Raw genomic sequence first — 57,671 nt, 5'->3', positions numbered from 1 at the left:
CCGCCGTCGAGCGTCGCCACCGGCCGGATCGCACACATGACGCACAATCGCCAGTGCTGTCCCATGGCCGGCCCGTCCCGCAGACGGACCTGCCAGGCGATCCGCCGGAGCCGGCTGGAGGGTGAATGAGGCTGTTCGGAGCGACCGCACCCGGTGTGCCACCGACACGGCAGTCGCAGCCGACGCACCGTCGCGACCGGCCGGGACCCAGGCGAGAGCACGTCGGCAAACCCGTGTGGTACCTGCCGGTCGTGGTGGCGGCGGACGCGGCGGGAGTGGCCGCCCCGATGTACCTCGCCCTCCGGCACGGCGATGCGGCCCGTCCCGCCTGGTGCGTGGCGACCGCGATGGCCGCATGGCTGCTCGTGCGGGGCTCGCGTGCCCGCTACGCACCGCGCCACCTCGGCGAGAGCAACCGGGTCGGCCCGGTGCTGCGCGACTGGCTCGCGCTGGTGGGGCTGCTCGCCGTGCTCCGGGCGGCGAGCGGTGAGGGATCCCCCTTCCATCTCGCACTGACGGCGCTCGTACCGTGTGTCGTGGTGACCACGGTCTGCCAGTCACTCGTCCACCGCCACCTGCTTGCCCAGCGCCGTGACGGCCGCGCCGTCCGGCGGGCACTCGTGATCGGCGAGGCGAGCGCCATCGACGGTCTGGTGAGCCATCTGGCGCGGCGCACCGACCACGAATTCGTGGTGGTCGGCGTCTGCCCGATCGGCGAGCAGAACCCCGGACTGGTCGCACCCGTGGCCACCCGGCTCGACCAGCAGGCCCCCGCACAGCCGTCGGCCGACTCCGCCCCCGTCCTGGACGCCGCCCGGCACCTGGACGTGGACCTCGTCTTCATCGCGCCCGGGCCGGGCATGGCCGGTGAGCGGCTGCGCCGGCTGTCCTGGGCAGTGCACGAGGACGGCTGCCGGCTGGTCGTCCTGCCGGGGATCTCCGAGGTGGCACGACGACGGGTCGACGTGTCGTCGGTGGCCGGCCTCACCATGCTGCACGTCGCCCCGCCCATCCGCCGCGGTGCCGCCGTGGTGCTGAAAGCGGCCATGGACTGGCTGGGCGCCGGCCTGCTCCTGGCGTTGCTCACCCCCGTGCTCGCGGTGGTGGCGCTGGCCGTACGACTGGACTCGCCGGGACCGGCGCTGCACCGTCAGATCCGCGTCGGCCAGGGGGGCCGGCCCTTCCGCATGCTGAAGTTCCGGACCATGGTCAGCAACGCGGAGCAGTTGAAGGCCGAACTCGCCCAGGCCAACGAGCAGGACGGGCGGATGTTCAAGATCCGCCGCGACCCGCGGATCACCCGCACGGGCCGGGTGCTGCGCCGCTACTCCCTCGACGAGCTGCCCCAGCTGTTCAATGTGCTGCAGGGCCATATGTCCCTGGTCGGCCCGCGGCCGCCGCTGCCCGACGAGGCGGTCGGCTACAACGCCGTGGAGCTGCGCAGACTCAGCGTCAAACCGGGGCTCACCGGCCTGTGGCAGGTCAGCGGACGTTCTGATCTGTCCTGGGACGAGACGGTCGCCCTCGACCTGCGCTACGTCGACAACTGGTCCCCGTCCGTGGACTTCGGTGTCCTGTGCCGGACCCTGCGGGCCGTCGTCGAGGGCAACGGCGCCTACTGAGCGACGGCCTGCCGGCGGGCGGCCCGTCCCACCCGGCCAAGCCATCCCAGCCTGACTCAGACGAACGACTCCAGGTCCACGGAGGGCCCATGCAGACCAGTACCCGCACCCCAGGGGCCGCGACCGCCCGCACCCGGGAGTTCCTCGACGCCGACGCAGTGCTGGCCCTCGCCGATTGGGTCTTCCGTTGGGCGGACACCCGCGGCTGGGCGGGCCCCGATCCCTACGACGGACTCACCAGCCTGTTCGGGAGACTGGCCGTGCACCCCGTGCTGCGGCAGACGCTGCTGCAGACGGTCAAGCGCAGCCCCGTCGACCTGAGGCCCGTGCTCGGTATCCGCCCGCTGCGCACCGCCGCCGCGACCGGCACCGCCGCGACTGCATGCGCCAGGGTGGCCGACTCGCCTCTGTGGCACGAACGCGCCCAGCGACTGGGCCGGTTGACCGCGGCCGAACAGATGACGGGGAACTACGCGGGGCTGTGGCGCTACGAGTTCGACGTCCAGACGCGATGGGCGTACTACCCCGCCAGCGTTCCCAATCTGGTGGCGACCACCTTCTGCGCGGACGGCTGCCTGGATTCCGGGACACTCGGCGCCGAGGCCGCCGGGTCACTCGGGCGCGCTCTGCTGGAGCACTTGTACAACGGCGCGTTCTTCACCTACACACCGACGAGCGAGGTGCTGGTCCACAACGCGAATCTCATGGGTGCCTCGCTCGCGGCGCGCCTCGCCGTGTCCGGGCTGCTCCCCGACGGGCTGTGCCGGAGTCTGCGCACGGTGGTCGGGACCGCTGTCGAGCTGAGCCTGGACGGCCAGCGTCCCGACGGCTCCTGGCCGTACGGCCGCGGGAGCCGGCTGGGGTGGGTGGACGGATTCCACACCGGATACGTCCTGCTGCGCCTCGAGCAGGTCGCCTCACTGCTGGACCTCGACGTCCGTGAGTCGCTCGAACGGGGTACGCACTACTACCTGACCCATATGTTCGACGGGCCCGTGCCCCGCTACTTCGCCGGCGGCCGCAGCCGACCGGATCCGAACAACGACGCCACCGCGGTGCGGATGGCGGCGTGGGCCAGCGAACACGGCTTCGTCCCGGCCGACTTCGCCAGTGCGGTCCTCGCGGCGGTGGTGGACCGCTATCCCGGCACGGGCGCCCGTACGGGCGGCACATCCCGGCGCACGCCCGTGCTGTGGGCCTCGCCCCGGTGGAGCACGGCGCCGCTGGTGGACGCCCTTACCGCGCTCCACTCCGCCCTGCGATGACGCCCTGCGCCGACACTCTCCGCCGAAGTCCTGCGCCAACGTCTTCCGCCAGGGGCCGAGGCGCAGGCGGCGGGCCCTATGAGGACGTCCGGCTGAGGACCGGCTCGCGATAGCCGACCAGGGCGTCTTCGGCTCGGCCGGGCCCACCCGTCACATTGCGGTCCCACCAGACGGCGGCGCAGAAGAGCCCGAACACGGCGAGACCGCGGTCCTGCCGGCCCTGGATGTGTTCCTCGACGAACCGGTCGGCCGTCGCGCGGTCGAAGAGGTCGTCGAACACGGCGGACCGCCGTACCTCGGGCCACAGGCGTCCGCCGTGCTCACGCAGCAGCGACCGCACCGGTGCCCCGAAGCCGGTCTTGGGACGCTGGGCCACGAAATCCGGTACGCCGGCGGTGACCGCGGCCGCACGGAAGCGAGCCTTGCCGTTCCCCAACTTCAGCTGGCGCTCGGCGACGGCGCCCAGAGCGGTGGCGGCCACCGGCTCGCCCAGGAACGGCACCCGCAGCTCCACGCCCGCGCGCATCGAGGCGCGGTCGCCGTACAGCAGGTTCAGACCGGGCAGGAACAACCGCCGGTCGCACTCCACCACCGCCGCCAGCGGACTGCCGCCCCGGTCCAGCACCGCTCCGGCCACCTCCCTGTGCCGTTCGGTGACCGCGTCGAGACCGATGCCCGGTGCCAGCGCGTGCCACTCCTGCGCGGAGTAGTACGCCTGTGTCGCCCATGCCCAGTCCCGGGCACCGAGCCGGAGCAGCCGGTCGAACTTGTCGGCGCGTTCCCGGTAGCGCCTGGGCCGGGGGACGGCGATGGCGGCGCGCAGGGCGATCCGGGCCCCCACGGGCAGCCGCTGCAGCAGCAGCACGGCCTGGTAGCGCTCGTACCCGAGGAACAGCTCCTCGACCCCGAGCCCGGACAGCAGCACGGTGGCCTGGCCCCGCGCCGCCTGGGAGAGCTGCATCAGCGCGATGGCTGCCGGGTCACCGAAGGGAAGTTCCATGGTGGAGACCAGCTCCGGGATCCGCCGCAGCACGTCGACATCGAGGTCGACCCACTTCAGCTGCAGGCCGAGGTGCCGCGCGACCCGCTCGGCGTACGGGGCGTCGTCCTCGAACGGCTCGGCGGATGCCGTCGGGCGCATTCCCGTCCGCGCGGCGAACGCCGGCCCGGCGAAGCCGGCCTTGACCAGCTCGACCCCCAGCCAGGTGCTGTCCAACCCCCCGCTGAGCAGCAGACCGACGGTGACATCGGCCCGCACCTGTCGGGCGACCGATGTGCGGACGGCGTCACGGAGTTCCCCGGTGGGAAGCACCGGACCGGCTTGCCACAGCGGCGCGGCCACGTCGGCGTACGGAGGACGGCGGACGAGTACGGTCCCGGCGGGGACGGCCTGTGCCCGCTGCCAGCCCGTGCGCGGCGGAGGAGTCCACAGGAACATGGCGCCCTGCGCCACCGCGACCGGATCGACACCTCCCAGCAGCCCGCACACGCGCAGCGGTTCCAGCTCGCTGGTCAGTGCCACCAGACGGCCCGCGGCGTCCGTCGCCGTGTACAGCGGCTTGATGCCCAGCCGGTCCCGCCCGTACCACAGCCGCCCGTCGGGCAGGACGAGGACGAACGCGAACATCCCGTCCACCCGGTCGAGCAGGCGCGGAGCGTCCGGCTGCAGCAGGAGCTCGTAAAGGACCTCGGTGTCGCCGGTCGTCCGGGTGCGTACCCCCCGCCCCCGCAACAGGTCCAGAAGCTCAGGGGCGTTGTAGATCTCCCCGTTGTACAGCAGCACACCCCGCTCGGCCGAGCCGAAGGGCTGGTTGCTCCTGGCGTCGGGGTCGATGACGGCCAGGCGCCGGAAGTGCAGTGCCGCATGCCAGTCCGGCCCGCTCAGGTCCAGATGTCCACTCGCGTCCGGCCCCCGGTGCGCGATGGCCGCGCACGGATCCACCCCGCGCCTGCCGAGCGTGGCGTGCTTGCCCAGCAGAACGACGAAGCCGCACATCAGATCGTGACCGCGGACCGGGCGGGACCGTCGGCCGTCTGTTCCACGCCGACAGCCGGAGTGGGCACGCACCGGAGTGCCTTGGCCAGGGAGGGGGTGGACGGAGCCACCTCGACGGGCCGGCCGAGCGTGACCGAGCGGGCGGCCCGGCACGCCGCGAGGGAACTCCACAGGGCCGTACCGAAATCGGCGTCCGGGACTGTCTCGCCCCGGATCAGACGGACGAGCTGCCGCATCTCGGCGGCGTGTCCCTTCGGTGCGCCACGGTACTTGCCCGTGGTGGGACCGCCCGCGGCCCAGACGGTGAGCGTGCGAAAGTCGTCGAGCCGCGCGGCCACGCCGTCGGCGGCCACCTCCACGCACTCCTTGGGGGCTCCGGGGGGTGTGAGTCCGCCGTACACGATCGACGCGGTCGAGCCGTTGTCGTAGTCCAGGTGGAGTGTCACGCTCTGTGCCGTGACCGGGTCCCGGGTGTCCACCGCGGCGGCGCTGACGGAGACCGGCCGGGCGCCCGTGAGGAAGCCCGCGGCGTCGATGAAGTGGCACACCTCGCCGAGCAGTCTGCCGCCCTGGCGAGGGCTGAAGTACCAGTGGTCCGCGGGGAGCCGGCCGGCGAAGACCCGGTAGCCGACCTGAAGCGGCACGCCCGCGGGAAGCGCCTTCTTCAGCTCCTGCATCGCCGGGGCGAAGCGTCGGTTGAAGCCGGCCATCGCCGGGGCGCCGGAAGCCAGCCACGCGGTGGCGATCTCCTCCAACTCCACCTCGGTGAGCCCGAGCGGCTTCTCGCAGTACAGGGCCTTGCCGCCGCGCAGGACCTGCGCGGCGTAACGGCCGTGGCTGTCATGGCGGCTGAGGACCATCACACAGTCGGCCGCGGCGGATGCCAACCCCGTCTCGGCGCTCTCCGCAACCGTACCGAAGCCCCAGCGGCGTCCCTGGTGGGCGGCGGACAGCCCGCGGGCGCTGGCGATCCAGGAGAACTCGACTCCGCGCTCGCGCCGCAGATGGGGGAAGAGCATCCTCGTCGCGAAGTTCCCCGCACCGACCGCGGCGATGCGGACCGCGCCCCGCGGCTTGGTCCACAGGGCGGGACCGGACGGCTGCCGCGGCTTGGGCGGAAGCTGCGCGGTGCCCGGATAGCGCAGCAGCAGTGCCACATCGCGCTCTCCGTCAGAGGGCTTCAGTGCCGCGTATGCCGCGGCCGCGTCCTCGATCGGGAACACCCTGGGCCGCAGCTGCGCCAGGTCCAGCGCGCCCGCCGCCACCAGGCGCAGCACTTCGGAGAGATTGCGGCGCTCCGTCCACGGGACGTATCCCTCGGGGTACGGCTGGCCGTCTTCCTCGAAGCGGGAGTCGTACCGGCCCGGCCCGTACGACCGTGCGTACCGGATCGACAGCTCCTTGTGGTAGTACGAGGAGCGCGGCGGGGCGACGTTGACGTCACCGACGACGACCACGGCCGCACGGTCGCGGGCGAGCCGGCCGGCGGACTCGATCGGGTCGGTGCTGCTGGTGGCGGCGGTGATGATGACGGCGTCGGCCCCGGCGCCGCCCCAGTGCCGGCACAGCACACCGGCCAGGTCGTCCACGTCCCGCCCGTGGGCCGTGAGCCCCGCGGACCGCGCGAGCTCCACCATGACGGGATCCGGGTCGATGCCGGCACCGTCGTAGCCGTAGGCGCGCAGCAGGTGCAGTGTGAGCTGTCCGACCAGTCCGAGACCGATGACGGCGATGCGCGAGCCCGGAACCGTCTCCGTCTGGTGGATGCCCTGCAGAGCGATCGCGCCCACTGCCGCGAACGCCGCCCACTCGCTGTCCACGCCTTCCGGCACCGGCACCACAAGATTGCGGGGCACGGTGACGATCTCCGCGTGGGAGGCATAGCGTGCCCCGGCGGCGGCCACCCGCATCCCGGGGCGGATGTCGTCCACGCCTTCGCCGGCCTCGAGGACCACTCCGGCACAGGAGTATCCGAGCTGCATCGGGCGGTCCAGCCGGTCCTGGACCATCCGGTAGGTGTCCGCGACGCCCGCCTGCTTCAGCGTGTCGAGAACCTGCTTCATCTGCTCCGGCCGTTCACGGGCCTTGCCCACGAGGCTCTGTGCTCCCGTCGTGACCGTGGCCCGCTCCGTTCCCGCGCTGATGAGCGAGTAGTCGTTGCGGATCACCACCGTCCCGGGGGCTGCCCCGGGCGCGGGGATCTCTTCGACGGTGATGGATCCTGTGCGGGGGGACAGGAGCACGGTTTTCATCGGAATCGCCTTTTCAGAAGTGGGGACGGCACCCACAGCGCACTGTATGAACCGGAATTCGCCCTCCCAGGGCCTTGTCCTGTGCGCGGACCCGGATGGACGTACATGTCCATGCGTGAGGGTGAACGCCGGTCACACCGAGGCGGCGACCCGGTTCGAATGCGGATTCGCTGGTATCTGTGGGCGTTGTTGCGTGAGCCGGCCCCGATGCCCTGTATTCCCCGCACCCCGTGCATTTCCTGAATTCCCGGCGGTCGGACAGGTGTGACATCGGGATTCCCGGCACGGTGCGAATCCATGAAGAAGCGCGGCCGCCACGGTGTTGTCCGGCGCACGCCGGCGTGGGAGGAGACTCGGGTGAAGCGGTTGATGGTCGTCTACGGAACCAGGCCCGAGGCCATCAAGGTCGCTCCGGTCATCAAAGCCCTGCGCAGATCAGCCGACCTCGAACCAGTGATCACCGTCACCGCTCAGCACCGGATACTGCTCGACCAGGTGCACGCCCTGTTCGGAATCGAGCCCGATCACGACCTGGATATCCTCAGCGAAGGGCAGACCCTTTCCGACATCACCGTCAGGGCGCTGAGCCGGCTGTATCCGCTGCTCGCACGCGAACGGCCGGACGCCGTACTCGTCCAGGGCGACACCACCACGGCGTTCGCCGGTGCGCTCGCCGCCTTCTACCACCGCATTCCCGTCGTCCATCTCGAGGCGGGGCTGCGTACCGACGACAGGGAATCCCCCTTTCCCGAGGAAATCAACCGCCGGCTGGTGAGCCAGTTGGCGGCGGTCCATTTGGCCCCGACATCGGGCGCCCGCGAGAACCTGCTCAGGGAAGGGGTCGACAGAGCGTCCATCGTGGTGACCGGCAACACCGTGATCGACGCCCTGCACTGGGCGGTCCGGCGGAAGGCCGACTACGGCGATCCGGCACTTGCCGATCTGGACGACAGCACCAGCAGGGTCCTGTTGGTGACGGCCCACCGCCGCGAGTCATGGGACGGCAGGATGGAGGCCATCGGCGGCGCACTGGCTGATCTGGCGCGCACCGAACCCGAGTTGCTCATCGTGCTGCCCCTGCATCCCAACCCCGTGGTACGGGCCGCGATCCTGCCGCAGGTGCGCGGGATCCCCACCATCCGGATCACGGAACCCTTGGGATACGCGGGCTTCGCCCGGCTTCTCGACCGGGCGCACATCATCATGACCGACAGCGGAGGCATCCAGGAGGAGGGCCCCAGCATCGGTAAGCCCGTGCTGGTCATGAGGAACACCACGGAGCGTCAGGAGGCCATCCAGGCGGGCACCGCCTTGCTGGTGGGGACCGACCGGGACCACATCGTGAAGCAGGTGCGGCGTCTGCTGCACGACCGGTCGGCATACGCCTCGATGGCCAACGCGGTCAACCCGTACGGCGACGGCCGGGCCGCCGACCGTGCCGTACGGGCGATCGGTCACTGGATGGGGCTGTGCGCACGACCGGAGGAGTTCGGTCAGGCGCAGGCGCAGGCGCAGGGTCCGGCGCCGGAAGCCTCAACGCCAGAATCCGCGCGTGTCGAACACCGCCTTGCCGCGCAGGGCTGTCTGCTTGACGCTCCGGAAGGAGTCGTGGTCCACGAGCAGGACGACGACATCCGCGTCCCGCACGGCCGTGGTGACATCGACGAGTGCGACCCGACCCGTGTCGGCCAGTGACACCGGCAGTTCGCTGATGTGCGGCTCGACCGCCAGCAGCCGGCCGACCTCCTGACGGGCCAGCTCGTGCACGATGTGCAGGGCGGGGCTCTCTCTGAGGTCGTCGATGTTCGCCTTGAACGTCAGCCCCAGGCAGGCGATCACCGGATCCCTGAACCGGCTCGCGGTCCGGGTGACCTCGCTGATCACGTGGGCGGGTTTGGCGTCGTTGACCTGACGGGCCAGCCGGATGAGCCGGGCCTGCTGGGGTGCCGAGCCGACGATGAACCAGGGGTCGACGGCGATGCAGTGGCCGCCGACACCGGGGCCGGGGTGCAGGATGGCGACGCGCGGATGGCGGTTGGCGAGGGCGATGACCTCGGCCGCATCGATGCGCAGGTGATCGCACACCATCGACAGCTCGTTGGCGAAGGCGATGTTCACGTCCCGGAAGGCGTTCTCGCTGAGTTTGGCCATCTCGGCCGTGGTGGCATCGGTGAGCAGGCACTCGCCCTTGGCGAACATCGCGTACAGATCGCGCGCCCGCTCGGCGCAGCCCGCGGCCACTCCTCCGATCACGCGGTCGTTCGTCACGATCTCGATCATCGTCCGGCCGGGAAGGACGCGCTCCGGGCAGTGCGCCACCCGGACCGCCGCCGTGTCCCCCGCGTCGTGGGGGAACGACAGATCGGGCCGGTGCTTGGCGAGCCAGCGTGACAGCTCGACCGTGGTGCCGGGCGGCGAGGTCGATTCCAGGATCACCAGATCACCCGCTTTCAGCACACCGGCCACCGATGCCGCCGCGGCCCGTACGCAGGACAGGTCCGCCGTACGGTCCTCCTGGAGCGGCGTGGGGACGGCGATGATGAAGGCGTCGGCCGGCTCGGGGACGCCGGTCGCCCGCAGCCGGCCCATGGCCACGGCTCCGTTGACCGCCACGGCCAGGTCGGGCTCGACGAACGGGGCGCGCCCCGCGTTGATCAGATGGACGGTGGATTCACTGACGTCGACGCCGATGACATCGACGCCCTGGGTGGCGAGCGCGGCTGCTGTGGGAAGCCCGATGTAGCCGAGTCCGACAACGCAGACGGTGGAGAACACCTGAAGGTATTCCTTTCACTGGGTGACGGGGGACATCGTGTCAAACCACGCTGTCAGTACGTAGCCGACCAACAGCATGTCACTTCCAACCGGAGTTACTTGCGCAATGCGCCGTTCGAATGAACCGCCAAAACCGCCAACTGGGGCTCTGACGCGTCCTTGTTGATGGGGGTAGGGTTCGCCGGGTGAGTGAAACTGTGACATTTCCGCCGATGGGACTCCTGCAGGAGCGTGAGCACGGGGTCGGTCACGACTATGCCGCTGGCTCACCACACATTCGTCATCATCGTGTGAGAGCGCGAGTTGTCGAAGTAGTCCAGCGAGTGATCGGAGAAGTCCTCGACCGGAATGGCCGATGCCGGGTCGTGGAGCTGGGGGCGGGGCATGGAGCATTTACGGACCATTTGCTGGCGATGGGAGCGGAGGTCGCGGTCACGGAAATGAGCGGACCCAGCGCCGAACTTCTCGAAAGGCGGTTCCGCCACAACCCCAGAGTCACCGTGATCCACGATCCGACAGGAGACGTCCAGTTCGAGGGGTCGTCGATCGACTGCGTGGTGACCATCTCCGTGCTGCATCACATCCCGGACTACCTGACTGCGGTGGAGCGGCTGGTCGGTCGAATTGCCGAGGGGGGGGCGTTCGTCAGCTTCCAGGACCCGCTCTGGTACCCGCGCCGGTCCTCGGTCTCGATGGGCCTGGATCGCAGTGCCTATCTGCTCTGGAGACTGGGACAGGGAGCCTATGGCCGGGGCGTCGCCACCCGTCTGCGCCGGCTGCGCGGTGTCTACGACAACACGAACTCGGCGGACATGTCCGAGTACCACGTGGTGCGCAACGGCGTCGACGAGGAGCGTTTGAAGCAGCTTCTCGAACCGGCCTTCGAGAGCGTGCGGTTGCACCGGTACTGGTCTACCCAGTCCGGAGTGCTGCAGGCGCTGGGGGAGCGGCTTGCTCCACCGACGACGTTCGGGATTGTGGCTGAGCGTCGTCACGCCGCTCAGCACCCAGTGCGGCCAGCCAGCTAGAAAGCCGTCCCATCATTCCCTGGGGCGCACGACACCGGCTAAGGCACCCCCGGCTTCGTCGGGCGGCTTCCCCGCGCCGCCTTGTCGAATCGTCAGCATACGCCCCGTAGGTGATCCACTGGGGGATCACGGCCAGCTCCCAGCTGCCTGACCAGGCCGATTGCCCGTCGTCCCATCCGTTCTCGACAATCTGGAGACGCCATGCCAGTGCCCCCCACACGCCCGCGCGTGCGTCTCGTCGTGCCCACCATCGGTGACCGTCCCGATTACCTCGAGCTCTGTCTGACGTCCATCAGGAACCAGATCGAATCCGTGGAGCTCGTGATTGTCGGCCCTGCCACCGCCGCCTCCCGTCTCCGTGAGGTGGCCGATCGCCACAGCTGCCGGTTCCTGACCGAAGAGCATCGGGGGCTCAGCAACGCCATCAACCAGGGGTGGAGGGGAGCGGAGACCGAGTACGTGGCATGGCTCGGAGACGACGACATGCTCACCGGTCGAAGCCTCAGTGCTGCGTGTGACGCGTTGGAACGGAACCCCACCGCCGCGATGGTCTACGGACGCTTCCAGGTCATCGACGTGTCCGGACGTCCGTTGTACGTCCTGCGCCCCGGTACGTTCGCTTCCTGGTTCGCCGGGTACGGCCAGAACTTCATGGGCCAGCCGGGTTCGGTCTACCGACGTGAAGCCGTCGAACGGGTGGGGATGCTGGATCCGGCGCTTCGCTACGCCATGGACTTCGATCTCCACCTGCGCCTGCGGAAGTGGGGCGGGATGCTCTACCTCCCGCAGGTTCTCGGGTGCTTCCGAGTCCACGCCACCTCGCTGACCGTGACGAACCAGAATCCTGAGCTGGAACAGCTGCGGGTGATGCGTCGATATCTCGGTCCGAAGGCCCAGCGGCTTGAGCTGCTGTGGTGGCCGCTGGCCCGAGTCGTGAGCCAGGCGTGGGGGTTGACGGCGAAGTCCGGGGTCATCGAGTCCACGGCCCGGAAGGTCTCCGCCCTCCGGTGCAGAGCCGCACACCAGGGCTCGTAGCAGGCGCATCAAGGCTCCTAGCAGGAGGAACGCGCACGGTATCCGACCGATCGTGGCCAGGCCGGTCGGCCGACCACCCCTACCGACCTGGAAGTGGCGACTACACCCAGGCTGAGCGAGCCCTGCCTCGATGACTCCAAGGAGGTTCATTGCTGCCGGCAAAGAACTACTCGACGCTGCACGGAATTCGCGGAGTCGCGGCACTGTGCATCGTGGTGCTTCACTCCCCACGCCTGTTCGGGACGGCACCGGCCTTCCTGGGAATGGCGGTGGACCTCTTCTTCGCGCTGAGTGGCTTTGTCCTCGCCCATGCCTACGAGGACCGTCTGCGACGGGGCATGACACCTCTGGAGTTTCTGCGCCGCCGTTGGGCACGGCTGTACCCCCTGTACGGGCTGGGTCTGCTGCTCGGGATCGTCCATGCCGTCGTGTGCATCCAGTACGGTTCACCCACGGAGCCTTGGAGCTGGGCCCGACTCTTCACCGTCCTTCCCTTCTCCCTGCTCATGCTCCCTGCGCCTGTGACCCAAGTGCTGTTCCCCCTCAACGGCCCCATGTGGTCGATCTTCTTCGAGTTGCTCGCGAACCTACTCTGGGTGGCCTTCTGGCGACCGTTGCAATCGCTCAGGGCCCTCGTCGTCACCGTCCTCGTGTGCGGAGTCCTGTACTCCTGCGCCGTGTACTACTGGGAGACCCCGGCAGTCGGCCTGACATGGGAGACCTTCCCCGGCGGGCTGGCCCGGGTGTGCTGTTCCTTCGCCGCCGGTCTGTTGATCCACCGGCTGCGTGACAGACTGCGCGCGCCGAGTGTGCCTCCGCTGTTGCTGATGGTGTCCCTTCCGGTGATGGCCCTCACCAGCCCTGGCCCGATCGCACAACTGGTGTCCGTGGTCCTGGTGTTTCCGGTCATCGTGCTGATGGGCGCGCGATCTGAGCCGTGGTCGGCTACCCGTGGCTTCTACGACAGGCTGGGTAAGGCTTCCTACTGTGTCTACGTACTGCACCGCCCGCTCGCGGCCCTGGTCTACGGCGCCGCGCTGCAGTTCGCCGGGCTGAGGATGGAAGCTTTCGCCCCCTGGGGCGGTGTGGTGTTCCTGGGCGGTCTGGTGGTTGGAGGTCTTCTGCTGACGGACAGGTTTGAAACCCCGGCCCGGTGGTGGCTTACCCGCAACCTCCCCAGAGCGGAGAAGCAACCGCGCTCCGTACCGAGTCGGGACGGCCTGCTCCTCGCTACCGAGGGCACGGGAGAGCAGACGGCCGCCGTGTCCTCGCCACGGCGGCCGGAGTCCTCACATGATCTCGAAGGCGCCTGATCACGCTGGATGCAGCGGCTCGCGAATGCGCTGCGGAGCTTCGTGAACATAGCTCAGATACCACGCGTAGGCTCGTTCGAGTCCTTCGTCGAAGCCGATCCGATGGCGCCATCCGGATCGGTGGAGGGGGCTCACGTCGAGCACCTTCCTGGGCATGCCGTCCGGTTTGGACGCGTCGAAGACCAGGTCGCCCTCGTACCCGACCAGGCTCCGGATCCGTTCGGCGAGGCTTCTGACGGAGATGTCCTCCCCGGTGCCGACGTTGAGGAACCGCGGGCTGCGGTGGTTCATGAGCAGCCAAACGACGGCGTTCGCGAGGTCGTCGACATGCATGAACTCCCGCCGACTCTCACCGGTTCCCCAGACCACGACCTCGGCCGCCTCGGATTCCTTGGCCTCCTGCATACGCCTCAGCAGTGAGGGGATGACATGAGAAGAAGACGGATCGAAGTTGTCTCCCTCCCCGTAGATGTTGGTCGGCATGCAGGAGACGAAGTTCCGTCCGAACTCCCGGTGGATGTACTCGCACAGCTTCATTCCGGCGATCTTCGCGTAGGCGTAGGCCTCGTTGGTCGGCTCCGGTCTGCCGTTCATGAGGTACTCCTCCCGCATGGGCTGCGGGCAGTCCCGGGGGTAGATGCAGGAGCTTCCCAGGAACAGGAACGTCTCCACGGACGTCTCCTTGGCGGACCAGATCAGGTTGTTCTGGATCGTCAGGTTCTCGTACAGGAACTCCGCAGGATACGTCAAGTTGGCCTCGATGCCGCCCACCCGGGCAGCGCTGTCGACGACGTACCGGGGCCGGTGCTCGACGAAGAAGTCCCTCACGGCCCGCTGGTCGGTGAGATCCAATTCGGATCGGGGCACGAGGAGCAGGTTCTCGAACCCCGCCGCGCGCAGTTCGCGGACGATCGCCGCGCCCACCATGCCGGTGTGGCCCGCCACGTAGATTCTCGCTCGTCGGTCCATTCCCTGCCTCCTCTCTCGTCGGGGGCCCGCATTCCTCATCCCGCCAGGAGCTCGCACAGAACAGTCAGTTCCTGCTCGGTCAGCTCCGGGTTGTTGCCGAAGTAGAAGCCGTTGGTGTGCACGAGATGCGCGTTCGGACGTGTGGTCGTGTCCTTGAAGTACTTGCGGTAGAAGGGCTGCCGGGGAATGTCTCCGGCGATGACGGGCCGGATCTCCACGTCCGCTCTCTCGAACGCGGCACGGTAGGAGCGGGCCAGTTCGGCAGTCCTGCATACGAGCGGCATGCAGAAGTTGGAGACGGTGTCCATGTGTGTCAGGTCGTAGGTGTAGAAGTCCTTGTTATCGGACATCGCCTCGTGGTAGCGGCGGAAGTTGGCCTCGCGCCTGCCGACGATCTCGTCCCAGTAGCCGATCTGACGGTTGCCGATGAAACCGTTGATCTCGGTGGGCCGGAAGTTGGACGCGAGGTCGTAGAACGTGTACCTGGCGTAGAAGTCGTCCACGCCGGCCCCGGCCCGTTGCTCCCGCTGCCTGGCCGGGTCCAGGTCGCGGTCCCAGCCGTGCGCACGGGACATCCTCAGCTGGGCATGGAGCTCTTCGTCGTCCGTGCACACCATGCCGCCCTCGATGGTCGACATGTGATGGCCGACGAAGAAGGAGAACGTCGAGGCCAGGCCGTGGTTGCCGAGCAACGTGCCACCCATTCGCGAGCCCAGGGCCTCGCAGTTGTCCTCGATCAGGAGCACACCGCGGTCGTCGCACATCTTCCGCACTGCGGCGAGATCGTCGCTGAATCCCAGGACGTTGGTCAGGAAGACGGCCTGAAGACCGGACAGATGCGGGTCGATACTTTCGGGCGAGACGTTGAGTGTGTCGAGCTCGCAGTCGATCGCGACCGGTTCCAGACCCAGCTGGATGAGAGGCATGACATTGGTCGGCCATGTCAAGGCGGAAAAGCCGACCCGGGCACCTCTCGTCAACCGTCCCTGGTTGAGGAGGGCCTGGAGCAGCAGCAGATTGGCCACGCTCCCATTGGTGACGAATACGGCGAACCTGCGCTCCTGCCTGGCGGCGAAAGCAGTCTCGAAGGCTCGGCACTGAGCGTTCATGCTCAGGATGTCCTGGCTGAGGACGAACTCGGCCAGGGCGCGCTTGGTCTCGGACTCGCGGTAGAAGCTGGACTTCACCAATTTGATCATGGAGCTGTACCTCTGTGTGTGGTGGGGAGGGGCTGGTCTCCGGCAAGGAGCCAGTGGCTGCCGCGCGTACGAGCCGTGTCTCATGCCCGGCGCAGAGCCCTGACGATCGCGGGTACGGCCACGAGAGCGGTGAAGGACGCGACTGAGCCGAGCACGGGACCTACGGCGCCCCAGCGCGCGAGCGGGATGGAGACGGCCAGATTCACCACGGCCATCAGGCTGAAGGCGGTCGCCTGAAAGCGCAGCCCCGCCTCATCCGTCAGCCATATGACGGCGGGATAGCTCACGGCCTGCACGAAAAGAAGGGCAGCGAACGCGACCATGAGGCCTGTACCCACCCGAAGTTGTTCGTGCATCATCCACGACCCTGCGACCGGGCCCAGAAGCGTGATGACGGCGCCCACGGCCAGACCGCCTGCCCCGAAGAGCACAAGCAGTCGGACGAGATCTCCGCGAGGCGTACCCGCCGCCGACCTCCGCTCGGCAAAGAGCGCCCATAGCGGCAGTCCCGCGGCGCTGAGTAGGCTGCTCGCGGGGGCGAAGAACTGGGCGCCGGCTGAATAGCCGGCCACCGCGGCCGCGTCCGCGGAGTGGCTGAGGACGAGCCGGTCCGTGGCGTAGGCCACGGCCGAGGCGGCCGTGACGATGGTCATTGGCATCGCCAGATGGCCGATGGGCTTTCTGCGTTCACGTTCCCGCGTACGAATGCTGCCGAGGATGATGGCCATAAGAGGCATGCCCAGGTAGCGGCCGGCGATCACCACACTCAACGCGCCCACGACACACTGCGAAAAGAAGAAGGCACCGATGAACACGGGCAAGGGGGCGGCGGTCGCGGCGGCGGCCAGTACCAGGAGAAGCAGCAGAACGCTGCCCCCGGCCTGCATGAGGAACGCGGTCTGATTGCGGTTCACCGCCATGAGGATGGACCTGCTGAGACCCAGTGGCATGCTGCAGGCGAACAACACCGCGGCGAGCGCGAACGCCAGATCGGACCCGGGCTGTGCGGCGTCGCCCAGCAGGACTCCCGAGACTCCGAAGAGGGCAACCATGACGCCGGTGAAGGCGATCAGCGCGGCTGCACACATCAGGTTGTGAGCAGCGGACAGGACCGTCCCCCACAGCAAGGTCCGATCGGGAGACTGGTCGCGTGGGATCGCCTGAACGATGGCGGCACCGGCGCCTAGGTCAGTGAGGGGAAGTACGGAGGGAAGGGTGGTCATGAGGGCGAACAGGGCATAACCCGGCACTCCCACCGCCCCGACGACGGTGTGCGCCATCACGAGCGTGGCCAGAGCTGTTACGGGCAAGGTGGCGGCTCTGACGCCGGCCGACTGGGCGATCGACCGGCGGAAGCCCGTGGCTCCACCGGCCCGCGTCAGGGGCGAGGGTCCTTCGGAGGTGTGCTGCCTCGCCTGCGTACCGACAGGTGGGAGGTCGCGGGGCCGTGTGCGGTCGGGCGCCAGTTCGGGAGGGGGACCTGACGCCGTCACGATGTGGTTCGCGACGCGTGGCGAACGATTGGGAGCATGATGGCGTTCCTTCCTCTGGTCCGGCTCTGGATCAGTGGGGGGCCGGCTGATGGCGGGCCGGAGCGGGAACGGCGCTCAATGTCCCTGGATCGCCGTGCCGGAGGGCCTCAAGCTCCGCGTCGGTCATCAGGCGAGCCAGTTCCGGGGCGTGTACCGTGGGCTCCCAGCCGAGCACCCTGGCAGCCTTGGAAGCGTCACCGACCAGGTCGTCCACCTCGGCAGGCCGCAGGTACCTCTCGTCGAACCGCACGTGATCCCGCCAGTCGAGGTCCACGTGCGCGAAGCAGCACTCGACGAAGTCCTGCACGCTGTGGCTGGTCCCTGTGGCGACGACGTAGTCGTCAGGTGCTGCCTGCTGCAGCATCAGCCACATGGCCTCGACGTACTCGGCGGCGTAGCCCCAATCGCGCCTGGCGTCGAGGTTGCCCAGGTACAGCGTGTCCTGGACCCCTGCCTTGATCCGGGCTGCCGCAGCGGCAACCTTGCGTGTTACGAACGTCGGTCCGCGCCGCGGTGACTCGTGGTTGAAGAGGATTCCGTTGACGGCGTATAGGCCGTATGCCTCACGGTAGTTGCGGGTGATCCAGTACGCGTACACCTTGGCGACGCCGTAAGGGGAACGCGGATGGAACGGCGTGAGTTCGTGCTGGGGCGGTGGTGTCGCGCCGAACATTTCGGAGCTCGACGCCTGGTAGTAGCGACAGGGCAGACCTGTCATCCGGATGGCCTCCAACAGTCGCGTGGTGCCCAAGGCCGTGGTGTTGGCGGTGAATTCCGGCTCGTCGAACGAAACGCGCACATGCGACTGCGCCGCGAGATTGTACACCTCATCGGGTTTTACGCGCTCCAACAGACACGCGATCCTGCTCGCGTCGGTGAGGTCCCCGTAGTGCAGGAAAAGTCGAGCCTCAGGATCGTGCGGATCGCGATAGAGGTGGTCGATGCGGCACGTGTTGAAAGTGGAGGCACGTCTGACAACCCCATGCACTACGTAATCCTTCGACAGCAGCAGTTCCGCAAGGTAGGAACCGTCCTGGCCAGTGATGCCGGTAACGAGTGCCGTTTTGGACACATGCCCTCCTTGCTGAGATTTGGCCACTGCTCCTCACGGTGCCGGAGAGTCATGTGGGAGCGGGACGCGCCCGCACCTCGCACAGAGTACGGATCCTTTTCCCGTAGCGGTGGCATCTCGAGGCGTGTTGCGAGCCTTCCGGCAACTGTGAGGCAGCAGTTATCGGAACAACAGAACAGTTGCCGATGTGTCGTTTCCTCGCTGCTCCGGGTACTACGGGGCGCTGCTCGGTCTGATGGAACGGAAGAACACCTGGCAGATCGCCCTGTGGGCGTCTCGCGCGGACAAATTCAAGGATCCGCTGCGTAAAACGGCGTGGGGCCCCGGCCGGGCTGCTGCGTCGTGGTTGTGGCACCTGCTGTTCGGCGACGCTCGGTCAAAGACGCGGGCGAGACGGCCTACTTCGCGTACCACCCGTACCGGCACCGCCTCGCGCACCCTCGTGAAGTCGGTTCCACGCCTTTCGGGGCTCATGTCACAGCACGGTAGAGGCCATGGAGCGGTGAGCTAGCGCAGGTCAAGTCGGCGATGACGCGGCCGCCGGGAGGGGCACGCCGTGCGGTCGTGATCCGTCGCGGGGCGGTGCGCCCTGCCCGCCCCGCGCCTTCGGCGCGCTTCGGGCGGCACCGCGATCCTCCTGGGGCACGCCCACGAGTGCGAAGGCGCACGAGAGAGCCAACCAGGACGGAAGCCCGATGAAGGTGGTCTCGAAGGCAACGTTGGTGAAGGCCGTGACGCACACCCCGATCATCACACCGAACCAGGACGCGGCAACCAGGTTGTGGCGGGCCTGCCACGTACGGCGCAGGGCTCCGAGGGCCATCAGAAGGAAGGTGAGTCCCGCAGGCCAGCCGAGATAGTAGATGTACCCGATGAATGAGTTGTGCGGACCGGACTTGGGGTCGTGGATCGGTTGCCCGGGGAGGCTCACCCCCAGTGGCCGTCCTGCCCCCGCTCCGAGGAGCGGCTCTTGGTTTGCCGTGTCGATCGCGGCCTGCCACATCGCGAACCTGAGCTCGACGTTGTTCGCCGCCTCGCTGTCCGGGCTCGATTCCAGCCGGCTCACCAGGCCCCCGACGACCGGTGCGTCGGAAAGGCGTTCGCCGGAGGTCGAGAAACCAATGATACCGATCACCGCCCCGATGGCCACCAGCCACGTGAGGACGGGGAGGCGCCGGACGTGCTGCCGACTGGACCTGCTGGCGATCGCCGCCGCGGCGATGGCGGCGAGCACCGCGAGAATGGCACCGCGTTTGCTGGCGACTGCGGTGAGGACGGCGGTTCCGACCAGCGTCCAGATCAGAGGCCGACTGTTGCCCTGGTGTCGCAGTTGCACGCTAAAGGCACCGGCGAGAGCTAGGTAGAGCCCCGAGGCCGCAGGAGTCACGGGCTCCTGGAGAGCCACGCTCAACATGACCCCCGAGGCGGGCACGTAGACCACCCAGCGCCACCGTCGGAGTTCGCTCGGGGGACGGGTCAGCACCCAGGTCGCGGCGAGCCATCCGAGAATCGGATACAGCCCCAGGATCGTTCCTTTGAGCGCGTCCGGATATCCCGCGTCCACGCCATTCCAGACGGCGGGGACGGTAGCGGCGGCCAGAAGGAGGGCGCCCGCACGGATCCCGCGCAGCCGAGGCTCCGACCAGGCGCGTGGCCCCCACTCGCCGATCGTCGCGAGCAGTGCGAGAACGGCGAGCACGTCCATGAGGTGGACGGGTGACGTGCCGAGCGTGGCGTACGCACGGCCAAGGAGCAGCAAGGGGATCACACAGGCGCCCCACATCAGCCATGTGACGCCTTGGATGCACCTGGCCAGAATGAGTATCCCCACGATGCAGGCCACACCGAGTACGGCCGCAAGTAGGAGCTCAGTATGGCCGGACAAGATCACGTCTTTTCCTTTCGCCTATCCCAATTCCTTGTATCACGGGCAATATCCTCTGCTGGCAACGGCTTCGCCGACTACGCAACCCGCAGAACTGGAAAAGCCAACGGAAGATTCGGCAGGCCCGCGGAATCGGTGCGCGCATCCAACCGTCTTGCCTTCGCTCCCGTGTCGCGCTGGTGTCGTTGATCGCAGAGTGGTGTCATGGAGGGATGTTGCGGGCGTCATGACATCGCTTCGGCGCCGCCGACTTCGGTCCGTTGGTCGGCCAAAGGCGCGGAGCCTTCGCGCATTTCGCCGCCAGCTGCATGGGGCATGGAACCTTAGAAGGCGGTGTTTCCGATTCGCAGAAGACGCCTGTCGTCGACGCCGAGGCCGACGGTCCTCGTCTTTCGGCACAGCACGGGGCTCGGAGGAATGGGTCGGGCCGCCGACTTCTTCACACCGGTCCTGCAGTCGTCCTGCCGGGTCGTGGCCGTGGTGCCGCTTTCCGCGAAACGCACCGGCTCGATGCATATCGCCGCCGCCTGGCCCGCGAAGGCGACCGCCGCCGTCGGGGCCGTACGGCGATGCACGAGCGCCCTCGCCACGAAGTCGCCGATAGCCGTCTATCTGCCGATTTCCCAGTGGGGGCTCCCACTTCTGCGTGACTCCCTCATCGTCGTCCTCGCCAGGATTTTCAACTGCTCCACCGTGCTTCACCTGCACGGTTCCCAGTTGCCGGCGCGCCTGGCGTCGAGTTGGGCACTGCGGAAGACACTCGAACGAAGCCACTGGCTCGTGCTGAGCGAGACCGTCGCCGCCGCGGTCGACGCCGCCGGATGCCGTGCCGCGTCGGTACATGTGATCAGGAATCCCGCACCTCCTGGCGGCACGCCCCGTGAAGTGGCACAGGCATCCTCCCGAACAGGCCAGCCGCTTCGCATCGGCTGGATCGGAACGATGCACAGCCAGAAGGGATTCGACATCCTGTGCGACGCGGTCGCCCGACTGAAGCATGCGGGCGCTCCGGTCAGTTTCACCGTCGCAGGATTTCGCAGCGATGTCCCCACCAGCCGTATGGCGTGCGTGGACCAGGACCTCGGCGTGCTCGAACCGGCGGACGTCCTGTCGTTCTGGAGCCGGATCGACGTGTTCGTGCTTCCCGCCCGCTGGGCCGAGGGGCTTCCCTTCGTCCTGCTCGAAGGTCTTCAGGCGGGGTGCGCCGTGGCGGCGACCTGGTCCGCAGGCAGCGCCGAACTCTTCAGCCGCGGCTGCGTGGAGCGCATCGGCAGCGATGTAGATTCGGTCACCGCCTTTCTCCGCGTCTGTATGACCGACATCGACGGCGTGCGGCAACGGCAGCAGAAACTCTGGAGGGAACTGCGTCCCCTCTACGACCCGGACCGGGTCGAGGCGTCCTTCGCGGAGTTCTGGCAGGAGGCGGACCTGTGAGCGGAACTCCACGGCGAACGGCGGGGGGCGCGCGAACACCCGGAGCGCACCAGGAGAAAACGCCCGTCGCTCCGACGGACCCGGTGCGGCCGTTGACGGTGTGCGGACTGCCGGTGCACCCGCTGACGCTGGAGGGCTCCGTGGCCGCCGCGGAGGCGCTGATCGCGGACGGCGGTCCGCACCAGCACGTGGTGCTGAACGCGGCGAAGGTGGTCCAGGCGCATGACGATCCGGAGCTGGCCCGGATCATCCGGTCGTGCTCGCTCGTCAACGCCGACGGTCAGTCCGTGGTCTGGGCGAGCCGCCTCCTCGGCAGACCGCTTCCCGAACGGGTGGCCGGAATCGACTTCATACTGGCGCTGTGGCAGAAGGCCGCCCACAAGGGCTACCGGGTCTATCTGCTCGGTGCGCAGAGCCCGGTGGTGGAGGAGACCGCTCGTATCGCCGCCGCACAGGGCGTCCAGGTGGTCGGATACCGGGACGGCTACTGGGACGACGCCCGGGAGCGGGATGTGGTGTCCGCCGTGCGTGCGGCGCGGCCTGACGTCCTGTTCGTCGCCGTCCCGAGCCCGCGCAAGGAACGCTTCCTCGCCCGCCATCAGGAGGCACTCGGCTGCCCCCTGGTGGTGGGGGTGGGCGGCTCCTTCGACGTGGTGGCCGGGCTCCGCACCAGGGCCCCGGGCTGGATGCGCGGGGCGGGCCTCGAATGGTGCCACCGGCTGGTCCAGGAACCCCGTCGCATGTTCCTTCGCTATGCCGTGGGCAACACGCGGTTCGTCCTGCTGGTGGTGGCCTACTGGGTGCGCGGGATCGGACGCAGGCGGTCGCTGCCCCCTGGATGAGCGTTTGCGCAGGTCGTGTCGTCCGTGTGGCTCGGCTTGCTGCGCCACCGCGCATGACTGCGCCTCGCCCGTCGGCTCGTGGGCAGGCTGCGCCGGCTGGTGGGCGCACGCCCGCAACGGCCTGAACGGCCTGAACGGCGCATGACGACGGTGCGATTGCCTGGCCCCTACATCACATTCGGGCCCGGAGGACGAGTCCGTGGGGGCCACACGAGTGCAGCTGCTCCGCCATCCTGCGGAGCGCCCTGGCGAGCCTGTTTGGCTGCGGGGCCTCACGTCTATTGATCACGTTGCTCGACTTTGGGCGATCTTTCCCGCCTGGCGAGTCCTGGCCGGACGCCGCCCGCACTTCCGGGGCGGCGGTGGCCGGGCAGGGGTCCACGGCGCCGGACGAGACAAGGGGTGATCAGTGCGATGTTGGTAGAGGCCGGGTGCGAGAAGAATCGTTTCTTCAGTGCTGGGGTGCGCACACCGAGCGCCCAGTCGCCCTCCTGTCCGGGACGCCGGGGGAGGCGGTGGCCTGGTGTGCGGTGCCACCGCGCACCACAGCCGAGGACCGCTGCGAGAGGCACAGCCGTGAGCGCATTTCGGGCATCGAGTCGATTCAGGTGCATAGGCGGTCACGGAGCCATGGCCTGACACCACACCGCGCACCGACTCCCGGGCACACGGGCGCTTGCCTCGCCCTACTCCGACCCCCCAGACCACCGCTCATCGAGCACCCTCCGAAGGAGCCACGAACCCGATGCCCAGCCGCACTGGATGGCGTGTGGCCATGGTCGCCACCGCCGCAAGCCTGCTCGCCGCCACTCCGATGGTCGTTGCCGCACCGGCATTCGCCCAGTACCCGCCCGTGCTGGACCTCCAGGTCGACGACATCACCCTGGCCCCCGGTCAGGTGCTCAATTTCGTCGCGACGGGTTTCAACACCAACGAACAGGTCTCCTCCCGGCTCTCACCGGCGGGCGGAGCGATCCGCGCGATCCCCCGGTCGGGAGCGCCTTCCTTCACCGAGCCCAGCACTTCGCCGTCATGGAGCGACTACAACCGCGACGACGCGAACCGTGATGCGAACGGGTCAGGCGTCCAAGGCGACCGGGAGGGGGCAGGAAGTGACCCTGCCAACGGCACCGGCGCCCGGGACGGTGACGGGTACGACGACGGGGCGGACGACGACACCGGCAGTGGAGCGCAGAACGGGTCCGGAGACGGCAATGGGAACGGTCCCCGTCCGATCATCCCGCTCGACACCCATGTCGCCGATGCCAACGGCACGGTGACGGACAGCGTCGTCATTCCCGGGAGCGCACGACCGGGGCAGTACGACTTCCAGCTGGTCCGCAGCGGATCCGGGGGGACTCTGTCCACACGCGTCACCGTTCTCAGTGACGGGGACGGCGATGGCGATGGGGACGGGCCCGGGCGTCCTGGCGGCGACGATGGAGGCGACGACCACGGCCGTCCCGACCAAGGCCGTCCCGACCATGGCCGTCCCGAGCATGGACGTCCCGACCAAGGCCGTCCCGACCAAGGCCGCCCCGAGCACGGGGGAGACCGTGAGCACGGCCGACCCGAGCATGGCGGTGACCGTGAGCACGGGCGTTCCGAGCACGGGGGAGACCGTGAGCACGGTAGTTCCGAGCACGGGGGAGACCGTGAGCACGGTAGTTCCGAGCACGGAGGTGACCGCGAGCACGGTAGTTCCGAGCACGGAGGCGGACGCGACGGCGACTCCCGGGGAGACTCCGGCGACGGGAGTGGCCACGGCGAGGGGGCCGACAAGGGCGACAAGACCGTCGCCGCCCCTGAGGACGAAGGCGACCAGCTCGCAAGCTCCGGTTCCTCGGGAGCCCCGATCGTGCTGCTTACCGCGGCAGGCGGCATGCTCGTACTCGGCGGCGGTGCGCTGATGATCGCCAAGCGTCGCCGTGGAAGCAACGGCAGGGTCTGACCAGAAGAGCACGACGGCACGACCCGAACGCCTGACCGGCCGCGGACGCCTCGTCAAGGGGGTGTCCGCGGCCGGTCGTCGCCATCGCGACCGTCACCACGGACCCGAGCAGTCCCCCGGGGCACGCATCCGCGGTGCCTCGCTGCTCACGGGGTGCTTTCCGAGGGGGTAAATCCCGCTCCCTGTAAGTGACTTATGCCCTTTGTGTGGGTGATGAAGAGGACTGCGCTCCGACGGTGGCAACTACTAGGATGATCGTCTGACCTCGGCTTTGCGAGAGGGAAGGTGCCAGGGCCCGGGCGAGTCCTTCGACAGCCCTTTCCCGCGGTGTCGTCCGCCCTCGCATCGCCCTCAGGGCCTCCGGGTGACCCCGGTCCGGCCGGCGAGTTCCGAACGCCCGGCCTCGCCGCTGGACACGGCCCTGACGCCGACATGGGAGAGGAGTTCACGCCATGGCGTGGAACGAGTGGGAGCAGTTGAAGGCCGACGAGGCCGCGCAGCCCACGGGGACGCGGCTCAACCAGGCGGCCCCCGCCGCGGGTGGCGGCGGCATAGGAGATCTGGCGTCCTCGCCGGCGGAGAAGAAGGCTGCCGCGAACGCGATCGAGCAGCATCTCGAACCGGACACGAAGAAGGCCGGCAAGGTCGCGGAGGACAAGACGGACAGCGCGGTCAAGGAGTTCAGTGGCAAGGACGGCCATGGCTGGGACACCTCAGTCGCTTTGAAGAAGGCACACGGCACCTGGGAGAAGCAGGTCAAGGCGCTGGTGGACCGCCTCGGCGCGGACAAGGCCGCGCTGCGCAACACCTCGATCCTGTTCCAGAGCAACGACATCGGCATCAGGTCGCAGGTGCGCCAGTCGTCCACGCTCGACATCCTCTGATCCGCCGCCGCACCACGTCATAAGCTCTACGGGGGAGCACATGCCGACTTACCACGAAGCGATGACCACCGATTTGTCCACGCTGACCAACGCGGCTGACAAATGCGACGAGATGGCGGGCGAGTTCAAGAAGCTCGAAGCCGACTACAAGCGGGACGTCTCGAACATATCCCTCGGTCTCAGCTGGCAGGGCCTGGCCGCGTCCGCCGCCAGCAGCCGTTTCAAGGTCACTCTGAGCGAGTACCAGGCGGCCCAGAAGGAAGCCAAGGCGATCGCCTCCCTGCTGCGCGACGCGTACCAGCAGTTCACCGAGTTGCGCGGCAAGCTCAAGGCGGTGCATGACGATGCCATCAAGGCCGGCATGAAGGTGTCGGAGCAGGGCGTCGTCGAGTTCGACTTCGACAAGATGGATGAAGGCAGCCGCACCGCCTACCACCACGACCGCGACTACCAGGATTCCGTCCGCACGGCCGTGGGTGAATGGAACCAGGCCATCAAGGCCGCGGTCCAGGACATCAACGACGCCGACGACGGCGTCAAGATAGCCCTTGAGGCAGCGGTCATCGACGGGGATGCCACCGATGGCACCTGGAACGGCTTCAACCGCCATGCCAAGTCGGACGTCGAGGAGTACGAGGCCGACCACGCCGCCGCCATCGCCATGGAGATCAACAACGGCAACAAGGTCTCCGCCGCGGACATGGCGGAACTCCAGCGTACGTTCCGCGACAACGCCGACGACACGAAGTTCACCCAGACCTTCCTCAACGGCCTCGGCGCGCAGAACACGCTCAAGTTCACCAACAGGCTCAACGACCTGGCGTACTTCGATGACAAGGACCACAAGAAGGACTACCTGGGGCTCCAGAAGGGCCTCGCCACGACCCTTGCGACCGCGACGAAGGACCCTGACTCCACGTTCTACAAGGACTTCCGGGCCGATCTGAAGAAGGCCGGGGTCCAGCAGTTCGACCTGGACGCCGCCGGCGACAAGATCGCGGTCGGTATCGGTCATGGACAGCAGGCGCGCGGCTACCAGAGCCTGGTCACGCTGATGCAGCACGGCGACGGCTACTCCGGGCAGTTCCTCAAGGACATGGCCGACGACATACGCCACGCCGAGGACAAGGGGCAGGGCGGCGACCCGGACATCTGGGATCTGAGCGGGGATTTCAGCGGCAGCAAGGACGGCTGGTTCGCCAACGACCCCCTCGACGGTGTGCTGGGCATCATGGCGGAGGATCCCAAGACCGCCACGTCCTACCTGGACCCGGGCGCCGACTCGAAGAACGACAATCTCGAGTACCTGCTGAAGGAGCGGGACTGGGATCTCGTCAATACCACCAAGGACCAGGCCAAGGTCGAGGGCATCGGACCGGACACGTTCGACAAGGACGTCCGTGCGGGCTTCGGCGCCGTGCTCGAGTCGGCTGCCACCGGCTATGTCCCGGGATCCGACCATGAGCTGGGCGGGCACAGCATCGCGCAGGCCAGGGTCATGCACGACACGATCAACGTGCTGAATTCCTCGGGCCAGGCGGAGAAGCTCCCCGAGAACCTCACACAGCCGATGGCCAACCTGATGACGGACTACACACCCGACCTGCATCAGATCCTCGGTCTGGACAACAACACCTACAACACCTCGGACAAGGCGTGGACGGATGAGGACGGGCAGACTCATATGTCCGTCCCGAAGGACCAGTTGGTGAAGCTGATGCGCGGAGTCGCCGACGACCCCGAGGCGTTCGGGCAGGTGTACCGGGCGGAGAAGCAGTACTCACTCGACACCTTCGCCGGTATGCCGGACAGCACCACCAACGACACCACCAAGGCGCGGATCCAGGAGGCCTCTGCCGCGATGGGTGCCTACGACGGAGTACGCGGGGACATCGCCTTCGACAAGAGGTTCAAGGACACACAGTGGACCAACGACTTCAACAACGCTGTGACGTCAGCGCCGGGTGCGGCCCTCAACTTCGTTCCGGACAAGTACGGCGTGACGGGCGACATCGGCAACCGCATCCTCGGCTTCGCCTCCTATGAGGCGACGAAGGACAGGATCGCCGAGATCAACGCGGCGGCGACGGAGGAGAACTACAAGACTTTCACCTCCGGCCAGAAGGTCGTGGACGGAATGGTCACCTCCTGGGCCGAGAGCAACGGGCATGACAAGGAGAGCGACTTCGCGAAGGTTCTCGTCGGAGACGGGCAGTTGAAGCACAAGCAAGGGCGAGACGAAGCGCTGCTGGCCCTGCGCACCGACATGTAGCAGGGCCGCGCGCCTGTACCACCGGAGCAGAACGACGCATATGAAACTCACGAAGCTCAAGACTCGCCGGGCCCTCGTCGCTGTCACCCTCGCCATCGTCCTCGCGGGTTCCGGGACCTTCTACCTCTCCGGCGCCTACGACGACTGGCGCGGCGGACGGGCCATCGGCGCCGCCTGTGAGGGCGTTCTCGCCCCCGAGGACACGTTGCGGGTCCTCGGCGGCAAGGGGCGGGCCAGGTCCGGCGCGGGGGATCTCTCGCTCCTCGGTGATCCGGCTCAGAGCCTCGCCCGCTGCGGCATCACGACATCCGCTGGTACGGCCGCTGTCCTGTTCGATGTGCGCTGGGGCGGCGACGCCGATGCCGCCTCCCTCTTCCCGGGCCGCGCGGACCTCCGGGGGGCCACGGGGAGCGCCGCCCCGCTGGGCGGCGGCTGGCCCGGGACGATCACCTCGGCGTCCGGCCAGTCCCGCGTGTCGATCGCGTTGCAGTGCCGCAATCGTCACGACGAGAGCCTTCTGGTCAGCAGCGTGCTGTCAGGCGGGGCAGGACCGGGCGACCGCGGTGAAAGGACCGCGCTCGCCCGGGCCACCGCTCAGGCGGCGGCGAACGCCGCGGACAGGTTCGACTGCACGGCGGCGCCGGGCGGACCGATCACGACGACTCCGGCCGACCCCCTCACCACGAGCCGCCCCCTGTCCCGGGCCGACGGAACGTGCGCCCCGGTGCGCTCCCTGGCCCCGGCCGCCACGCGCTCCGGCGTACCGAACGCCATGGAGTCCGCGTCGCAGCCGCAGGCTCCCCTCGCGGACTGCTTCCTGGCCACGCCGGACGGCAGGCCCGGATACGGCATGTCCGCCGTGTACGGGCCCTACGCCAAGAGCCTCAAGATGTCCGGTCCCGCCGATCTGCGCAGGACCGCCGGGTTCTCCGAGGACGGCAACCACGCCTGGGCCACCGCCCAGTGCCCCGGATCGTCCGAGCGGGCGCTCTTCACCCTCTGGCGGATCTTCGACACGGACGACGACGCCTATCCCGTGCGGAAGCCCGCCCGTGACTTCGAGAAAAACGCACTCACGGCGTTCGCCGAGCAGTCAGCGAGGCAACACGGCTGCTCCGACCTGCGGTTGCCCTGACGACCGTCGACCACAGCCCCCACCGAGGCCGCTGCCGGCCCGGCGCGGTCGGCGGCCCCGAACCGGATCGGGGGAGATGTGGATTTCGCCCGATAGAACCGTCTCCGCCAGAAGCTTCGCTGGTCTGTCCACTCGACCGGCGTCGAGGTGTCCAGCTCTGCCCTGCAGTTCCTCACCACGACCGAGACAACGGCGGCGCGCTCTGGGCACGTTCTGACCAGCAAAAAGGCCCTCCCGGGGGAGGGCCGTGCAGCTCTGGCGCGGATGCGCCCCCGGCAGGACTCGAACCTGCGGCCAAGCGCTTAGAAGGCGCCTGCTCTATCCACTGAGCTACGGGGGCCGGATGTGGCCTCGGTGGCCTGGAGCCCCTGGTGGGTCGGCCGTGACCTTGCCGGGACAAGGATAGGGCTCCATTCGCCTTGACCCGGTTGCTTCACCTGCGTGGCACGATGTGGAGGTTCGGTGAAGCGAACCGATAATCGCAGGCAGGTGCGATTCTTGCAGCGGTTTTTTCGCCTGTCGCCCCGGGTGTTGTGCACTCGTTATGCCTGCGCCCCACTTGTCTCGGCCATTTCGCCCATCTGATCGGCGCGCAGGGGTGGCCATACGCTTCAAAACGACTCCAAAATTGGGCATTCTTCGCATGTGGTGACCATGGAAGTACGGCCTCAGCTGATCGACGCACTCTCCGCCCTGCGCGACCGTGTCGCTGCCGTGCGTCTTCCACTACCGCTCCCCGGTGCGCCGCGTGCCCGGCGGACCAGGGACGAGCTGCTCGCGCAGCTCGACGACTATTTGGTGCCCAGGCTCAAGCACCCCGACGCGCCCCTGCTGGCGGTGATCGGCGGATCCACCGGGGCGGGCAAGTCCACCTTGGTCAACTCGCTTGTGGGGCGGCGCGTGAGCGAGGCCGGGGTGCTGCGGCCCACGACGCGGACGCCCGTCCTCGTGTGCCACCCGGATGACCACCACTGGTTCGCGGGGGTCAGGGTGCTGCCGCACCTCACCCGCGTATGGCTTCCGCAGCAGGACGCCGAGGCCCCCGGCGGGGAGCGCGAGCAGGCGGAGGGCGGTGCGCTGCGGCTGGAGACCTCAGGAGCACTGCCTCCCGGGCTCGCGCTGCTCGACGCGCCCGATATCGACTCGCTCGTCATCGAGAACCGGATGCTGGCCGCCGAGTTGATCTGCGCCGCCGACATCTGGGTCATGGTCACCACCGCCTCCCGCTATGCGGACGCCGTGCCGTGGCACCTGCTGCGTACGGCCAAGCAGTACGACGCCGCGCTGATCACGGTGCTCGACCGGGTGCCGCACCAGATGGTCAACGAGGTATCCCGGCAGTACGCGGCGCTCCTGACCAAGGCCGGGCTCGGACACGTACCGCGCTTCACCATCCCCGAACTCCCCGAGTCCGCCGGCCTCGGCAGCGGGCTGCTCCCGGAGTCGGCAGTCGCCGCGCTCAGAGACTGGCTGGCGCACCAGGCCCTGGACCCCGTGGCACGCCGGGAGACCCTGGTGCGGACGGCCGCCGGGGTCATCGACTCGCTCTCCGCCCGTATGCCCGATCTCGCGGGCGCCGTCGCGGCCCAGTACGCCGCCGCCGTACGCCTCTCCGGCAGCCTCGACGAGTCGTACGCCCGCGAGACCGAACGGGTACGCAAGCAGCTCGGCCGGGGCGCCGTACTCGCCGGAGACGCCCGTACGCGCTGGCGCGGCTACCCGCGTGACAGCTCGGCGGCAGAAGTGCTCGACGCGATCGCCGAGAGCCTGACCGCACTGCTCCACTGCGCGGTGGCAGCCGCCGACGAGCGACTCCAGGAGGCATGGCGCCACGAGCCCGCGGCCGGCGCGGTGGGAGGCGGCTTCGCGGGAGCCGACCGGGAATGCGGGGAGCGGATCGGCATGGCCGTACGGCGCTGGCGGCGAGTGCTGGAGGAACTCACCGAAGAGGTGGTACGGGACATGGAGAAGTCGGCCGCGCCCGATCCCGAGACCGTCGCGGCTCTGCTCGCCGCCGCGCTGCTCGGTGGCCGGCGGACCCGGGCGGCGGGCGAACTGCTCGCCGAGCGCCTCGGCGCCCAGAGCGCCCTGCGGCTGCGGGACAAGGGCGGTGAGCTGGTGAAGGACTGTGTCGAGGGCGTCATGCGGGATGAACGCGACCGGCGGCTCGCCCCGCTGAACGCCCTCGAAGTGTCCCCGGAACCACAAGCCGAGCTGATCGCCGCGCTGTCCGTACTACAGAAGGAAAGGTGACCGCCGATGACCGCTGTCACTGGGGAGACCGAGGACCGCCCGGGGACCGCTCCGAGGGCGGAAACGCAGACGGACACGGAGACGGAAACGGAGACGGGAACGGATGGTGCGGGGCCCGCAGTCGCCGCCGGGGCCGGTACGGGGAAGGACCCAGGGCATGAGGACGGCGAGCAGGCGGACGGCCAGCCCGGCGCGGACGAGGGGCGCTGGGACGACGGGCTGATCGCCCGCCGCGCCGCGGAGCCGTCCCCGGAGGACCCCGCGGGGGAGCCGCACATCCCGGTTCCCGGCCCGTACGCAGCCCCGCTGCGCACCCGGCTCGACGCCCTCCGTGAGCTCGTGGGCCTGTCCCGTACCCGAATCGAGGGCCAGGCGCTCGAAGAGGCCGGACGGGTGCTCGACGAGGCTGCGGCGCGGCAGCGGCTGTCGTCGGAGCACACCGTCGTCGCCATCGCGGGAGCCAGCGGAAGCGGTAAGTCGACGCTGTTCAACGCCTTGGCCGGGGTGCCCATTTCGGAGACCGGACTGCGCCGGCCCACCACATCCGCCCCGATCTCCCTGGCCTGGTCCGAAGGGGCGGGCGGACTGCTCGACCGGCTCGCCATCCCCGGGCGGCTGCGGCGCAGGCCGCTGGCGGGCGGATCGGGCGACGAGGCACTCCAGGGCCTGGTGCTCGTGGATCTGCCCGACCACGATTCTGCGCTGACCGCGCACCGGGACCAGGTGGACCGGGTGCTGAAACTCGTCGACGCGGTCATCTGGGTCGTCGACCCCGAGAAGTACGCCGACGCCGCGCTGCACGAGCGCTATCTGAGGCCGCTCGCAGGGCACGCCGAGGTCAGCTTCGTGGTGCTGAACCAGATCGACCGCCTGCCCGGCGAGGCGGCGGACCAGGTGCTGGACGATCTGCGCAGGCTCCTCGACGAGGACGGCATGGCCGTCGGCGAACACGGAGAGCCCGGTGCCACCGTGCTCGCCCTGTCGGCCGTCACCGGTGAGGGCGTCGCCGATCTGCGGGAGATGCTCGGGCGCTTCGTGCAGGATCGCACCGCCGCGGCCAGGCGGATCTCCGCCGACGTCGACGCCGCCGCGAAGGAGCTGCGTCGTGTGTACGTAGCCGACGGTCACGCGGGGCTGAGCGAACGGGCCCGGGACGACTTCTCCGCCCGGCTGGCGGTCGCGGTCGGGGCCACGGCGGTGGGCGAGGAGGCCGAACGCCGGTGGCGCAGGAGCGCGGGCCGGGCCTGCGGCACGCCGTGGTTGCGGCTGTGGCGCTGGTTCGAGCGCGTCCGCACCCCCGGCGGCGGGCTTCCGCAGCCCCTGGAGCCGGTCGAGGAGGAGCTCACGGCACGTCAGCGCGTCGAACAGGCCGTACGTGTCGTCGCGGACGAGGCCGCACACGGACTGCCCGCGCCCTGGGCGCAGGCCGTGCGGGAGGCGGCGGTCCGGGGGGCCGAGGGGCTGCCGGAGGCGCTCGACGAACTGGCCGTCACGCTGGGCACCCCGAACGCGCGGCCACCCCGGCCGGCCTGGTGGCCTGCCGCGGTACTGGCCCAGGCGATGATGACGATCGTCCAGGTGTGCGGCGGGCTGTGGCTGGTGGGCCAGATCGTCGGCGTCACGGATCCGTTGCTGATCCCCCCGGTACTGCTGATGCTGACGGGGATCATCGGCGGGCCGCTGGTGGAGTGGGCGTGTGCGAGCGCCGCGAAGGGGCCCGCGCACAGATACGGCCAGGACGCGGAGCGGCGCCTCAAGGAGGCCGCCGCGGCGTGCGGGAGGGCCCGGGTGCTGGATCCGGTCGCGGCCGAGCTGCTGCGCTACCGGGAGGTGCGGGACCAGTACGTGACGGTGTCGAGACGCTGAACACGCGCGACGGACATTCACGTTCTGCCGATGCCCCGTCACCCGAAAGGGTGGCGGGGTTTTCCACAACCCCGAGGGCTTCCACAGACCCCGGCGGGAATCGGCGCGCCGATCCAGCATGGGACCCGTCAGCGAGTCTTCAGCAGCACACGGAGGGGATCGGACATGAACGAGACGATGGTCACGTTGGTGGGCAATGTGGCGACTGCGGTGGACTACCGGGAGTCGGCGAGCGGCGGATACGCGCGGTTCCGCTTCGCGGTGACCTCCCGCCGCTGGGACCGCCAGCGCGAGTTCTGGGCCGACGGCGCCACCAGCTTCTACAACGTGTGGGCCTGGCGGGGCCTCGGGCAGAACCTCGCGGCTTCGGTGACTGTCGGCGAACCGCTGGTGGTGCGGGGCCGGTTGCGGATCCGGGAGGAGGAGCGGGAGGGACAGCGGCGGACGTTCGTCGACATCGACGCCGTGGCGGCCGGTCACGACCTGTCGCGGGGCACCTCCGCCTTCCGCCGCGTGGCCAGGCGCGACACGGGCGACCCGGCCGGTACGGGGCCAGGTGGTCCGGGCCCCGGGGGAGGCGCCGTCACCGAGGACAGGACGATCGTCACCATCGGTGAGGAGACCGCCAGTGCCCCCTTCTGACCTTCCGGTTGAGGAGATTTGACGGTAGTCGACTGAGGGATGTGAAGGCGGTGATAACGATTCCGATTCGGAACGGTTATCTGAAGGTATGACGGGGCACCAAGTCGCGCTGCGCCCTAGGCTTTCCAGTACTCACGGGGCACTTGAGTCTTTTGGCGAGGCACTTCCCCCCACGCATCCCACGCGAACGGCCTCGCCCGGAGGGGAATTCTGTGTTTGCTGCGTTCTCTGCGTCCTCTGCGTCTGCGGCGCTCTCCGCGCTTTCCGTACGCGGGCGGGGAGCCGTCAGGCTTGCTGCGACGGCGTTGCTGTCGGCGCTGCTCGCGGCGGGTTCGATAGGCGCCGCGGGACCGGCTGCCGCCGACGATGCCCCGCAGCACACGGGGGGTGCCTCCGCCACTCTCGGGGGACTCACCACCTTCGATCGCGCGGTGCTGCACGAAGGGGGCCAGGACCAGGAACTGCCCGCCGGGCTCTTCGAGATGACCGTGGACGGCGGCGGCAGCCTCAAGACGTACTGCGTCGACATCCACAACCCCACCCAGGAGCAGGCCAGGTATCTGGAGACGCCCTGGAACCAGACCTCGCTCGGTGCCAACATGAACGCGGGCAGGATCCGCTGGATCCTGCTGCACTCCTACCCGCAGGTCGACGACCTCACGGCGCTCGCCGACCGGGCGGGCGCCGGGGCGCTGACCGAGCGGACGGCAGCCGCGGGCACCCAGGTCGCGATCTGGCGCTACTCGGACGGCGTCGATGTCGAGGCGGTCGACCCGGCGGCCGAAAAGCTCGCCGACTGGCTCGAGAAGAAGGCGAAGGGCCTCGGCGAACCGCGTGCCTCGCTCAGCCTGCAACCGAACGCCGTCTCCGGGAAGGCTGGCGGGCGGCTGGGACCGATCACGGTCCGGACCGACGCCGACCGCGTCACGGTGACTCCGCCCGCCGACGCCGCCGCCACCGGCATCAAGGTGGTCGCCAAGGACGGCGCGCCCGTCACCTCCGCGGTCGACGGCAGCCAGCTCTACCTCGACATACCCTCCGGTGCCGCTGACGGCACGGCCTCGCTCTCCCTCCAGGCGACCACATCGGTCCCGGTCGGCCGGGCCTTCGCCGGGGCGACCAGGAGCCAGACACAGATCCTTGCCGGGTCCAGCCGGTCCACGGTCTCCGCGACCGTGACGGCCGCCTGGGGCAAAAGCGGTCCGATACCGGCGCTGTCGGCGAGGAAGAACTGCGCCAAGGGCGGGGTCGACATCACTGCTGGCAACACGGGAGACCAGCCGTTCACCTTCGAGCTGCTGGGCCTCAGGTACTCCATCGCCGCCGGTGAGACCCGCACCGTCACCGTCCCGCTGCCGGAGGACCGGGCCTACGACTTCACGATCACCGGGCCCGGTGGTTTCTCGAAGACCGTCAAGGGTGTGCTGGACTGCAAGACCACCGGCCAGGCGGGACCAGTGCCCGACCAGCCGTCCTCGGGGCCCAGCCCGGCTCTGATGGGCGCGGACGCCGGTGGGGAGAACCTGGCCGCCACTGGCTCGTCAGGCATCACCCCGGTCATAGCGGGCGTGGCGATCGCCCTGGTGCTCGTGGGCGGTGCCGTGATCGTCCTGGTGCGCCGGAAGCAGACGCCGCCTGCCGGTGACTGAGGCCTGCCCGACCACGAAGGGCGATGGGATGACTACCTGTATGGACAGCGAACAGGCAGGTCAGCGCAGCCTGACGATACGGGTTTCGTTCCCGGGGTGGCGGTCAGGCAAGATGGAATCCATCTGCCCACTCACATATCGCCGGACGGTTTCTCTTGGCTGAGTACATCTACACCATGCGCAAGACGCGCAAGGCGCACGGCGACAAGGTGATCCTTGACGACGTCACCCTGAGCTTCCTGCCCGGTGCGAAGATCGGTGTGGTCGGCCCGAACGGTGCCGGTAAGTCCACTGTGCTGAAGATCATGGCCGGTCTGGAGCAGCCGTCGAACGGTGACGCGTTCCTCTCGCCCGGTTACAGCGTCGGCATCCTGCTCCAGGAGCCCCCGCTGGACGAGAGCAAGACCGTGCTGGAGAACGTCCAGGACGGCGTCGCCGGGATCAAGGGCAAGCTCGACCGGTTCAACGAGATCGCCGAGCTGATGGCCACGGACTATTCCGACGCGCTGATGGATGAGATGGGCAAGCTCCAGGAGGACCTGGACCACGCCAACGCCTGGGACCTCGACGCCCAGCTGGAGCAGGCCATGGACGCGCTGGGCTGCCCGCCCGGCGACTGGGCCGTGACCACCCTGTCCGGTGGTGAGAAGCGCCGCGTCGCGCTCTGCAAGCTGCTGCTGGAGGCGCCCGACCTGCTGCTGCTCGACGAGCCCACCAACCACCTGGACGCCGAGTCCGTGCAGTGGCTGGAGCAGCACCTGGCCAAGTACGCCGGCACCGTCGTCGCCATCACCCACGACCGGTACTTCCTGGACAACGTCGCCCAGTGGATCCTGGAGCTCGACCGCGGTCGCGCCCACCCCTACGAGGGCAACTACTCCACCTACCTGGAGAACAAGGCCTCCCGTCTGAAGGTCGAGGGCGCGAAGGACGCCAAGCGCCAGAAGCGGCTCAAGGAAGAGCTGGAGTGGGTCCGCTCCAACGCCAAGGGGCGGCAGGCCAAGTCCAAGGCCCGTCTGGCCCGTTACGAGGAGATGGCCGCCGAGGCCGAGAAGACCCGGAAGCTGGACTTCGAGGAGATCCAGATCCCGCCGGGCCCCCGCCTGGGCAGTGTCGTGGTCGAGGTCGAGAACCTCAGCAAGGCCTTCGGCGACAAGGTCCTCATCGACGACCTCTCCTTCACCCTTCCGCGCAACGGCATCGTCGGCGTGATCGGCCCCAACGGCGCGGGCAAGACCACGCTGTTCAAGATGCTCCAGGGCTTCGAGACCCCGGACTCAGGCCAGATCAAGGTCGGCGAGACCGTCAAGATCTCGTACGTGGACCAGAGCCGCGAGAACATCGACCCCAAGAAGACGCTGTGGGCCGTGGTCTCCGACGAGCTGGACTACATCAACGTGGGCCAGGTCGAGATGCCGTCCCGCGCGTATGTCTCCGCGTTCGGCTTCAAGGGCCCGGACCAGCAGAAGCCGGCCGGTGTGCTCTCCGGCGGTGAGCGCAACCGGCTGAACCTGGCGCTCACCCTGAAGCAGGGCGGCAACCTGCTGCTGCTCGACGAGCCCACCAACGACCTCGACGTCGAGACCCTCTCCTCGCTGGAGAACGCGCTGCTCGACTTCCCGGGCTGCGCCGTGGTCGTCTCCCACGACCGCTGGTTCCTGGACCGGGTCGCCACGCACATCCTGGCGTACGAGGGCGACTCGAAGTGGTTCTGGTTCGAGGGCAACTTCGAGACCTACGAGAAGAACAAGATCGAGCGGCTCGGTCCGGACGCGGCCCGTCCGCACCGCGCCACCTACAAGAAGCTCACCCGGGGCTGAGGCAGGACGAGGTCAGTGGCTCGGCATATTTACCAGTGCCCCCTGCGCTGGTCGGACATGGATGCCTTCGGGCATGTCAACAACGTGGTCTTCCTCCGCTATCTGGAGGAGGCCCGCATCGACTTCATGTTCCGGCTGGCGCCCGGGGACGGTTCCCCGTCGTTCTCCGGAGGGTCCGTCGTGGCCCGGCATGAGATCGACTACGTACGGCCCCTGGTGCACCGGCACGCGCCGGTCACCGTGGAGTCGTGGGTGAAGAAGATCGGGGCGGCGTCGCTGACGATCGCCTATGAGATCAAGGACCCGGAGCAGGTGTATGTCCGGGCCTCGACCGTCGTCGTCCCCTACGACCTGGTTGCGGCCCGCCCGCGCCGGATAAGCGCAGAGGAGAAGTCCTTCCTCCTGGAGTACATGGACGAAGGCGCGGAGGACACGGTCGCGGCATGACGGCGCCCGTGCAGACCCTGCTGCTCGCCGACGCGAGGGAGGCGGCGGACCTCGCCGCCTTCCTCGGCCGGCTCCTCCACTACGACCGGGCCGCGGCGGTCCGGATCCAGGCGGGCGGTGCCAGAGACGGGCAGGGCAGCCTCGCCGTGTTCGGCAGACCGCCGTCGTTCGAGGTGCTGGCGATCCGCACCGCCCGGCTCGCCGGGTGGGACGCGGGTACGGTCGCCGCGCTGGATGCCACCGTGTCGGCGGGGGAGCTGCTCGACTCCATCGAGGGCGCCTCACTGGCCGTCCCGGCCGCGGTCACCGGACCGCCATGGGCGGGTCTGCTGCCACCCCGCGGCGGTTGGCAGGAGCTGCCAGGGCTGCCCGGCGTCCCCGAGATGCGCGGCGCGGTCGCCGTCGCCGTCGCCGAGTTCCGCGCCCGCGACGAGGCACTGCCGCAGGAAAGCCGTACCCGCGCCGAGCGTGACCGCATCGGCCGGGAGATCTGGTCGCGCACCCTCGGCGGCACCGCACTGCCGCTGCGGGCCGTGCACGCTGCCCAGTCCCTGGGCTTCCTGCGGCCGGTACCCCAGGGCGCGCACGGCGGGGCCGCCCTGCTGGCCGCGGGCGGCTGGCTGCGGCTGCGCACCCCGTACGGCTCGATCGCGGTGCGCACGGGTGGGATCGGCGGGCTCACGGTCACGCCCACCACGAGGCACCACGCGTAGGGTCCGGGATCAAGGTCCCGGATCCCGCACGGAGGAGCTGCCGATGGCACCGGCCACGGACGTGATCGTCCTCGGACTCGGCGGCATGGGCAGCGCCGCCGCTCACCACCTGGCCGCACGCGGCGCCCGGGTCGTCGGGCTGGAGCAGTTCGGCCCCGCGCACAACAAGGGCTCCAGCCACGGCGGTTCACGCATCACGCGGCAGGCCTATTTCGAGGACCCCGCCTATGTGCCGCTGCTTCTGAGGGCCTACGAGCTCTACGAACGTCTGGAACGCGACTCGGGCCGGCCGATCGCCACCCTCTGCGGCGGTGTGATGATCGGCAGACCCGAGTCCACGCCCGTCGTGGGCGCGCTGCGCTCGGCCGAGCGGTGGGGCCTGCCGCACGAACTGCTCACCGCGGGGGAACTGCACCGGCGCTTCCCGGCCTTCACACCACGCGACGACGAGGTCGCGCTGTACGAGGCACGGGCGGGGCTGCTGCGCCCCGAGGACACCGTCTCGGCCCATCAGGAGCTGGCCGCGCGCGACGGCGCCGAGCTGCGCTTCGACGAGCCCGTCATCCGCTGGGTGGCGGACGCCGGGGGCGTACGGGTGCACACCGCCCAGGACGTCTACACGGCCGGACAGCTCGTGGTCTGTCCCGGTGCCTGGGCTCCTGCTCTGCTTTCGGATCTCGGTGTGCCGATCACCGTCGAGCGGCAGGTCATGTACTGGTTCCAGCCCACCTCGGGCACCGGCCCCTACACCCCGGACCGGCATCCCATCTATGTCTGGGAGGACACCGACGGCGTCCAGATCTACGGGTTCCCGGCCATCGACGGGCCCGGGGGCGGGGCCAAGGTCGCCTTCTTCCGCAAGGGCGCGGTCTGCACCCCCGAGACGATCGACCGCACCGTTCACGAGGACGAGATCCGGGCCATGGCGGACCAGGTGGCCCCGCGGCTGCCCACACTCCCCGGCAGCCTCCTCAGGGCCGCCACCTGTATGTACTCCACCACTCCCGACGAGCACTTCGTGATCGCCCGCCACCCGCGTCACCCGGAGACCGTCACCGTCGCCTGCGGTTTCTCCGGGCACGGCTTCAAGTTCGTCACCGTGGTCGGCGAGATCCTCGCCGATCTGGCCCTGGCCGGGACGACCGCGCACCCCGTCGGGCTGTTCGCGCCCGGCAGGTTCAGCCCGCCGCGTTGACCATCGACGCCGCCGCGTAGGTGAGGTAGTCCCACAGTTGCCGCTCGTGCTCCGGAGCGAGCCCGAGCTCGTCGACCGCCGCCCGCATGTGCCTCAGCCAGGCGTCGTGCGCGGCCTGGTCGACGGTGAAGGGCGCGTGGCGCATCCGCAGCCGGGGGTGGCCGCGGTGCTCGCTGTAGGTGCGGGGGCCGCCCCAGTACTGCATCAGGAAGAGCACGAGCCGTTCTTCGGCCGGACCCAGGTCCTCCTCGGGGTACATCGGGCGCAGCAGCGGGTCCCCGGCGACGCCTTGGTAGAAGCGCCGCACCAGGCGGCGGAAGGTCTCCTCGCCGCCGACCTGCTCGTAGAAGGTCTGCTCCTGAAGCGTGCCCCGCGGAATCTCATTCACCCTGCCATGGTCTCAGACGCGGGGAAGGGGACCGGGGGCGTCGTGGAAGGCGGCCCGAGAGGCGGACGGCCCGCGCGAGGGCCGTCCGCCAGGTCATTCCGGCTGGGGTCAGCCGCGACGGATGGTGATCGTCGTCCAGGCGCCCACGTGCACGCGGTCGCCGTCCTGGAGCGGCACCGGGACATACGGCTGGATCGGGTCCTCGCCGCCGTTGACCGTGGTGCCGTTGGTGGAGTTCTGGTCGACCACCGCCCAGCCCCCGTCCGGCTGCTGCACCAGGATCGCGTGCTGGTGCGAGACCCCCGGGTCCTCCGGCGGCACCCCGAGGTCGATGTCGGGCGACTCGCCCGTGGAGTGCCGGCGACGGCCGATGGTGACCTGCCCCCCGGTGAGCTGAAGCTGCTGCTCCGGGGAGTACGCGGGCAGGTTGAGCCCGACGGCTTCCGGGCCGCTGCGATGCATCATCGCCCGGAAGTAGTCCCGGTCGGGCGCGATGGCCGCGGTCCAGCCCATCGGTGCCTGAGGTGCCTGTGGATGTCCCTGGTACGGCTGCGAACCCTGCGGCTGCGCCTGGGAGGGCGGCGGCAGCATCCAGTCGTCATCGCCGCCGTGCTGCTGGGGTGGCGGCGCCGGCACGGCCTGCGGGAAGCCGGGCGGCGGCTGGAAGCCCTGCGGGGGCGGCGGTGGGCCGGGCTGCTGGTACCCCCCGGGGGCTCCCGACTGCGGGAAGCCGGGAGGGGAGGGCGGGCCTGGCGGCCGGCCACCGGCCGACGGCTCGCCGATCAGCGGCTCGGCGGGCCGGTTCATCTGGGAAGGACGCGAGCTCTGGTACTCGTACGGGTCCCCTCGGTGCGGAGGGGCCCCCGTCTGGAAGCCGGGACCGCCGGAACCGTAGTCAGGGCCAGGACCGGGACCAGGACCAGGACCGGGGCGTCCGGGCGGGGCCACGGGCGTGTACGACGTCGCCGTGTTCGTGAGGAAGTTCCAGCGGCATTCCTCACAGAACGGCGCCATCGGCTCACGCGGCGTACGGCACTGCGGGCAGATCTCCGCCTGCGCGGTGGCGTCGGGGCCCGGGTAGCCGTACCCGGGTGGGGGCGGCGGCGGCCCGTCCGGGCGCGGGTAGCCGTATCCCTGGGAGGGAGAGGGGGGCATGGGAGCATGCGGCTGGGCAGGCGGTGGCACCGCTCCCGCCCCGGCCATGCGATGTCCGCAGACCTCGCACCAGTCGTCGGAACCCGACTGGTGTCCGTTCGGGCAAGTCGGCATGTCGGTGCTTCCCCCTCTCCTTCGTCGGGCCCGGCAGGGCCTGACACGCTCTTGTGTCGCGTAGCGTTTCGGTCTGTCGCTTGTTACTTCTTGACGCGAACTGTCTTTGTGGAGCGCGTTTCGAGTGTCATCTCGTCCGCGTCCGCCACTTTTGCTTTCAGTCGCACAGTACCGGTCGCCACATCGACGACGTCCACCACCTTCGCGAGCAGCTTCGCGGTGTCCTCGTTCCCGGAGGCCGCGGCCAGTTGCACCGCACGTCCCAGCTTCGCCGTCGCGCCGTCGATATCACCCGACTTGCGGGCATCGAGGCCCTGCTGGATGACCTGTGCCAGTTCGGCCTGTCCTGTGTAGTGCGCGACCTGCGGGTTCATCGACGTCGATGACGCCATGTCGTCCGTCCACACCGCGCGGACCAGACCCTGGGAGAGGGCCTGCGGCGTGCCTCCGGACGGGTCGGGGAGTACCAGCGAGACCCGGGCGGCCAGCATCTCCTGGCCCAGGCCGGCCTGCGGGACCCGCACGCACACGTGGTAGTCACGGGACTCGTCGCCCCAGGAGCCGGTGGGGTAGTCCCCGGCGCGCGGACCCGCCTGGGTGCGGCGACCGGTCAGATCCTCGACCGTCGGCGCCACCTGCTTCACAAAGGTGATCTCCGCGCCGACCGGCGTCCACAGCCGCAGCGCCACATCCGCGACCTCCTTGCCCATCGCGTCCGCCATCATCCGCGTGAAGTCGTCGGCCAGATGGGCAGGGTCGGCGACGATGTCGGCGCTGCCGAGGAGCGCGGAGGCGATCCCGGTGACCTCCTTCACCTCCCAGTCCGTCCCCACACCGCGTGCGTCACAGGTGAATCGGCCCGCACACGCGTCCAGGGCGGCCTTGAGGTCCTCGGGTGACTCGTGTTCGTTGCGTCCGTCGGTGAGCAGGATGCCGTGGCGTATCGCCGCGTCACCGGAGTGCAGCAGCTGGTCGGCGAGGCGCAGCCAGGTGCCGATCGCCGTGCCGCCGCCCGCGCTCAGCCTGCGCAGCGCCTCCCTGGCCTGGGCCCTGGTCCGGTCGTCGGCGATCGCGAGACGGCCGCCTCCGGGGTACACCTCGTTCGCGACATGGGTGCCGGCGACCACGGCGAAGGCCGTGCCGTCGCGGAGGGTGTCGATGGCCGCGGCCGTGGCGTCGCGGGCGTTGCGCATCTTCGTGGGCGGGTAGTCCATCGAGCCCGAGCAGTCCACCATCAGCACGACCGCGGCCGACGCCCCGGGGCCCGGCGGCGACCCGAGCGAGGCGGGTGAGGCGGAAGCGCCGCCGACGGCCGCACCGCCGCTCGTACCGCCCCCGGTGGAGGTGACCGTGACGATCGCGTTCACCTCGCGACCGCCCTCCGGCAGGTATGCGTTCTGGTACACCTCGACGGAGAACCGAGGCACATTCGACTTAGAGAAGTTCGCCATCCGAACCGGCTCCTTGATGTTCCGCACGACAGTGAGAACAGATAGAACAGACAGACACGGCAAAAGACGGCGCCTGGCGTGGATATGGGTACGAGCGCCCCGTTCAGGCTGATCCTGCCCCGGCGTCCGGCACCGTGAACGGCATGACGGCCACTGTTACGTTGTCGTGGCCGCCCCCGTCCAGCGCGTGCCCGACCAGCGTCTGCGCCGCCGCCAGTGGGCGGCCCGCCGCGTCCCCGGGCAGCGCCAGCGCCATGTCCTCCGCTGCCTCCGCGTAGTTCCACAGGCCATCCGTGCAGACCACGACCACGCCCGGGCGGTCCGGCTTGAACGCGGCGGTGTGCGGCTCCAGTTCGTACGCGTCCGCGCCGAGCCAGCCGGTGATGGCATGGGCGCGCTCGTCCGCGTATGCCTCGGCCTCGCTCATCAGACCCGTCGCCACCATCTGGGCCGCCCAGGAGTCGTCCTCCGTCAGCCGGGCCGGTGGCGTGCTGCGGTCGTCCGGCACCCAGTAGACCCTGCTGTCGCCGACCCAGCCCACGACGAGGAGGCCGGCCGCGGCGACCGCGCCCACCAGCGTGCACGCCGGGGCGTTCTGGTGGCGGTGCGGATCGTGTTCCATCGCCCCGGACGGCTCGGCCGCCAGGGAGTTGACCGCCTCGGCCGCCGCGACGATCGCCTCGTGCATCGCCTGCTGCGGATGCACACCCCTGGGCAGGGCCTCCAGCAGTGACGCACCGGCCGCGCCGGCCGCTGCCGCGGAGGCGTCGTCCGGCCGGGTCGCCGACGACACCCCGTCGCACACGACGGCCACGACGGCGGGGGAGCCGTCGGTCAGCGCCGTCGACGACACCATGAACGCGTCCTCGTTGCGGTGGTGGCGCAGACCGCGGTCGCTCACCGCCGCCACGCTGTCGCCGAGTCCCTGCTCCATGTGGTCGCGCTCGCGGGGCTGGGCGTGACCGCAGTGCTCGCAGTAGCCGTCGGTGTCGACCCGTCCGGCGCGGCACGCCACACAGACTTTGGCCCCCGGGTCCTGCGGCACGGCGGCGTGGCCCTGCACGGCCGCCGCGGTTCGCGGGTCAGGGGCGGCGAGCTCGAAGTCACCCGAAGCGGCGAAGGTGTTCGCGGCAGGCACCGGATGCGCGGCGGAGGCCTCAGCCGGTGCGGCGTCGGGGCCGTCGTACCGCACCGCCGTCGCGGGCAGCGGGCGCCCGCCCGCGTCGGTGTCCGGTCGCTGCGCCGGAGCCTGTACCCCGGCCCCGTAGGGCTCCGAGGCGCCCTGCCACTGCCCCGGGGAGCCGATGGCCAGCGTGGGACGGTCCTGGGACGGCCCGGGCAGGGCCGACAGGTCGTACCCGCAGGCACCACAGAACAGGTCGCTCGATTCCAGGGGCTCTTCGCAGCCGGGGCACGCCGAGAGCTGGTGCATAAGGTCCCTCACTCACACCCACGTCCGGGGGCGGAAACGGTTGGCCCGCTCCACCAGTTCGATGCGCTCCTCGCCGTGCTGGGCGAGCCGGGCGAGCACCCGGAACGAGCGTTCAAGGCCGAAGCGCAGTCCGCGCTCGTCCAGATCACTGCCGAGCAGGACGGTCGCGGTGGGCCGCGCCCCGGGACTACCGGAGAGTACCCAGTCCAGCGCCGTTCCCAGTACCTCTGTGGACAACCGCGCACGGCGCACGGCGTCCAGACCGAATCCGTCGAGTGCCACGACCTGGTCGGCGGCGGCCGTCAGTTCGTCGATCAGGGGTTCGCCGGCGGCACGTCTGCGCAACCGGGCCCGTATCGCGGCGACCCGCGCCGCCGTGTAGTGGATCGAAGCCTCGGGCACCGACTCCAGGGTGCGCACGGCTCCCGCGCGGTCGCCCGCGGCGAGCTGCACCCGGGCCAGGCCGAACGCCGCGCTCACGAAGCTCGGGTCCGTCGTCCACACCAGCCGGTAGTACTCGGCGGCGTTGTCCAACTGCCGCAGCACCTCGGCGCACACGCCGAGGGCAAGCTTGGGCGCGGCCTCACCCGGGAAGGCGTCGTAGACCGCGTCGAAGGACAGTGCTGCCATCTCGTCGTCACCGGTCGCCAGGGCCGCGACCCCGCGGTACCACACCACCCGCCAGTCATCGGGATGGTGCGCCTCCAGATCGGCCAGCGAGGTCTGTACGGAGCCCAGCTGTCCCATTTCGAGCCGCGCCCTCAGCTCGCGCAGCCGCAGCTCGAGGGAGCTCGTGGGCGCGCCGCTCAAAGCGGAGATCAGTTCGGTGGGTGCGGAGGCCACCAGCCCGGCGAGGAAACCGGCGTTCGGGTCGTTCGGATCGACCCGGGGCACCGGCAGGGCCAGCGCGGTGGCCCGGGCCTCCACGGGGGTCAGATGCGGCGCCGTGACCTCCGTGGCCACCGGGCCCGCGGCGTGAACAGCAGCGGCGCCGTTGCGCGTCGCTGCCCGAGCCCCCAGGGCCGACACCTCGCCGTCCGCCTCCGTGAACAACTCGGTGTCCGTCACTCGGATTTCCGGTCCGAACAGCGTGGACAGGGCGGGACGCGGCCGCCCCGTCTGGAGGGCCACCACCTCCCGCAGCACACCTGTCAGCTGGTCCGCCATCTCCTGCGCCGAGGCGAAGCGGCGGACCGGATCGGGGTCGGTCGCGCGGACCAGCAGCCGGTAGAAGGACTCGTACCGCCGGAACACCTCGATGTGGTCCGGATCGGGGAGCGAGTCCACGAACACATTGGTGTAGCCCTGGAAGTCGAACGTCAGCACCGCCAGGGCGCGAGCCACCGTGTAGAGGTCCGAAGCGACCGATGGCCCCAGCTCGGCGACCTCGGGCGCCTGGTACCCGACGGTGCCGTAGATCGCCGAGTCGTCGTCGTCCATCCTGCGGACCGCGCCCATGTCGATCAGCTTCAGCTGGTCCTCGGTCTGGATGGCGTTGTCGACCTTGAAGTCGCAGTACAGCAGATTGCGGCTGTGCAGATGGCCGAGTGCCTCCAAGGCCTCGATCCCGTACGCGCAGGCCTGCTCGACGGGCAGCGGATCGCGCCTGCCGTCGGGCGCGCGGCGCTCGTTGGCGATCTCCTTGAGGGACTTGCCACCGACGTACTCCATCACGATGTACCCGTCGAGCGAACCCGTGCGCGGGTCGAGGTGCTCGACGAAGTTGTAGATGCGCACGATGTTCGAGTGCTCGATCTCCGCCAGGAAGCGGCGCTCGGAGATCGCGGCGGCCATCGCGTCCTGGTCCCCGGTGTCGAGCAGGCCCTTGAGGACCACCCAGCGGTCGGACACCGCACGGTCGACGGCGAGATAGATCCAGCCGAGACCGCCGTGGGCGAGGCAGCCGATCACCTCGTACTGGCCGTGGACGATGTCACCGGCCCGCAGCTTGGGCACGAACGAGTACGGATGGCCGCACTTGGTGCAGAAGCCCTCGGTACGGCCCGGCCGTTCACCGCGTGCCCGGCCCACCGGCGCGCCGCACTCGCTGCGGCTGCAGAAACGCTTCCGCTCGGGAACCTCGGGGTTCTCCATCACCGCGGAACGGGGGTCGGGACGCGGCACTTCCGGTACGGCGACCAGGCCTGCGCCGAGCCGTCCCCTGCCCGACGAGGACGAGTTGGATCCGGAGCTGCGGACAGACACGGAACGTCCTGTGGCGCGACCCGAGAGGGAACGCGACAGACGGCCCGAGACCGACCTGCGGGAGGTCGACGAACGGGATGACCGTGACGAGCGGGATCCTGACGACCGTGAGCCTCCCGTCAGCGACCCCGAACCGCGGCTGTCGCCGCCTCCGCGGGCCGCGACCGCCACTCCGGTGGGCGGGGACGACAGGGTGCCGGCCGCCGAGACGACAGGGGCGAGTCCGCAGGTGTCGCAGTAGAGCTCACCGCCGCCCATGTCCTCGTACGCGCCCTCGCAGTCCGGCCGCTGGCAGGCACCGGGGCCACCGGACGAGCCGGCGGCCGTACTCCCGGCGGTGCTCCCTCTGGCGCTCCCGGTCGCCGGGGCGGAAGGGGCGAGTCCGCAGGTGTCGCAGTAGAGCTCACCGCCGCCCATGTCCTCGTACGCGCCCTCACAGCCGGGGCGTTCGCACGTGGCCGTCGTACTCATGATTCCCCCTGGTGACCGTTGCGGTCATGCGGTCCCGGCTGCTGCGGGACCAGGACTTCGGCAGCCGCCTGCTGGTAGCGCAGCACCGCCTGCCCGGCGACGCGCAGATCGCAGGGAGCGCTCCACAGCATGCGGCGCGCCGCGTCATAACGCTCGATCAGCAGCGGGTCCTCCGCCATGCCGTGGCGGGCCACCTTGGCCCGGTAGGCGTCGAGCCTGCCGCGCAGCTCCGCACGGACCGCGAGCGGGGCCGTCACGGCCGTCAGTGACTCGCGCGCCCGCAGCAGCTCGTCCTCCGCCTCCCGCTCCAGGGACTCCAGCAGGGGCGACAAGCGGTGCCACTGCGCATGGCGGCGGTACTCGGCCGCCGTGGCCAGACGCTCCTGAAGGGCGGTCGAAGGGCCGCTGACGGCGGGGACCTCCGACGCCGCGATCTTCGCCAGCACCTCGCCGCGCGCCGCCCGGGCCTCCGAGAGGGTGCGGTCCGCCCGGGAGAGCACGTCCCGCAGCCGGAGCAGCCGCTCCTCCGAGTCCTGGCGTACCGCGAGCACCGCCTCGATCTCCCGGCGGATGTCCTCCAGGGCACGCGCCGCCCGGTCGTAGCGCTCGGTGTCCGGTCTGCCGCCACCGGGCGCCGAACTCATCGGCCCGGGCGACCAGAACGCCAGAGGGTCGGACACCACCTGCGCGCGCAGGGCCGACAGCTCTTGCGTGATCGACTCCAGGTCGTCTCCCGCGGGGTGCTCACCCGGCCGCACCCCGACGGAGTGGGCGAGCGAGCGGGTGCGCTGGAGCTCGGCGGAGAGCAGATCGATCCGCGCGGGCAGCGCGGACCAGACCGCGTCGGCGGCGACGACCATGTCCAGCGAGTGTGCGTACAGCTGGTTCATCCGGCTCACCAGGTCCTTCAGAGAGAACCGTTCGGAGAGCTTGGCCGGCCCGGTGAGGGTGGGGGAGGCGGCCGCGGCCGGGCTCGGCACGGTGACGCCCGGGCCCCGCAGCCGGTCGGTGAGGGCGAGCAGGTCGTCCCGGTTCGGCCAGCGGCGCCGGGCCCGCAGCTCACGCGCGGAGTTCAGCGCGGCCGAGTAGGCGTCGAAGTAGTTCCACAGCAGTGTGATCGCCTGCTCGGTGGACGCCCAGCGGTCCTTGGTGACCCCCGTCAGCTCCGCACCCTCCAGCAGCCTGCGGCCCGCGTGGTCCTGGAGGGCGAGCAGCGAGGTCTCGATCGCCTCGTACTCCTCCCCGAGCCGCGCCAGCGCACGGTCCACCTCGTCCCGGTCCATGACCGGACCCGGGTGTTCCCCCGCCCGCCCGGGGGAGGCTCCCGCGACGCCCATCGATCACTTCTCCGCTCGTCTGCTCACGCTCGTCTGCTCTGGCTCGTCCTCGCGCCGTCGCTCCGCTACCCCGACTGTCTGTCCCGGTACCTCAACCGTTCCGGTACTTCGGCTCGGGCGGCCCGGGTATGCCGGGCAGATCCGCCTCGAGCCACTTCGTGTACGCCGCCGTCCACGGGCCCCTGCGGTAGCTGTCGAGCACCTTGTTGACCCGGCGGACGAGGTCCTCGTTGCCCAGTTTCGCGGCCACGCCGTAGAACTCGGTGGTGAAGGGCTTCCCGCCCTTCAGCTCGATGGCCGGGTCCTGCGCCGCCTGTCCGGCCGCGAGGGCGGCGTCGGTCACCACCGCGTCCACCTCGCCCAGTTGCAGCCGGACCAGGCAGTCGAGCTGGTTGGGCACGGTCAGCCGGTCCCTGTCCTCGGGCCCGCCGTCGCCCTCGTCCTTGAACACCGCGCCGTAGGACTTCTTCTCCAGCGCCTCGTACGCCGTCGAGCCCTCCGCCGAGCAGACCCTGCGGCCCGCGAGGGTCTTGTTGTAGCCGGTGATCGCGGAATCCTTGGGGGCGAGCACCTGCTGGCCCGTCTGGAAGTACGCGGTGGAGAAGGCGACCTGCTTGATACGGGCGCAGTTGATGGTCATCGTGCGGACGACCAGGTCGACGGTGCCGTTCTCCAGCGCGGGTATGCGCTGGTTGGTGGGGATGGCGCGGAAGATGATGGCGTCCTCGTCGCCGAGTATGTCCCCGGCGACGGCCCGGGCGAGATCGATGTCGAAGCCCTCCAGCCGGCCGTCCGCCCTGCGGTAGCCCCAGCGGTAGCTGTTCTGGTCGACACCGACGACGAGTCTGCCGCGCTGCTTGATCGCGTCGATCGCGGGGCCGTCGGCGGCGGATGCCGGCAGCGAGGCCTCCGGGTCGGTGCAGTCGGCGGCCTTCCCGGAGACCGCGGCGGGTGCCGGGGCACCCGCGGTGTCCTTCGAACCGTCGCCCGGACGGGAAGCGTCCCGCGAGAGCGGTGACACGACCAGGGAAACCGCCACCGCACACATGACGGCCATCGCGGTGATCCCGCCCCAGCCCCGCAGGCGGTCCCGGCCGTTCGGTGAGCGGTCCGGCTCCTTCCCGGCTGCGCCGTCCATCTCTCCCCCTCTCACCGGTACTCCGAAAGCCTGCGGCCGATGCCCAGCATCGCACCTGCGGCGCCGAGTACGGCGAGCGCCGCCGCTCCTGCCGGCAGGCCGGTCAGCGCGTCACGGCCGCTCGTGGCCGCGGCGGTGAACTCCGCCTGCTCGTGCGCGAGAGCCTTCTCGAGCGCCGCGTCCACCCGATCGAAGGAGGCCCCCGTCGACTCCTCGCCGCCGATCACCTTGGCCAGGGCACCTGAGTAGTCACCCGCCTTGTCGGTGTCGGCGGCCGACTGGTGCCGGGTCGTCCACTCCGACACCGCCGACGTGGCGTCCAGCACCGGGGTGCGGCCCTCGCCGTCGTCCGCGAGGCCCTCCGCCTGGTCCAGGGAGGTGCGGAGCCGCTCCATGCCTGCCTTGTAGTCGGTCTCGTACTTGTCGCTCTTGCCGTCCGCCGTGAGCACCGCGCCCCGCGCGACCAGTGTCAGGTTCTCGTTCGCCCGGGCCTTGAGGCCGTCGATACGGGCGTCGTTGAGCACTTTCAGCGACTGCTGGCCGTGTGCGCGGGCCTCGTGCAGCTCGGCCCTGGCCACGGTGTGCCCGATCGCCAGCCACAGCAGGACCACCGTGGACGCGGCGCTCGCGGCCAGCAGCCCGTGGTTGAACACCCGGTTGGTCAGCAGGTAGTTGCGCCGCTGGACCCAGAACAGGATGCCCAGGGCCAGCACGCCGAACGCCAGCGACAGGAAGGGCCAGAGCTGGGCTGCGCCGTGGTCCTCGTCGAGGCGCTCGGTCTCCGCGTCGTAGAGCTTCTGGGCGGCGGGCAGCAGCTCGGTGGTCATCTGCTGGTTCGCGTACCGGAGGTAGGCGCCGCCCAGGGGGAGGCCCTGGCGGTTGTTGGCGCGGGCCCGCTCGACCAGGCCGGTGTAGCGGGGCAGATGCTCGTTGAGCGCGGCTATGTAGCGGCTGGACTCGGTCGAACCGTCCGTGTTGGCCGCCGCGTTGACGAGCAGCCGCGCGGCGTTCGCGATGTCCCGGTGGTAGCGCTCCCGCATGTCGGCCGGCTCCTGGGCACCGGCCAGGAACCCGCTCGCGGCGGCGGTGTCCGCGTCCGCGAGCGAGCGGTAGATGCTCGCCGCGTCGGCGCTCAGCGGCTGGCTACGGCTCACCACGTCGTCGGCCGCCGACGCCCGGTCGGCGATCTGGAAGGCGGTCATGGCACCGAACGCCACCAGCAGCGCTGCCAGCACGGCGCCGATGATCCGCAGCCGGCCCGGCTCCGTCACGGCCGCCGCGCGCAACCGCGCCGAGGTCTCCGCCCAGGCACTGCGCCGCGGCGGGGCACCGGCCTCCGGCGGTGCCACGGCGGCCTCGGAGGCAGCGGCGGCCCGCGCCAGCGCGGTGCTTCCCGGCGGTGGCGCGGACTGGTCGCCCGAAGGCAGCGACACGGGCCCGGACTGGGGTCCGGGTACTGGTCGCGGCCCTGGCGTGGGCTGCGGTCCGGGTCCGGGCAGTCGTCCGGCCGCGGGCAGCGGGGCCGGGTGCCCCGATGCCGCGGGGACCTGTCCGCCCGACGGCGTGGGCGGGCCCGCGCCCGGTGTCTGTGTCACCCTCTGACCTCCCCCTTGGTCATCGACGGCCTCCCCTGCCCCCTAGTGCCGGGAGACGACTGGATCTTTAGCTATCTCGTCCGTCCCGTCAATGCCGCTCGCCCTCCGCCCGTCCGCCAACGCTCTCCCTGCCCGCCACCTGCGGCGCCTACACGCCCCGCACACATATGAACACGCGCCCCCGCCAGGGCCGGTTCCGCGAGGGCGGCGTCAGCAGCCTGACCCGACCGCGTAGTACGCCCGCAGTCTGCCCTTCGCCGCCACCGGCGCCCCCAACCGGTCCAGCCCGAGCAGCGCCGCTCCCAGCACCGGGGGCTCGGTCACCACCGAGACGGCCGCCTTCGGCGCGCGGGCGGCCATCAGTCCGGTGATACGGGCCTCCAGCCGGGCGTGACGGGCCGCCAGGACACTGCCGCCGAGCACCACGGGCACCTCCTCGCCGGACTGGCCCTGCTCGCCGGGCCCACCGTGCTCGCCGAGCAGGCCGAGCCGGCCCAGTGCCACCGACGCCATGGCGACCACCTCGTCCGCCAGCCGGTCCACGATCGTCCCGGCCACCCGGTCGCCCGCGGCGGCCACGGAGAACAGGACCGGGGTGAGCTCGAGCCGCCGTCCCGCCTCCACACCGCCCAGATGCAGCGCCTCGATCAGCGCGTACATCGACTCCAGGCCGAAATGGGCCGGAAGCGCCCGCGCCAGCTCCGTGGGCTCACCCCGCCCGTCCTCCGCCCGCGCCGCGAACCACAGCGCCTCGTCGGCGAGCCCCGCGCCACCGCCCCAGTCGCCCGAGAGCCTGCCGAGTGCGGGAAACCGCGCGGTGCGGCCGTCCGGGAGCAGCCCCACGCAGTTGATGCCCGCACCGCACACCACCGCGACCCCCTTCGGCTCGTCGGTCGCGGCCCTCAGCACCGCGAAGGTGTCGTTGCGCGCCGCCGACGAACGACCCCAGGAACGGGCTCGCAGCGCGGCGGCCAACTGCTCCTCCTCCACGGGCAGATCGGCGCCCGCGAGCGCGGCCGACACATGCTCGACGTCCCCTGTACCGGCTCGCGCGAGTGCCTGCCCCACCGTGTGCCCGAGCGCGTCGAACGCCGCCCCCACACCGGTGCGTGCCGGCTGGAAGCCGCCACCGCGGGCGGTCGCCAGCACCGAGCCGTCGGCCCCGACCACGGCCGCGTCCGTCTTGCTGTTGCCCGCGTCGATCGCGAGGACCGCGGCGCTCACGCCCACGCCAGGTGTTCCGTGTTGTGGGCGACCAGCCGGTCGGTGAGTGCCTCGGCGTACCCGTACTGGCCGATCAGCGGGTGCGCGAGCAGCGCCCTGAACACGCGGTCCCGGCCGCCGCGCACCGCCGCTTCCAGGGCGAGCCGCTCGTACGCGGCGACCTGGGCGATCAGCCCGGCGTACAGAGGATCGGGTCCCGGCACGGGCAGCGGTCGCGCGCCGCCGGGACCGACCGCGGCCTGTACCTCGATCACCGCGTCGTCGGGGAGGAAGGGCAGCGTGCCGTCGTTGTACGTGTTGACCACCTGGTAGGGGCTGCCCCCGGCGCCGAGCAGCGCCGCGGCCAGCTCGACCGCCGCCTCCGAGTAGTACGCCCCGCCCCGTGCGGCCAGCAGCTCCGGCTTCTCGTCGAGAGCGGGATCGCCGTACATCTCCAGCAGCCGGCGCTCCATGGCGGCGACCTCGGCGGCCCGCGGCGGCCTGGTGCGCGACTCCTCCACGACCTCGTCGTGTGCGTAGAAGTAGCGCAGGTAGTACGAGGGGACCGCGCCAAGACGGTCCAGGATCCGGCGCGGCAGCCGCAGCGCGCCGGCGAGTGCGTCACCGTGTTCGGAGAGCAGTTCCGGCAGGACGTCCTCACCCTCCGGGCCGCCGATGCGCACCCCCGTCTCCCAGGTCAGGTGGTTCAGCCCCAGGTGTTCCAGATGCACCTCGCCCGGGGCCACCCCCAGCAGCCCGGCGAACCTCCGCTGGAAGCCGATCGCGACATTGCACAGCCCGACGGCCCGGTGCCCGGCCTGGAGCAGCGCCCGGGTCACGATGCCGACCGGATTGGTGAAGTCGATGATCCAGGCCCGGGGGCTCGCCCGCCGCACCCGCTCGGCGATGTCCAGCACCACGGGGACCGTGCGCAGCGCCTTGGCCAGCCCGCCCGCGCCCGTGGTCTCCTGCCCCACGCAGCCGCATTCCAGCGGCCAGGTCTCGTCCTGCTCCCGGGCGGCCTGTCCACCGACGCGCAGTTGGAGCAGTACGGCGTCGGCCCCGGCCACCCCGTCGTCGAGGTCGCCGGTGGTGGTGACGGCCGCGGGGTGCCCCTGCCGGGCGAGGATCCGCCGGGCCAGCCCCCCGACCAGCTCCAGCCGGTCCGCGGCGGGGTCGATGAGGACCAGCTCACCGAGCGGCAGGACATCCCTGAGCCGGGCGAGGCCGTCGACCAGTTCGGGCGTGTAGGTGGATCCGCCGCCGACCACGGCGAGCTTCATGGGTCTCATGCACCCGTCCTACCCATCCGGGGGCGGAGGGCTGCGCTGGGCTACTTGGTCAGCGGGGACGCGGCGACCGACTGCGGCGAGGTGCTCGAGGCGTAGGCGGACGGCGCGGCGATGCCCGCGGTCGGGTCCTTGGCCGGCTGCTCCTCACCGGTCTGGGCCGGCGGCCCGCCGACGATCCGGATGCCCGCCTCGTCGAACGCGTGCTTGATCCGCCAGCGCAGCTCCCGCTCCACCGCGAGGGCCTTGCCGGGCATGGTCTTCACGGAGACGGAGACGGTCATCCGGTCCAGCAGCACCTCCGTCAGGCCCAGTACCTCGACCGGACCCCACAGGCGCTCGTTCCAGGGCTCGTCCTTGGCCATCCCGGTCGCGGCGTGCTCGATGGTCTTCCTGACCGTGTCGAGTTCCTCCGTCGGACGCACGTTCACATCCACGGACGCGGTGGCCCAGCCCTGGCTCAGGTTTCCGATCCGCTTGACCTCGCCGTTGCGGACGTACCAGATCTCTCCGTTGTCCCCGCGCAGCTTGGTGACCCGCAGTCCCACCTCGATCACCTCGCCGGAGGCGACGCCCGCGTCGATGGTGTCGCCGACGCCGTACTGGTCCTCAAGGATCATGAACACACCGGAGAGGAAGTCGGTGACCAGATTCCGGGCACCGAAGCCCAGCGCCACACCCGCCACACCCGCGGAGGCGAGCAGCGGGGCGAGATTGATGTCCAGCGCGCCGAGGATCATCAGGCCCGCCGTGCCGAGGATCAGGAACGACGCCACCGAACGCAGCACCGAACCGATCGCCTCCGACCGCTGACGGCGGCGCTCGGCGTTCACCAGGAGCCCGCCGAGTGCCGTGCCCTCGACGGCCTGGACGCTGCGGTTCATCCGCTCGATCAGTTTGGTGAGAGCCCGGCGGACGAAGATCCGCAGCACCACGGCGACTACCACGACCAGCAGGATCTGCAGACCGACGTTCAACCAAGTGGACCAGTTCTGCTCCACCCAGCTCGCGGCGTCGTTGGCCCGCTCCGCGGCCTCGTCGAGGGTGACGGGCGGGGTGGACGGATCGGCGGCCAGGGACACGGCTGGTTACCTCCAGGTCTTGCTACGGCTTCACCACACTAACGGGGGATTCGTCGTGACCCCGGCGTTATCTGCGACGGAGAGACAAGGGTCACTCGGGGACGTTCCGGGCGGTATGGAAGGCCCGGATGTGGCCGACCACACACAAAATCGTCCCGGCCCGTTACAGGCACGTAGTGGCGCTTCGACCAGGCAGGAGGAGAGACTGGGGAGCAGATCGTCCCGGCGCGAGCCACGCGCCGCCGGCGTACAAGGAGGCATCCGTGCCGCATGTCCTGGTCCTCAACGCGTCGTACGAGCCCCTCGGCGTCGTACCGCTCCGCCGCGCGCTCGTCCTCGTCCTCGAGAACAAGGCCATCTGCCTCGAGGAGTCCGGCGCCTTTATGCACAGTGCGACCCGAGCGATCCCCGCGCCCAGCGTGGTGAGGCTCAAGCGCTTTGTGCGGGTCCCCTACCGGGGGCCCGTTCCACTGACCCGGCGCGCGCTGTTCGCGCGTGACGGCGGCCGCTGCATGTACTGCGGTGGCGTCGCGACCAGCGTCGACCACGTCATTCCGCGCAGCCGTGGGGGTCAGCACGTCTGGGACAACGTGGTGGCGGCCTGCCGCCGGTGCAACCACGTCAAGGCCGACCGGCACCTGCACGAGGTGGGCTGGCGGCTGCGGCACCAGCCGGCTCCGCCGAGCGGGCTGGCGTGGCGGATCATCGGGACCGGGCATAGGGACCCGCGCTGGTTGCCCTACCTGCAACCCTACGGCGCGGATGACGTGATGGCCCGGATCGACGGCGTCTCAGCCTGAGACCGGGCCTTTGTGCTGCCCGGTGCCTCGTGGCGCGGCGACCGTTCAACTCCCGTGCGTGACGCAGAATGTGACACGGAACACGTTGAGACGGGGTGTACGTCTGCGGCTCTGCCCAATGGGTAGGGCTGCAGTAGTCCGTACACCAACCGTTTGCGCACCTCGAGGAGGCCCCCGTGGCCACGTCCGCACCGCTTCGGCTCACCCCCACTCTGTCCAAACAGGTGCCGGGGCCGCTCACGAGCGAGCCCGCGCTCTGTGTCGCCGCCCCGCTGACCAGTGAGCCCGCGCTCTGTGTCGCCGCTCCGCTGACGAGCGAGCCGCCCCTCGCCGACGCCCTGCCGCTGACCAGCGAGCCCCCGCTCACCGCCGCCACACCCCTCACCAGTGAACCCACCGCCCCCGGCCCGGCCGGCGGCTCGGAGTCCCCAGGAGTCTGAATGGGCCTGGACCGCCTGGCCGCGTTGCACGGTGTCGCCACCTCTCACTCCCCGTCCCCCGGCGTCACCGTCCCGGTCCCCGAGGCCACGGTGGTCGCGGTCCTCGCCGCGCTGGGCGTCGACGCCTCCACTCCGGAGGCCGTCGGCTCCGCGCTCGCCGATGCCGACGCCGCAGCGGCGGACCGGTTGCTCCCCCCGACCGTCGTGCTCTGGCTCCCGGCACCCGGGCTCCCCGCCCCGGAACCACCCGTCACCTTCCCGCCCGGCACCCGGGTGCGGGTCCGGCTGGAGGACGGCGGTGGCACCCGGTCATGGCGCGAGCCGTCCCCCGTCGGCGCCGACCGGGCGGCACCGGACGCAGCCGCGTCGGCCCCGTGGGCCATGCTGCCCACCGGAGTCCATCGCCTGGACGTGCGCACCGCGGACGGCCGCACGGCCAGGGCCGGCCTTGTGGTCGCCCCCGACGCCGTGGCCCAGCCGCCGCGGCGCGTGCACGGATTCCTCGTCCAGCTCTACTCCCTGCTGTCCGGGCGTTCCTGGGGCATGGGCGATCTCGGTGATCTCGCCGAGCTCGCTGGCTGGGCGGGACGCTCGCTCGGTGCCGGGTTCGTCCAGGTGAACCCCCTGCACGCGGCCGTGCCCGGAGCGCCCACCGACCCCTCCCCTTACCGGCCGAGCTCCCGTCGCTTCCCCGATCCGGTGCACCTGCGGATCGAGGACATCCCGGAGTACGCCTATGTCACCGGCCAGGACCGCCTGCCACTGGAGGCGCTCGTCGAGAAGGCGGCCGGACTGCGGGCCTCGGTACTGGACAAGGGCGCCCTGATCGACCGGGACGCCGTGTGGGGGCTCAAGGCCCAGGCGCTGGAGCTGGTCCACCGCGTGCCGCTGGGGCCCGGCCGGCGTGCCGCCTACTGCGACTTCCTCGCCGCGCAGGGCCAGGCGCTGGACGACCACGCCACCTGGTGCGCGCTGGCCGAGGTGTACGGCTCCGACTGGCACCGCTGGCCGACGGGCCTGAGGGACCCCCGCTCCACGGAGACCGCCCGGGCCCGGGGCGAGCTGATGGACCGGGTCGACTTCCACTGCCGGCTGGCCTGGCTGACCGACGAGCAACTGGCAGCCGCGTCGCGTGCCGCCCGGGACGCGGGGATGGCCGTGGGGGTCGTGCACGACCTCGCCGTGGGCGTGCACCCCGGTGGTGCGGACGCCTGGGCCCAGCAGGATGTCTTCGCCGGGGGGATGTCGGTCGGCGCGCCCCCCGACGCCTTCAACGCCCGCGGGCAGGACTGGGGCCTGCCCCCGTGGCGGCCCGATGCCCTCGCGGCCTCGGACTACGCCCCGTACCGCGGGCTGCTCCGGGGGCTGCTCCGCCATGCGGGTGCCCTGCGGCTCGACCACGTCATGGGCCTCTTCCGGCTCTGGTGGGTGCCGGTGGGCGCCGAGCCGACCGACGGCACATACGTCCGGTACGACGCGGAGGCGATGCTCGCCGTCCTGGTGCTGGAGGCGCACCGGGCGGGAGCCGTGGTCATAGGGGAGGACCTCGGCACGGTCGAGGCCGGCGTCCGGGAGGCCCTGGCGCGCCGCGGGGTCCTCGGCACGTCCGTGCTCTGGTTCGAGCGCGACTGGGCCGGATCGGGGCGCCCGCTGCCCGCGGAGGAGTGGCGGGAGGGCTGTGTGGCGACGGCCACCACCCACGACCTGCCGTCCACCGCTGCCCGGCTCAGCGGCGACCATGTGGCGCTGCGCCACCGCCTCGGACTTCTCGCACGGCCGCTGGAGCAGGAGCACCGGGACGGGTCGGCGGAGGTGGCGGAGTGGCTGGCGTATCTGGCCAGGCTGCGGCTGCTGCCCGAGGGCAGGCTCGACGAGGAGGGCGGGATCCGCGCCGTCTACCGCTTTCTGCTCCGTACGCCCGCGCGGATGGTGGGCGTCTGGCTGCCGGACACGGTGGGGGACCGAAGACCCCAGAACCTCCCGGGCACCTGGGACCAGTACCCGAACTGGCGGCTGCCCGTCGCCGACGCCGAGGGACGTCCGCTGAGCATCGAGGCCCTGGCGGCCTCGCCCCGGCTGCACGCCCTGATGGAGGTGTTCCGGGCGAGGCCCGCGGCGGCCCCCGAGGGGGCCGGTTCCCGTACGGGCACCCCGGGCGCGCGGCGCGCTTAGTGGTTCGCTACGTTTGCACCGTGGACAAGAAGAACGCCCTGCGCGCCGGCGCCGTCGCGGCCGGTACGACGCTGATGATGCTGCTCATGTCGTCCCCCGCGCTCGCGCTGACCCGCGACGACGGTGACGACCCGGGTCCGGGTCTGAGCGTGATCCAGACGGTCGGCCTGTACGTGGTGCTGCCGATCGTGCTGTTCCTGGTGATCGCGGGCCTGGTCATGGTGCTGGACAAGTCCGACCGGCCCCGTTCCGCCCGCAAGCAGGCCTGAGACGGCGCGCGGCCCAGCGCCGCACGGCGGCACACAAAAAAAAACAGTAGTGGCCCCCCAAGAAAGCCAACAACACCAGACCCA

General features: G+C 70.2%; 42 protein-coding genes, 1 tRNA gene and 1 pseudogene. 24 read left to right on the top strand and 20 right to left on the bottom strand.

What is annotated here, in order from left to right; all coding sequences use genetic code 11:
* Positions 1 to 125 precede the first annotated feature (125 nt).
* Together ABZ532_RS05120 and ABZ532_RS05115 are read left to right on the top strand one after the other, a co-directional pair.
* Complete coding sequence (locus ABZ532_RS05120; protein ID WP_361279670.1) at positions 126 to 1,622, top strand: sugar transferase; 1,497 nt, start codon at positions 126 to 128, stop codon at positions 1,620 to 1,622.
* Between the two features lie 89 nt (positions 1,623 to 1,711).
* A complete protein-coding gene (locus tag ABZ532_RS05115; RefSeq protein ID WP_361279669.1) occupies positions 1,712 to 2,887 on the top strand; it encodes a hypothetical protein in 1,176 nt (391 codons plus the stop codon).
* Positions 2,888 to 2,963: 76 nt separating this feature from the next.
* On the opposite strand, the gene ABZ532_RS05110 is transcribed toward ABZ532_RS05115, so the two are convergent.
* Positions 2,964 to 4,883, bottom strand: coding sequence for an asparagine synthase-related protein (locus tag ABZ532_RS05110; protein WP_361279667.1), 1,920 nt, complete (start codon positions 4,881 to 4,883; stop codon positions 2,964 to 2,966).
* Positions 4,883 to 7,135, bottom strand: coding sequence for a Gfo/Idh/MocA family oxidoreductase (locus tag ABZ532_RS05105; RefSeq protein ID WP_361279666.1), 2,253 nt, complete (start codon positions 7,133 to 7,135; stop codon positions 4,883 to 4,885). Before ABZ532_RS05105 ends, ABZ532_RS05110 begins: the two co-directional genes overlap by 1 nt.
* Positions 7,136 to 7,432: 297 nt before the next feature.
* Here ABZ532_RS05105 and wecB point away from each other — a divergent pair.
* Positions 7,433 to 8,575 (top strand): annotated as a pseudogene (gene wecB, locus ABZ532_RS05100) (UDP-N-acetylglucosamine 2-epimerase (non-hydrolyzing)); the annotation flags it as partial.
* Positions 8,576 to 8,668: 93 nt separating this feature from the next.
* On the opposite strand, the gene wecC reads toward wecB, so the two are convergent.
* Positions 8,669 to 9,910 (bottom strand): UDP-N-acetyl-D-mannosamine dehydrogenase, encoded by a 1,242-nt coding sequence (gene wecC, locus ABZ532_RS05095; RefSeq protein WP_361279665.1) that lies wholly within the window; start codon positions 9,908 to 9,910, stop codon positions 8,669 to 8,671.
* A gap of 290 nt (positions 9,911 to 10,200) precedes the next feature.
* On the opposite strand from wecC, the gene ABZ532_RS05090 reads away from it, so the two are divergent.
* From ABZ532_RS05090 to ABZ532_RS05080, 3 genes are all read left to right on the top strand, one after another.
* Entirely contained in the window at positions 10,201 to 10,938 is a 738-nt protein-coding gene (locus ABZ532_RS05090) for a methyltransferase (RefSeq protein ID WP_361279766.1), read from the top strand.
* Positions 10,939 to 11,166: 228 nt separating this feature from the next.
* Entirely contained in the window at positions 11,167 to 11,973 is an 807-nt protein-coding gene (locus tag ABZ532_RS05085) for a glycosyltransferase (protein ID WP_361279664.1), read from the top strand.
* Between the two features lie 149 nt (positions 11,974 to 12,122).
* A complete protein-coding gene (locus ABZ532_RS05080) occupies positions 12,123 to 13,286 on the top strand; it encodes an acyltransferase (RefSeq protein ID WP_361279663.1) in 1,164 nt (387 codons plus the stop codon).
* On the opposite strand, the gene ABZ532_RS05075 is transcribed toward ABZ532_RS05080, so the two are convergent.
* The 5 genes from ABZ532_RS05075 to ABZ532_RS05055 form a co-directional block, all read right to left on the bottom strand.
* Positions 13,287 to 14,255, bottom strand: a complete 969-nt coding sequence (locus ABZ532_RS05075) for a GDP-L-fucose synthase (RefSeq protein ID WP_361279662.1) — start codon at positions 14,253 to 14,255, stop codon at positions 13,287 to 13,289. It lies immediately after the preceding gene.
* Positions 14,256 to 14,290: 35 nt separating this feature from the next.
* On the bottom strand, positions 14,291 to 15,454 hold the full coding sequence (locus ABZ532_RS05070) for a DegT/DnrJ/EryC1/StrS aminotransferase family protein (protein ID WP_361279661.1): 1,164 nt from the start codon (positions 15,452 to 15,454) through the stop codon (positions 14,291 to 14,293).
* Between the two features lie 80 nt (positions 15,455 to 15,534).
* Positions 15,535 to 16,764, bottom strand: a complete 1,230-nt coding sequence (locus ABZ532_RS05065; protein ID WP_361279659.1) for a hypothetical protein — start codon at positions 16,762 to 16,764, stop codon at positions 15,535 to 15,537.
* Between the two features lie 253 nt (positions 16,765 to 17,017).
* On the bottom strand, positions 17,018 to 18,058 hold the full coding sequence (gmd, locus tag ABZ532_RS05060) for a GDP-mannose 4,6-dehydratase (RefSeq protein WP_361279658.1): 1,041 nt from the start codon (positions 18,056 to 18,058) through the stop codon (positions 17,018 to 17,020).
* A gap of 517 nt (positions 18,059 to 18,575) precedes the next feature.
* Positions 18,576 to 19,763, bottom strand: coding sequence for an O-antigen ligase family protein (locus tag ABZ532_RS05055; RefSeq protein ID WP_361279657.1), 1,188 nt, complete (start codon positions 19,761 to 19,763; stop codon positions 18,576 to 18,578).
* A 597-nt stretch (positions 19,764 to 20,360) separates the two neighbouring features.
* Here ABZ532_RS05055 and ABZ532_RS05050 point away from each other — a divergent pair.
* The 6 genes from ABZ532_RS05050 (at position 20,361) to ABZ532_RS05025 (ending at position 28,461) form a co-directional block, all read left to right on the top strand.
* A complete protein-coding gene (locus tag ABZ532_RS05050; protein WP_361279656.1) occupies positions 20,361 to 21,377 on the top strand; it encodes a glycosyltransferase family 4 protein in 1,017 nt (338 codons plus the stop codon).
* A gap of 83 nt (positions 21,378 to 21,460) precedes the next feature.
* Entirely contained in the window at positions 21,461 to 22,219 is a 759-nt protein-coding gene (locus ABZ532_RS05045) for a WecB/TagA/CpsF family glycosyltransferase (RefSeq protein WP_361279655.1), read from the top strand.
* Positions 22,220 to 22,964: 745 nt separating this feature from the next.
* Positions 22,965 to 24,170 (top strand): hypothetical protein, encoded by a 1,206-nt coding sequence (locus tag ABZ532_RS05040; protein ID WP_361279654.1) that lies wholly within the window; start codon positions 22,965 to 22,967, stop codon positions 24,168 to 24,170.
* A 452-nt stretch (positions 24,171 to 24,622) separates the two neighbouring features.
* Positions 24,623 to 25,054 carry a hypothetical protein gene (locus ABZ532_RS05035; protein WP_361279653.1) on the top strand — a complete coding sequence of 144 codons (432 nt, stop codon included), beginning with the start codon at positions 24,623 to 24,625 and terminating at the stop codon, positions 25,052 to 25,054.
* Between the two features lie 61 nt (positions 25,055 to 25,115).
* On the top strand, positions 25,116 to 27,326 hold the full coding sequence (locus ABZ532_RS05030; RefSeq protein ID WP_361279651.1) for a hypothetical protein: 2,211 nt from the start codon (positions 25,116 to 25,118) through the stop codon (positions 27,324 to 27,326).
* 40 nt (positions 27,327 to 27,366) lie between these two features.
* Complete coding sequence (locus ABZ532_RS05025; protein WP_361279650.1) at positions 27,367 to 28,461, top strand: hypothetical protein; 1,095 nt, start codon at positions 27,367 to 27,369, stop codon at positions 28,459 to 28,461.
* A gap of 267 nt (positions 28,462 to 28,728) precedes the next feature.
* Here ABZ532_RS05025 and ABZ532_RS05020 read toward each other — a convergent pair.
* Positions 28,729 to 28,801: transfer RNA gene (locus ABZ532_RS05020), tRNA-Arg, on the bottom strand.
* 314 nt (positions 28,802 to 29,115) lie between these two features.
* Here ABZ532_RS05020 and ABZ532_RS05015 point away from each other — a divergent pair.
* The 8 genes from ABZ532_RS05015 (at position 29,116) to solA (ending at position 39,046) form a co-directional block, all read left to right on the top strand.
* Entirely contained in the window at positions 29,116 to 30,714 is a 1,599-nt protein-coding gene (locus tag ABZ532_RS05015; RefSeq protein ID WP_361279765.1) for a dynamin family protein, read from the top strand.
* Positions 30,715 to 30,720: 6 nt separating this feature from the next.
* The gene (locus tag ABZ532_RS05010; RefSeq protein WP_361279649.1) at positions 30,721 to 32,580 is read left to right on the top strand and encodes a GTPase; all 1,860 of its coding nucleotides are present in this window, start codon (positions 30,721 to 30,723) and stop codon (positions 32,578 to 32,580) included.
* A 165-nt stretch (positions 32,581 to 32,745) separates the two neighbouring features.
* Positions 32,746 to 33,222: a single-stranded DNA-binding protein gene (locus ABZ532_RS05005; RefSeq protein WP_361279648.1), complete on the top strand. Its 477-nt coding sequence runs from the start codon at positions 32,746 to 32,748 to the stop codon at positions 33,220 to 33,222.
* Positions 33,223 to 33,434: 212 nt separating this feature from the next.
* Complete coding sequence (locus ABZ532_RS05000) at positions 33,435 to 34,871, top strand: Cys-Gln thioester bond-forming surface protein (RefSeq protein ID WP_361279647.1); 1,437 nt, start codon at positions 33,435 to 33,437, stop codon at positions 34,869 to 34,871.
* Between the two features lie 155 nt (positions 34,872 to 35,026).
* Complete coding sequence (gene ettA, locus ABZ532_RS04995; protein ID WP_361279646.1) at positions 35,027 to 36,691, top strand: energy-dependent translational throttle protein EttA; 1,665 nt, start codon at positions 35,027 to 35,029, stop codon at positions 36,689 to 36,691.
* A gap of 15 nt (positions 36,692 to 36,706) precedes the next feature.
* Complete coding sequence (locus ABZ532_RS04990; protein WP_361279645.1) at positions 36,707 to 37,138, top strand: thioesterase family protein; 432 nt, start codon at positions 36,707 to 36,709, stop codon at positions 37,136 to 37,138.
* Positions 37,135 to 37,851, top strand: coding sequence for a hypothetical protein (locus tag ABZ532_RS04985; RefSeq protein ID WP_361279644.1), 717 nt, complete (start codon positions 37,135 to 37,137; stop codon positions 37,849 to 37,851). The genes ABZ532_RS04990 and ABZ532_RS04985 overlap by 4 nt, the downstream gene beginning before the upstream one ends.
* A 43-nt stretch (positions 37,852 to 37,894) precedes the next feature.
* Positions 37,895 to 39,046, top strand: coding sequence for an N-methyl-L-tryptophan oxidase (solA, locus tag ABZ532_RS04980; RefSeq protein ID WP_361279642.1), 1,152 nt, complete (start codon positions 37,895 to 37,897; stop codon positions 39,044 to 39,046).
* Here solA and ABZ532_RS04975 read toward each other — a convergent pair.
* The 11 genes from ABZ532_RS04975 to ABZ532_RS04925 all read right to left on the bottom strand — a co-directional run bounded on the left by ABZ532_RS04975 (position 39,030) and on the right by ABZ532_RS04925 (position 53,906).
* Positions 39,030 to 39,434 (bottom strand): globin, encoded by a 405-nt coding sequence (locus tag ABZ532_RS04975; RefSeq protein ID WP_361279640.1) that lies wholly within the window; start codon positions 39,432 to 39,434, stop codon positions 39,030 to 39,032. The two genes, solA and ABZ532_RS04975, sit on opposite strands and share 17 nt — an antisense overlap.
* Positions 39,435 to 39,542: 108 nt before the next feature.
* The gene (locus tag ABZ532_RS04970) at positions 39,543 to 40,703 is read right to left on the bottom strand and encodes an FHA domain-containing protein (protein WP_361279638.1); all 1,161 of its coding nucleotides are present in this window, start codon (positions 40,701 to 40,703) and stop codon (positions 39,543 to 39,545) included.
* An 83-nt stretch (positions 40,704 to 40,786) separates the two neighbouring features.
* Entirely contained in the window at positions 40,787 to 42,154 is a 1,368-nt protein-coding gene (locus ABZ532_RS04965; RefSeq protein ID WP_361279637.1) for a VWA domain-containing protein, read from the bottom strand.
* A gap of 103 nt (positions 42,155 to 42,257) precedes the next feature.
* Positions 42,258 to 43,586 carry a PP2C family serine/threonine-protein phosphatase gene (locus tag ABZ532_RS04960; RefSeq protein ID WP_361279636.1) on the bottom strand — a complete coding sequence of 443 codons (1,329 nt, stop codon included), beginning with the start codon at positions 43,584 to 43,586 and terminating at the stop codon, positions 42,258 to 42,260.
* A gap of 12 nt (positions 43,587 to 43,598) precedes the next feature.
* Entirely contained in the window at positions 43,599 to 46,262 is a 2,664-nt protein-coding gene (locus ABZ532_RS04955) for a tetratricopeptide repeat protein (RefSeq protein WP_361279635.1), read from the bottom strand.
* Complete coding sequence (locus ABZ532_RS04950; RefSeq protein ID WP_361279634.1) at positions 46,259 to 47,599, bottom strand: hypothetical protein; 1,341 nt, start codon at positions 47,597 to 47,599, stop codon at positions 46,259 to 46,261. The genes ABZ532_RS04955 and ABZ532_RS04950 overlap by 4 nt, the downstream gene beginning before the upstream one ends.
* A gap of 91 nt (positions 47,600 to 47,690) precedes the next feature.
* On the bottom strand, positions 47,691 to 48,737 hold the full coding sequence (locus ABZ532_RS04945) for a glutamate ABC transporter substrate-binding protein (RefSeq protein WP_361279633.1): 1,047 nt from the start codon (positions 48,735 to 48,737) through the stop codon (positions 47,691 to 47,693).
* Positions 48,738 to 48,748: 11 nt separating this feature from the next.
* Positions 48,749 to 50,086 carry a hypothetical protein gene (locus ABZ532_RS04940; protein ID WP_361279764.1) on the bottom strand — a complete coding sequence of 446 codons (1,338 nt, stop codon included), beginning with the start codon at positions 50,084 to 50,086 and terminating at the stop codon, positions 48,749 to 48,751.
* Between the two features lie 456 nt (positions 50,087 to 50,542).
* Positions 50,543 to 51,562, bottom strand: coding sequence for a BadF/BadG/BcrA/BcrD ATPase family protein (locus ABZ532_RS04935; protein ID WP_361279632.1), 1,020 nt, complete (start codon positions 51,560 to 51,562; stop codon positions 50,543 to 50,545).
* On the bottom strand, positions 51,553 to 52,818 hold the full coding sequence (locus tag ABZ532_RS04930) for a 6-phospho-beta-glucosidase (RefSeq protein WP_361279763.1): 1,266 nt from the start codon (positions 52,816 to 52,818) through the stop codon (positions 51,553 to 51,555). Before ABZ532_RS04930 ends, ABZ532_RS04935 begins: the two co-directional genes overlap by 10 nt.
* Before the next feature lie 50 nt (positions 52,819 to 52,868).
* The gene (locus ABZ532_RS04925; RefSeq protein ID WP_361279631.1) at positions 52,869 to 53,906 is read right to left on the bottom strand and encodes a mechanosensitive ion channel family protein; all 1,038 of its coding nucleotides are present in this window, start codon (positions 53,904 to 53,906) and stop codon (positions 52,869 to 52,871) included.
* 263 nt (positions 53,907 to 54,169) lie between these two features.
* Between ABZ532_RS04925 and ABZ532_RS04920 the strand changes: the two genes are divergently transcribed.
* The 4 genes from ABZ532_RS04920 (at position 54,170) to ABZ532_RS04905 (ending at position 57,587) form a co-directional block, all read left to right on the top strand.
* On the top strand, positions 54,170 to 54,706 hold the full coding sequence (locus ABZ532_RS04920) for an HNH endonuclease (RefSeq protein WP_361279630.1): 537 nt from the start codon (positions 54,170 to 54,172) through the stop codon (positions 54,704 to 54,706).
* Positions 54,707 to 54,882: 176 nt separating this feature from the next.
* A complete protein-coding gene (locus ABZ532_RS04915; protein WP_361279629.1) occupies positions 54,883 to 55,146 on the top strand; it encodes a hypothetical protein in 264 nt (87 codons plus the stop codon).
* Positions 55,147 to 57,318, top strand: a complete 2,172-nt coding sequence (gene malQ / locus ABZ532_RS04910) for a 4-alpha-glucanotransferase (RefSeq protein WP_361279628.1) — start codon at positions 55,147 to 55,149, stop codon at positions 57,316 to 57,318.
* Positions 57,319 to 57,338: 20 nt separating this feature from the next.
* Positions 57,339 to 57,587 (top strand): hypothetical protein, encoded by a 249-nt coding sequence (locus ABZ532_RS04905; protein WP_361279627.1) that lies wholly within the window; start codon positions 57,339 to 57,341, stop codon positions 57,585 to 57,587.
* The last annotated feature ends 84 nt before the right edge of the window (positions 57,588 to 57,671 follow it).

The organism is Streptomyces sp. NPDC019396, from assembly GCF_040632375.1.
Classification (GTDB): Bacteria; Actinomycetota; Actinomycetes; order Streptomycetales; family Streptomycetaceae; genus Streptomyces.
Note: the sequence above shows the minus strand (reverse complement) of the source record. Positions and strands in the feature narration are given on the sequence as shown.

Excerpts from the sequence above, each read along its gene's own strand:
- ABZ532_RS05120 (WP_361279670.1), top strand. The coding sequence starts at position 126 with ATGAGGCTGTTCGGAGCGACCGCACCCGGTGTGCCACCGACACGGCAG.
- ABZ532_RS05115 (WP_361279669.1), top strand. The coding sequence starts at position 1,712 with ATGCAGACCAGTACCCGCACCCCAGGGGCCGCGACCGCCCGCACCCGG.
- ABZ532_RS05110 (WP_361279667.1), bottom strand. The coding sequence starts at position 4,883 with ATGTGCGGCTTCGTCGTTCTGCTGGGCAAGCACGCCACGCTCGGCAGG.
- ABZ532_RS05105 (WP_361279666.1), bottom strand. The coding sequence starts at position 7,135 with ATGAAAACCGTGCTCCTGTCCCCCCGCACAGGATCCATCACCGTCGAA.
- ABZ532_RS05075 (WP_361279662.1), bottom strand. The coding sequence starts at position 14,255 with ATGGACCGACGAGCGAGAATCTACGTGGCGGGCCACACCGGCATGGTG.
- ABZ532_RS05070 (WP_361279661.1), bottom strand. The coding sequence starts at position 15,454 with ATGATCAAATTGGTGAAGTCCAGCTTCTACCGCGAGTCCGAGACCAAG.
- ABZ532_RS05055 (WP_361279657.1), bottom strand. The coding sequence starts at position 19,763 with ATGGACGTGCTCGCCGTTCTCGCACTGCTCGCGACGATCGGCGAGTGG.
- ABZ532_RS05050 (WP_361279656.1), top strand. The coding sequence starts at position 20,361 with ATGGGTCGGGCCGCCGACTTCTTCACACCGGTCCTGCAGTCGTCCTGC.
- ABZ532_RS05040 (WP_361279654.1), top strand. The coding sequence starts at position 22,965 with ATGCCCAGCCGCACTGGATGGCGTGTGGCCATGGTCGCCACCGCCGCA.
- ABZ532_RS05035 (WP_361279653.1), top strand. The coding sequence starts at position 24,623 with ATGGCGTGGAACGAGTGGGAGCAGTTGAAGGCCGACGAGGCCGCGCAG.
- ABZ532_RS05030 (WP_361279651.1), top strand. The coding sequence starts at position 25,116 with ATGACCACCGATTTGTCCACGCTGACCAACGCGGCTGACAAATGCGAC.
- ABZ532_RS05025 (WP_361279650.1), top strand. The coding sequence starts at position 27,367 with ATGAAACTCACGAAGCTCAAGACTCGCCGGGCCCTCGTCGCTGTCACC.
- ABZ532_RS05015 (WP_361279765.1), top strand. The coding sequence starts at position 29,116 with ATGGAAGTACGGCCTCAGCTGATCGACGCACTCTCCGCCCTGCGCGAC.
- ABZ532_RS05010 (WP_361279649.1), top strand. The coding sequence starts at position 30,721 with ATGACCGCTGTCACTGGGGAGACCGAGGACCGCCCGGGGACCGCTCCG.
- ABZ532_RS05005 (WP_361279648.1), top strand. The coding sequence starts at position 32,746 with ATGAACGAGACGATGGTCACGTTGGTGGGCAATGTGGCGACTGCGGTG.
- ABZ532_RS04985 (WP_361279644.1), top strand. The coding sequence starts at position 37,135 with ATGACGGCGCCCGTGCAGACCCTGCTGCTCGCCGACGCGAGGGAGGCG.
- solA (WP_361279642.1), top strand. The coding sequence starts at position 37,895 with ATGGCACCGGCCACGGACGTGATCGTCCTCGGACTCGGCGGCATGGGC.
- ABZ532_RS04970 (WP_361279638.1), bottom strand. The coding sequence starts at position 40,703 with ATGCCGACTTGCCCGAACGGACACCAGTCGGGTTCCGACGACTGGTGC.
- ABZ532_RS04965 (WP_361279637.1), bottom strand. The coding sequence starts at position 42,154 with ATGGCGAACTTCTCTAAGTCGAATGTGCCTCGGTTCTCCGTCGAGGTG.
- ABZ532_RS04960 (WP_361279636.1), bottom strand. The coding sequence starts at position 43,586 with ATGCACCAGCTCTCGGCGTGCCCCGGCTGCGAAGAGCCCCTGGAATCG.
- ABZ532_RS04955 (WP_361279635.1), bottom strand. The coding sequence starts at position 46,262 with ATGAGTACGACGGCCACGTGCGAACGCCCCGGCTGTGAGGGCGCGTAC.
- ABZ532_RS04950 (WP_361279634.1), bottom strand. The coding sequence starts at position 47,599 with ATGGGCGTCGCGGGAGCCTCCCCCGGGCGGGCGGGGGAACACCCGGGT.
- ABZ532_RS04945 (WP_361279633.1), bottom strand. The coding sequence starts at position 48,737 with ATGGACGGCGCAGCCGGGAAGGAGCCGGACCGCTCACCGAACGGCCGG.
- ABZ532_RS04930 (WP_361279763.1), bottom strand. The coding sequence starts at position 52,818 with ATGAAGCTCGCCGTGGTCGGCGGCGGATCCACCTACACGCCCGAACTG.
- malQ (WP_361279628.1), top strand. The coding sequence starts at position 55,147 with ATGGGCCTGGACCGCCTGGCCGCGTTGCACGGTGTCGCCACCTCTCAC.